Origin of the sequence: Halorubrum coriense DSM 10284 (genome assembly GCF_000337035.1) — an archaeon.
Lineage (GTDB): Archaea > Halobacteriota > Halobacteria > Halobacteriales > Haloferacaceae > Halorubrum > Halorubrum coriense.
This window is the reverse complement of record NZ_AOJL01000005.1, coordinates 1-56,354: the sequence shown is the minus strand read 5'-3', so window position 1 is coordinate 56,354 and position 56,354 is coordinate 1. Positions and strand designations below refer to the sequence as shown.

Sequence of the window (56,354 nt, the reverse complement as noted above, 5' to 3'; positions counted from 1 at the left end):
CCTGTAACGAGCTTCGGCCGACGGCGCTGACGACCAGCACCGCACAGAGGACGGCGACGCCGCGGCGGGCGTCCCAGATCCGCCCGCGGACCCCGCCCCACCCCTCGCGGAGCCGCGCGGGACCGATCACCGCGACGCTCGCGACGGCCAGCAGCGTCCCGACCCACGCGAGCACCGAGGCGAGGACGGACAGGAGCGGCGTCATCGGCCCCGCGAGAGCAGCCGCCCCTCGTCGTCGAACCGGTACCCGATGTCGCGCAGCGCCGCCCGAGCGGCCTCGACGTCGAGCGACCCGTCGTCGTCGAAGAACGGGTGGATCGGGTCGCTCCCGTCGGCCCACGTCACCGACTCCGGGATCTCGGTCGGGGACGCCGCGAGCGGCGAGGTCGCCGCCTGGGCGTAGCCGTCGAAGGCGTCGTCGACGACCGCGGCCTTGTCGATCAGCCGCGCGATCACCGCCCGGAACCGGGGGTTCGACAGCGGGCTCCGCCGCACGTTGTACCCGACGTGGTAGAACGCCGCCGACCGGCCGCTCACGAGTCGGGTGTCCGCCGAGCGGCCGATCCGCGGGACGGACTCGGGGCCGAGGTTCGAGACGGTCGCGTCCGCGAGCCCCTCGGCGACCGTCTCCACGGCCGAGATGTCCGACGGCAGCACGTCGATTCGGAGCCGGTCGAACGCCGGCTTCCCGTGGTATCGGAGCGGAATCCCCGCTCGCGGGTCCGCGGGCTCGTCGACCGCGTCCGAGTCGTCTTCGGACGCCGACCGGACGAGGAAGTGGTCGGGGTTCCGCTCGAACGCGACCGACTCCCCCGCGGTCGCCTCCGCGAACCGGAGCGGGCCGCTTCCGACGGGGTCGGGGTTGTTGGAGACGACCGCCTCCGTGGTCTCGAAGTCGAGTTCGAAGCCGGCGATCGTCGCGGCGTGGGCCCGCTCCGACCAGACGTGTTCCGGGAGGATCGGCACCCGGAGCGCCCTGGCGGCGACCGTCTCGTTCACGTCGGGCACCGTGAGCCTGACCGTCGCGTCGTCGCGGACGCGCGCCCCCTCGACGAGGGAGCTGCGGCCGCGGAACCGCGGGGCCGGCACCGGGGTCTCGACGTTCCCGAGCGAGGTGTCGCGGAGGAACTCGTAGGTGAACGCGACGTCGCTCGCCGTCACGGGCTCGCCGTCGTGCCACCGGGCGTCCCGGAGCGAGACGTCGAGCGTCGTCTCGTCGACCCGCTCCCAGTCGGCGGCCAGCCAGGGGAACACCTCGTCGCCGTCCGCGCGGGCGAGCGGGTCGTACAACAGTCCGGTGAAGGTCCCGTACTTCCGGTACTCGGCGGCGATCGGGTTCCAGTTCTCCGTGATCCGGTCGTCGGTGGTCACGAGCCGGAGGGCCTCCCCGGTCGAGTCTGCGGCGTCACCGGCCGCCCCGTCGGCGTCCGCGTCGGCCGCCGTCTCGTTCCCGCCTGTCGACGCGTTCGTCGCGGCGCCGCCGTCCCCGGAGCCGGCAGCGACGGGGTCGAGGCCGAGGAGCCCGGTGACGGAGAGCGGCTGTCGGTCCGCCGTCCACCCGTCGAACCGGTTCTCCTGAACGGCGGTGAGCGCGTCGGGGAACGCGACGACTGAGAAGGGCTGGAGCTCGCACACCGTCTCTTGGAGCGCGGCGACGGCGTCGTCGCGGTCGCGACCGGTGGCCCGGCGCTGTCGGTCCAGCAGGTCGTCGACGGCCATCTCCGTGAGGCCGAAGGGGTTCTGCCACCCCGACTCCGCGACGAACCGCGAGTGGGTCAGCCCGTACAGCGCGTCGGGGTCGAACGGCTCCGTCTCGACGAACTGCCCGACGTAGAGGTCGAAGTTCTGATTGATGAGCACCTTCCGCCAGAGGTCGGTCTGTCCGACCGTGTTGAGTCGGACGTCGACGCCGACCGCGGTCAGGTGCTCTTCGAGCTGCCTCGCGATGCGGATCCCGTTGGGGTCGGCGTCCGCCGGCGTGGCGTTGATCTCGAGGGTCAGCTGCTCGCGCGGGTTCCGTCCGGCGATGTTCTCCGTGCGACCGAGACAGCCGGCGCTGGCGGCCGCGAGGCCGAGGCCCGCGAGCGCCGCTCGTCGACTGATCGGTCGTGTCATTCGTTTTTCCCTGTTTTCCGTCGCTCGGTATATCTCTTCTGTGCCGTCGTCGCGCCGGACGGCCCGGGAGCCCCCTCAGATCGCGTTCGCCAGCGGGAGCGCCAGCCCGACGGCCCACGCCGCGAGGCCGACGGCGGTGGTCGCTCGGTCCGCGACCGCGCACCCGACGGCGACGACGGCGAGCGCGGCGAGGAGCGCCGCCCGGTGGGCGATGAGGTCCGGGGGGACGGCCACCCCGAGCGCGGCGAAGTCGGCGAGGAACCCGGCGCCGAGCCCGAGGACGACGGCGACCGACGCGGCCGCCGGGTCCGAGCGCGGCGCGCGCCGGACGACCAGCGCGGGCAGCCCGACCGCGAGGACGAGGTACAGCGGGCTCGCGATCGCCTTCGGCGACACCCCCGGCAGCGCCGTCTCCAGCGTCACGCCCGCGACGCGGACGCCGACGAGGACGACGCCGAGCGCGATTCCCAGCGTCGCGGCCGCGCCGTGTCGTCTCGCGTCGGTCCGGAGCCGACGGGCGAGGTCGACGGCCGCCTCGCGGGTGCGCCGGCGGAGCAGCGTCCCGACGAGCGCCGCGGCGGTCGCCAGCTCGATCACGGAGAGCCAGCCGTCGCTGCGGCCGCCGTCGATGCCGCGGTACTAGCGTCGCACGTCCGTCGCGCGGTCCGACCCGGTGAACTCCCCCTCCAGCCGCGTCGCGGGCGCGTCGATGTCGGGGACGGTGTGACGGAGTCGGAACCAGTCGTAGTACTCCGCGTGGGCCTGTATCGCGGTGTAGGAGCCGTCGGGGGCCTCGTACGCGCGGAGGTGGTCGCGGACGCCGAGGTACCGCCCGTCGTGGAGCTCGAACGTCTCCGTGAGCCACGCGCCGCCGGTCGGGCCCTCGACGTACGAGTAGCGGAGCGAGCTGTGCGCGTCCCGCCAGTCGCGGGCGACGAACTCGCGGACCTGATCGCCGTCGTCGACCGTCGCCGCCGCCTCGTCGGGGTCCGTCTCCTCCCAGTTCGCGGCCGCGTCGCCCTCGATGGCGGCCCGCGTCGCGTCCGCGTCGGCGTGGAACACGAGGTTGATCGCGAGCGTCCGCCCCTCGACGCTCCGGCTCCGGCTCGTGTGCGGCCAGAGCCGGTAGTCCCCCGCGACCGAGATGAGGCTGTCGTCCGCGACGTCGCCGGGCGCGGGTTCCGCGGTCGGCCCGGCGAAGAACCCGGAGAGCGCGAGCCCGACGACGACGACGGCGAGGAGCCCGACCACGACGGTCGCCCGTTTCATGCGCCGCACCTGTGTCCCGGGAAACAAACCTGTTCGGGTTAGGCCGCCGCGCGACCCCGATCAGGCGTCGCCACGTGACCGCGCTCCGACGCCGTCGCGGCGCTCACCACGTCTCGACGACGCCGTCGCGGATGTCCTCGGCGCACCCCTCGCAGTCGGGGTGGCCGGACGCGAAACAGGCCGGTCGCCCCTCGCCGTCGACCGGCACGGTCCGGCGCTCCGCGTGGCGACGGCAGACGATGCGCGCCGCGCCGGACTCGTCGGCCGGGAGGTCGAACCGCGCCGCGGCCGCCGCGTCGCCCTCGGGGTCGTCGCGCCCCTCGGCGTAGGCGCGTCTGGCCTCCTCGAACTGTTTGCCCGCCTTGCGGAGCTGTTGGCGGATCGCACGTTCGAGCCGGTCGTCCATACCCGCCATTTCGGCGCGGCGGATATAGGTCCGTTGGCGGGGCGGGGCGCTGCGGCCGCGACAGCGCGGGCCGCGAGGGACCCCCGCCCCGGGAAACCTTGATGGGACGGCCGAGCGATCGCTCGGGTATGTCCGACGACTGTATCTTCTGTTCGATCGTGGCCGGCGACATCCCGGCGCGCACCGTCTACGAGACCGATTCCGTGCTGGCGTTCCTCGACGCGAACCCGCTCGCTCGCGGCCACACGCTCGTGATCCCCAAGTCGCACGCGCGGCACGTCGGCGACCTCGGCGCCGCCCTCGCGAGCGACCTGTTCGACGCGGTCGCGTCCCTCACGCCGCGGATCGAGGACGCCGTCGACGCCGACGGGGCCAACGTCGGCGTCAACGACGGCGAGGCGGCCGGTCAAGAGGTCCCGCACGTCCACGTTCACGTCGTCCCGCGGTTCGAGGGCGACGGCGGCGCGCCGATCCACGCGGTGGCGGGCAAGCGGCCCGACCTCTCGGACGACGAACTCGACGCCGTCGCCGACGAGGTCGCGGCCGCGATAGACGAATAGGGAGCGGTCGACCGCCTCGCGGTATCCCGGTTTCGCGATTTTTAAGACCGGGCTCCGGCGAGGCCGGAACATGCAGGCGACGACGCTCGCGCTGATCGGGGCGACCGGCGGCGCGGGAACGACGCGGACCGCCGTCGAGCTGGCGGCGATGGGCGCGCGCGACGGCGACGACGTGGCGGTCGTCGACGCCGCGTTTACGACGCAGGGACTCTCCGAGTACGTGGCCGGACGCATCGACCCCGACCTCACCGCGCTCCTCACCGACGATCCGGACGCGGCGCTGTCGGCGGCGACGTACCCGGTCGTCGGGAGCGGCGGGAACGCCGGGCGGTCGGGACGCGCCGACGCGGCGGCGGGCGGCGACGCTTACGGCCCGGACCTTCCCGGGCGCGTCGACGCGGTGCCGGCGAGAGCGCCGTTCGAGCGCGTCGCGCGGGCGAAGACCGCCGAGGCCGCCCGGAAGCTGGAGCGCCGGATCGACGAGGCGGCGACGACGTACGACGCGGTGGTCGTCGACGCCGCGCCGGTCGGGTCGAACGAGGCCGTCGCGGCCGCGACGACCGTCGACCGCGCGGTTGCGGTCAGGCCGGCGACGGCCCACGGACGCGACGCTGCCCAGCGGCTCCGGGGGCGGATCGCCGACGTCGGCGGGAGCCTCGACGCGACGCTCGCGGTCGAGCGACCGGGAGGCGGCGGGGGCGACGAGAGCGGCGGCGACGGCGTCGTCCGCGTGCCGGGGACCGACCCCGAGGTGGCGGCCGCGCCGACCGCGGCAGGGGAAGATGACGCGTACGCGCGGGCGATCGCGACCGCGTACGAGACCGCGTTCGACGCGGCGCTCGACGTGGAGTTTCCGGAGCCGGGGCTCGTCGAACGGATCACGTCCTGAGTCGGGCCGGAAGGAAGCTGAAGCGGCGGTCAGCGGAGTCCGTCGGTGGAGCCGAGCGCGTCGCCGAGGGGGTCGTCGGCACCGAGTCCGTCGCCCAGCGGCGCGGAGCCGGCGACCTGCGCGTCGACCGCCTCCGCGACGACCTCGACCGGATCGTGAGTCTCGACGTAGGTGGCCAGCGCGAAGTCCGCCTCGTCGCCGCCGGTGAGCGCGACGGCCTCGCTGCGGGAGGTCCGGCCATCGAGCCAGTCGCGGACGATGTCGCGTCCGGTGGGCGAGAGCGGACAGACGCCCGCGACGCCGCATCGGTGGAGCGTCTTCGCGGCCGTCATCGGCGAGACGCCCGCCTCGCGCGCCGCGTCGCCGACGCTCCGCCCGGCGGTGTAGGCGTCGACGAGCGTGGCGGTCGCTTCGGGCGTACACGGGAGCGACTCGGCGTGCGCCGACAGGCGGTCGACGAGCGGCGTCTCCGTGTCGTCGGCGAGGGCGACTCCGCGATCGCGCTGGCGCGAGGTCACCTCGACCCCCGCCGCGATCTCCGACAGCGTCATGCGAATCGCTGTCTCGCACGAGCGGTTAAAACCACCGTACTGCGGCGCGATCGGTCGCCCGGCCACCGACCGATTACCGGTCGGTTCGGCGGCGGCGATCCGACCGATCGACCGCCGATTCGCCCGGGTTTAAGTAAGGCATCGGGCCCGAGTTCGACGTGTGATGAGTGACGCACGCTCGACCCGCGTTCGTTCGCCCCGGACCGAGACCGACGACGCCGCGACCGCCGACCGCGCCGCGACGACCGATCGCCCCGTGAGCGCCGACCGAGGTCCGTCGACCGAGACGGCCGGACCGGCCGAGGCGGCCGCGACGACCGAGGAGACCGCCGACCGCGAGACGTGTCCGGAGTGCGGCGGGCGCACGCGCGTCGACGGCGCGGAGCGCGTCTGCGCCGACTGCGGGCTCGTCGTCGAGGCCGACCGGATCGATCACGGCCCCGAGTGGCGGTCGTTCGACGACGACGACACGAATCCGAAGCGGACCGGCGCGCCCCTGACGCGCTCCCGCCACGACCGCGGCCTCTCGACGGAGATCGGTCGGTCGACGAAGGTGAAGGGCCGCAAGCGCCGCCGGCTCGCGCGGATGCGGACCCAGCACAACCGCGCGCAGATCTCGACGAAGCGCGACCGCAACAAGGTGTACGCCTACACCGAGATCCGACGGCTCACCGGCGCGTTGGAGCTCCCCGACAGCGTCCGCGACGCCGCCTGCGCGCTGTTCGACTCCGCACAGGACGAGAGCCTGCTCCGCGGGCGCTCGCTGGAGGGCTTTGCGGCCGCCTGCGTCTACGTCGCCTGTCGCACCGCCGACGTGGCGCGCACGGTCGGCGAGGTGTGCGCCGAGGCGAAGGCGACGGAGGACGAGCATCGGGCCGCCTTCGACGCGATGAACCGCGAACTCGGCCTGCCGATCGCGCCGAGCGGCCCCGCGGAGTACCTCCCGCGGTTCGCGAGCGACCTCGGCTGCGACCCCGCCGTCGAGCGCCGGGCGGGCGAGCTGGCCGAGCGCGCCGTCGAGGAGGGGATCGCCAACGGCCGCAACCCGGTCGGCGTCGCGGCCGCCTGTCTCTACACCGCGGCCCGCGAGCTCGACGCGGAGTGTACGCAGCGGGAGGCCGCGGACGTGGCCGGCGTGACGCCGGTGACCGTCCGGCGGACGTACGTCGACCTCACCGAGGAGTGAGTCGGAAAAGCGCCGACGGGGGACCGTCGGCCGTGACGGGCCGCCGAGCGGCCGGAGCGGCGTCAGCGGGAGCCGGTCGCCGCGGGAGGGAGCGGCGGCGACCGGCGACCGATAGCGGCGAGGCGGTGTGGAGGGCAGGGAGGGCACCCCGACCGCCCGGCGGGCGTCACGCATCTGTATCGAGGCGCGGGGGAGCATTCTACGTTAGCCGTCGATAGTACGGACAGACCGTACAACACGCTCGGAGCGGACGCATCGCGTCGCGCGTGCCGACCGGTCAGGAGTCGTCGATCTTGTGCTTGAACGCGAAGAAGACGCGGCGCCCGGTCTCGGTGAGGCGCACGGTGTCGGAGCGTCCGACGTCCTCCAGCTCGACGTACCCGCGCTCGCGCAGCGGCGACAGCACGTGCGTCTCCAGCGCTCGGTACTTCGCGGTCCGGCTCTCGCCGGCCTCGCGGAGGAACGAGAGGCCGCGCTCGCGCGCCCACTCGATCAGGTTCCACTTGTCGGTGGTCCGGTTCTCGTCGGCGCGGTCGTGGAGCCGACCGAGGACGGCGACTTGGTCGGTCGTGGGCGCGTCCATCGGGTAGATGGGCAGGTCGACGGTGCGCTCGACGCCCTCGGTGAGCGGCTCGGTGCGCCGGTCGTGGCGGTGGCGCTCGGGCTCGACGCTGTAGGGGCGCGCGCCGACGATCATACAGGCCAACGCGACGCCGACCGCGGCGATCCGCGGTCCGGTCGAGACGTTGCCGAAGAGCCGGTCACCGTCCGCCGCGGCGGCGCGGTGGCGCGCGGCGACCGTCGTCGTCACGCCGAGTACGTCGTACACGTCCGCGTGCGCGACCGGGATCGGTCGGACCTCGGCGAACTCGGCGACCGCGGCCCACGCGTCCCGCTGGTAGTCGGTGAGTCCGTCGGGGTCGATGCGGGTGTCGGTCGGATCCGGGGCGGTGGCCGCGTCGAAGTCCACGTCGCCGCGAGCCCCGTCGCGGTCGGGGGCGTCGGCGAGGAGGTAGGCGACGTCGGTGCCGTGGCGGCGGAGGGGTTCGACGATCCGGTCGCGCTCGTAACCGAGCGGGACCACGTGGACGCGGCGTTCGGCGACGCTGGGGACCGAAGTGTCCATGTCCACGTTGTCCGCGGCGGCCGGTTAAATAGCCCGCCGGAGCGCTCGGTACCGATCACGAGCCGTGGGGGCACGTACCACGAAAACCGTTAAATCCGGCTGTCGCCTACGTTCACACATGAGCGCTGACCGGTCCGCCCTCAGGCGGGCCATCGAGCGCGGCGAGCGAGACGGCGGCGCGATCGAGTTCAAGGAGCGACTGACGCGCGAGGTTCACCTCGCCGACGGGCGCATGGAGTCGCTCGTGGCCCAGCTCCGCCACCGGGTCCTCTCCGGCGACGGCGAGGCCACTTACGTCCTCGGCGTCACCGACGACGGGGGGTTGGCCGGCGTCTCTCCCGACGCCTTCTCCGAGACGATGGACGTGCTCTCGCTACTGGCCGACGAGGCCGACGCCCACATCGCCGACGTGGAGACGTGGAGCGCCGGCTCCGGCGGCGACGGCGACGAGGCGGGGTTGGTGGGCCTCGCCACGCTCCGCGACGGCGGCGTCTTCGAGGCGGACGAGGACCACCTCGTCGTCGGCACCGCGGGTCACGTCGACCACGGGAAGTCGACGCTCGTCGGCACGCTCGTCACCGGGCGCGCCGACGACGGGCAGGGGGGTACGCGCGGCTTCCTCGACGTCCAGCCCCACGAGGTCGAGCGCGGCCTCTCGGCCGACCTCTCGTACGCGGTGTACGGCTTCGCCGACGGCGCTGACGAGCCGGTTCGGATGGACAACCCCCACCGCAAGGCCGACCGCGCGGGGGTCGTCGAGGCGGCCGACCGGCTCGTCTCCTTCGTCGACACCGTCGGCCACGAGCCGTGGCTCCGGACGACGATCCGCGGGATCGTCGGCCAGAAGCTGGACTACGGGCTCCTCGTCGTCGCCGCCGACGACGGGCCGACGAAGACCACCCGCGAACACCTCGGCATCCTCCTGGCGACCGAACTGCCGACCGTCGTCGCGGTCACGAAGGCGGACGCCGTGAGCGACGACCGGCTCGCCGCGGTCGAACGCGAGGTCGAGTCGATGCTCCGGGACGCCGGGCAGACCCCGCTGCTCGTCGACCGCCACGGCGTCGACACCGCGGTCGCGGAGGTCGGCGACGGGGTCGTTCCCCTGCTGCGGACGAGCGCGGTGACGAAAGACGGGATCGGGACGCTCGATCACCTGTTCGAGCGCCTCCCGAAGCGCGCGACGCCCGACCGCGAGGCGTTCCGGATGTACGTCGACCGCAGCTACAAGGTGACCGGCGTGGGGGCGGTCGCGTCCGGCACGGTGAACTCGGGGACCGTCGAGACGGGCGACGAGCTCCTGCTCGGGCCCATGCCCGACGGCTCGTTCCGCGAGGTGGAGGTGCGGTCGATCGAGATGCACTACCACCGGGTCGACAAGGCGACCGCCGGGCGGATCGTCGGCATCGCGCTGAAAGGCGTCGACGAGGCGGAGATCGAACGCGGGATGGCCCTGGTTCCCAGAGACAGCGAGCCGGAGCCGGTCCGCGAGTTCGAGGCGGAGGTGATGGTGCTCAACCACCCGACCCGGATCCAGGAGGGGTACGAGCCGGTGGTCCACCTCGAGACCCTCTCCGAGGCGGCCGCGTTCTTCCCGGAGGAGGGACGGCTGCTCCCGGGAGACACGGGGAACGCGCGCGTCCGCTTCAAGTTCCGGCCGTACCTGATCGAGGCGGGACAGCGGTTCGTCTTCCGCGAGGGGTCGAGCAAGGGCGTCGGAACCGTGACCGACGTCGGAGAGACGGACGGCGAGCCGTCGACCGCCGACCGCTGATCCGCGCTTTTCGACCGCAGGGAGCCGACACATTCCGCCGTTTTCGCTGATCCGAACGGCGAGAGTGTGAATTTGTCTTCACAAAAGGACAACAGGGCGAACAGAGTGACCGTACGAACATGCCGACCCAAAACCTTATTAGACGGAAACAAGAGTTGCCTGTATGCGACGAGAAAACACACGACGCATTTCGCGACGGAAGGTCCTCGCCGGCGGGGCAGCCGGCACCTCGTTCTTCCTCGCCGGGTGTGCCGGCGGCGGAGACGGGTCGGACGGCGGCGACGGCGGCGACGGCTCCGACGGGTCGGACGGCGGCGACGGGAGCGACCTCCCGAACCAAGAGCTGTACTTCGCGCAGGTGAAGGGACCCCTCGACATGGACCCCGTCATCATCAACGACGTCCCGTCCGCGCAGATCGCGGGCCGGATCTTCGACGGGATCTACGAGTACGACGAGGGCGTCGGGCTCGTGCCGGGGATCGCCTCCGACATGCCGACGGTCGAGCGCGAGGGGACGCGGTACATCGTTCCGGTCCGCGACGACGCCATGTTCCAGAACGGTGACCCGGTGACGGCGGAGGACGTGATGCACACGGTCCTCGCGCCCGCCGAGGAGGAGACGGAGAACGCCTCCGAGGTCAACATGGTCGACACGGCGGAAGTGATCGACGAGACGACCGTCCAGTTCGACCTGGCGTACCCCTACGGGGCGTTCGAGACCGCGCTGGTCCGGAGCGTCGTCAACAAAGAGGTCCGGACGAGCGACCGGGAGGCGTACAACACCGACCCCGTCAGCTCGGGGCCGTTCCAGCTGGCCGAGTGGGAGCCAGAGAGCTACGCGACGCTCGAACGCTGGGACGACTACTGGGGCGACGCCGACGGGTTGCCGAACCTCGCGACCGTCGAGTTCGAGCCGATCGAAGAGCAGACCACGCGGGTGACGGAGCTCGAGACCGGCAACGTCGACATCATCGAGACCATCCCGCCGCAGCTGTACGAGACGGTCCGGAACAACGAGAGCGCCTCGATCAGCGAGACGCCCGGCATCGGGTACTTCTACCTCGCGTTCAACTGCGGCGCGGGGCCGACGTCCGACCCGCTCGTCCGCGAGGCGGTCGACTACTGCGTCTCGATGGACCAGGCGGTCGAGAACTTCGTCGAGCCCGCCGGCGTCCGACAGGTGAGTCCGTACCCGCGGACGATGGCCGAGGAGTGGGACTTCCCGCTCGACGAGTGGGGCGACATCTCCCACGACCAGGACCTCGAGCAGGCGCAGGCGCTGTTCGAGGAGGCCGGCGTGGACATGGACTACAACTGGCGCATCATCGTCCCGCCGGACGACAAGCGCGAACAGATCGGCATCTCGATCGGCGACGGGCTCCAGAACGCCGGCTTCAACAACGTCGAAGTCCAGCGGCTGGACTGGGGGACGTTCCTCGACGCCTACGTCACCGGCGACCCGGAGCGGTACAACATGTACACGCTCGGCTGGTCCGGCTCGCCCGACCCGGACGCGTTCGCGTACCAGCTGCTGAGCCAAGAGGTGGAGGGGACGACCAACGGGACGTTCCACGAGTACGACGAGGCCTCCGGGATGCTGACGCAGGCCCGCGAGAGCGCGGACTACGAGGAGCGCCGCCAGCTCTACATCGACGCGACGACGGAGCTGCTCGAGGGGCGCGTCCACATCCCGGCGTACAACCTCAAGAACTCCTACGGCATCCACAACAGCGTGTCGGACTTCAGCTCCCACGCCATCTCCAGCGAGATCCAGCTCTTCACCGGGCACAACAACGTCGCGGTCGAGTAACGGTTCGGTCGGGTGACGGGTCGGTCCGCGAACCGTCTCGTCCCCGCCGATTCGAAACCGGAACGGCGTCAGTCTGACTCCGGTTCGAACGCTTCGAAGAACAGCGGCGCGACGAAAGCGGTAAAAAATCGGGCAGATTAAATAATCGTCCAAGAACATCGACGATAGCAACCACACAGATGGGGCTCTTACGGTACACACTTTGGCGACTCGCACAGGCGATCCCGGTACTGATCGGAATCATCACGATCACGTTCTTCCTCGCGAACCAGATTCCGGGGGACCCGGTCGAGATCATGCTGGGGCCCAGCCCGGCACAGGAACAGGTCGAGGCGATCCGGGCGCGGTACGGGCTGGACCGCCCGGCGTACCAGCGATTCCTGACCTACCTCGCCGGGGTGGCGACCGGGGACCTCGGGCAGAGCATCTACTACGACCGACCGGTCCTCGAGATGATCCTGCTCCGGCTCCCGGTGACGCTGTACCTCACCGTGTCGGCGTTCATCTTCGCGATCGTGACCGCGATTCCGCTCGGCGTCATCTCGGCGAAGCGGCGCAACAAGCCCGCCGACCACGTCTCGCGGATCGTCTCGCTCATCGGCGTGTCGACGCCGTCGTTCTGGATCGGCCTCATGCTCATCATCGTCTTCGCGTTCTACTTGGGGTGGTTCCCGGCCCGAGGCCTCCCGCTCCCGTGGGCGTCGCCGGCCGACATCAGGGGGGCAGAGACGCAGCTCCAGGTCGTCCGGACCTCGCTGTATCACCTCGCGATGCCGATGGTGGCGCTCGGGACGCTCCAGATGGCGCAGATCACGCGGATCGAGCGGTCGTCGATGGTGGAGTCGCTCCAGGGCGAGTACGTCAAGCTCGCCCGCGCCTACGGCGTCTCCGAGTCGAAGATCGTCCGGAAACACGCCTTCCAAGTCGCACAGCTGCCCGTGATCACGATCGTCGGCCTCGGCCTCTCGACGGCGCTCGGCGGTGCGGTGCTGACCGAGACCGTCTTCGAGATCCAGGGCATGGGCCGGCTGATCATCACGGCGATCAACAACCAGGACTACGAACTCATCATGGGGACGACGTTCATGTTCGGCGTCGCGTTCGTCATCGGCGTCATCATCACCGACGTCGCGTACGCCTACATCGACCCCCGCGTCGCCTACGGTGACGAATCATAATGGCTACCGAAACAGACTCAGCGACCGACGGTTCGGCGGACACGGAGGGAACCGGTGCCGGGGAGATCGAGGCCCGCGTCGGCCTCCGATACACCCTGCGACAGGTGAAACGCGACACGACGGCGCGGATCGGGATCTACACCGTCGGGGCGATCACGCTCGTCGCGCTGCTCGCCTCGATCGACTACTACGTCTTCGACTACGGCGTCGCGGAGATGATCTGGTACAGCCCGGTGCAAGACCCCGAACAGGTCCGGCGACTGCTCCCGCCCGTGGGGATGGAGAACCAGTACGGGCAGGGCACGCTCGAACACCCGATGGGGACCGACCACCGCGGGCGCGACATCTTCGGCCGGCTGTTCTACGGCACGCGGATCGCCATCACCGTCGGGTTCATGGCCACCGCGATCGGACTGGTCGGCGGCACGCTGATCGGCGCGGTGTCGGGCTACTACGGCGGCTGGATCGACGACGTGCTCCAGCGCGTCACGGAGACCATCTACGCGATCCCGTTCCTCGTGTTGGTCATCGCGTTCATGACCGCGTTCGGGCGGGACCTCAGCTTCGCGATGATCGGCGTGGGGATCACGTCGATACCGGTGTTCAACCGGCTGATCCGCTCCCGCGTCGTCTCGGTGCGCGAGGAGGACTACATCGAGGCCGCCCGCGCGGCCGGCGTGAAAGACCGGAACATCATCCTCCGGCACGTCATCCCGAACAGCTTCGCGCCGGTGCTCGTCCAGGCGACGCTCCAGATCGGCGTGAGCATCCTCATCGTCGCGGGCCTCTCGTTCCTCGGCTTCGGCGCGCAGCCGCCGACGCCGTCGTGGGGGCAGATGCTCTCGGCGTCCCGGAACTACATGCTTCCGGCACCGACGTTCAGCCTCTTCCCCGGCATCGCGATCCTGATCACCGTCATCGGCTTCAACATCCTCGGCGACGGCCTCCAAGACGCTCTCGACCCGCGGATAAACAACTGATATGACCGAACCACTACTCAGCGTACGCGATCTCAAGACACAGTTCTTCACCGAAGACGGAACGGTTCGCGCCGTCGACGGGATCTCCTTCGACGTGTACGAGGGAGAGATCGTCGGGCTCGTCGGCGAGTCGGGCGCGGGCAAGTCCGTCGCGACCTCAAGCATCCTCCGGCTGGTCGACAGCCCGGGCGAGATCGTCGGCGGCGAGATCGAGTTCAAAGGCGAGACGATCTTCGGGCTCGAAGAGGGCGACGCCGGCGAACTGCGGCCGCGCGACGAGATGCTCACCGAGACCCAGATGCGGAAGCGGATCCGCGGCCGCGAGATCGCGATCATCTTCCAAGACCCGATGGAGTCGCTGAACCCCGTGTTCACGGTCGGGGGACAGCTCCGGGAGTTCATCGAGATCAACCGCGACCTCGACCCGGCCGAGGCGAAGGAGGAGGCGATCGACATGCTCCGGGAAGTCGGGATCCCCGCGCCGGAGTCGCGGTACGACGAGTACCCCCACCAGTTCTCCGGCGGGATGCGGCAGCGCGTGCTGATCGCGATGGCGCTCGCCTGCCAGCCGGACCTGATCATCGCCGACGAGCCGACGACCGCCCTCGACGTCACGGTCGAAGGCGAGATCCTCGAGATGGTGACGGCGCTGCAAGAGAAGTACGACACGTCGTTCATCTGGGTCACCCACGACATGAGCGTCGTCGCGGAGATCTGCGACCGCGTGAACGTGATGTACCTCGGCGAGATCATCGAGCAGGCCGAGGTCGACGACCTGTTCTACGACACGAAACACCCGTACACGTCGGCGCTGCTCGACTCGATGCCGCGACCGGACAAGACGGTCGACGAGCTCAGACCGATCGAGGGGGTGATGCCCGAGGCGATCAACCCGCCCTCGGGCTGCCGGTTCCACTCCAGGTGCCCCGAGGCCCGGGAGGTGTGCCGGGAGGTCCACCCGGACCTGCGGGACCTGAGCGACGAGGGCGAGGCGACGCACACGGGCGCGTGCGTGAAACACGACGCGTTCGACGTGGGGTACGGCGACAGCCCGGCGATCGAGACGGAGACCGGGAGCGGGTTCTCCGCCGGCCTCACCGAGACGGGGGGTGAGGCGGAATGAGCGGGGTCGGCCCCGCAGAGTCGGACCCCGACGCCCTGCTCCAGGTCCGAGACCTGTGCAAGTACTTCGACAACGACAGCGGCCTCCTCGGCGGCGTGTCTCTCGGCGACGAGTTCCCGTACGTCTCTCGGTCGTCCTCGGACGTCCGCGCGGTCGACGGCGTGAGCTTCGACATCAAGGAGGGGGAGACGCTCGGGCTCGTCGGCGAGTCCGGCTGCGGGAAGTCGACGCTCGCGCGGACCGTCCTCCGGCTGCTCGAACCGACGAGCGGGAGCGTCTACTTCCAGGGCGAGGACCTCGCGTCGCTGTCCGGCGAGCCGCTGCGGCGTATGCGGAAGGACATGCAGATGATCTTCCAGGACCCGCAGTCGTCGCTCGACCCGCGGATGAAGGTCGGGCCGATCGTCGAGGAGCCGATGCAGGCTCACGGGATGCTCGACGAGGAGGGCCGGGAGGCCCGTGCCAAGGAGCTGTTAGAGAAGGTTGGGCTCGACCCGCAACACTACAACCGGTACCCCCACGCGTTCTCCGGCGGGCAGCGCCAGCGCGTGAACCTCGCGCGGGCGCTGTCGGTGAACCCCGACTTCATCGTCTGCGACGAGCCGGTGTCGGCGCTCGACGTCTCGATCCAAGCGCAGGTGCTCAACACGATGGAGGAGCTGCAGGAGGAGTTCGACCTGACGTACCTCTTCATCGCGCACGACCTGAGCGTCATCCGGCACATCTCCGACCGCGTGGCAGTGATGTACCTCGGGAACGTCGTCGAACTGGCCGACAAAGAGGAGCTGTTCGAGAACCCGAAACACCCGTACACGCGGGCGCTGCTCGACGCGATCCCGGTTCCGGACCCGCGGAGCGGGGGCCGCGACGAGCTGCTGTCCGGCGACGTGCCGTCGCCGATCGACCCGCCCTCGGGCTGTCGCTTCCGGACGCGGTGTCCGAAGCTGATCCAGCCGGAGGCGTACGAGATGACCGACGAGACGTGGCGGAGCGTCGTGCGGTTCCAGCGGGCGGTGAAGCGCCGGGCGTTCGAGGAGACCGACCCCGACGCGCTCCGGAGCCGGTACTTCGACGGCGGCGTGCCGAGCGGTGACGCGGGCACGCTGCTCGACGAGGCGCTCGGCCATATCGAGCGCGACGAGTGGGACGACGCCGAGGCGCTCCTGACGGAGCGGTTCGCGGACGAGAGCGTCTGCGCGACGGCGAAGCCCGCCTACGAGATCGAGTCGACCCTGAGCGACGGCCGCCACTACGCCGCGTGTCACCTGCGCCGCGACGAGGCGGTCGCCAGCGCCGTCGACGAGAGCGCGCTGGACGGCGCGGCGCGCCTCGGCGCGCCCGAAGCGGACGACTGAGCGGCTCGACGGCGCGTTTTCGTGAAGATGTGCGGAGCCGACCGGGAGCCGCCGGCTATCGGATCCGTATCCGAACGCTGTCCTCGTGACGCTCGTCGGCGTCGGGGACCGGAACGAACGCCGAAATCGTGTGTTCCCCCCGGTCGGCGCGGACGGAGCGGTCGAGGCCGTCACCGTCGGTCCGGCGGAAGCGGCCGTTCCAAGTGGCCGTCGCCCGCTTCGTCTCCCCGGCCCGGAACGCGAGCGTGGACTCCTCGGCGCACACGTAGAGCCGCTCGTCCGTGGCCTCCAGCACGCCGTCGACCGCCCAGCCCCACGCGCGGCGGGTCGAGGTGGGGACCTCGACCGGAACCGGCAGGCGGTTGCGGATCGCGACGGTGATCGTGACCGGTTCGTCGGGCGCGTACTCGGCGGCGTCCGTGCTGACGGCGACGTCGACCGCGCGCCGTGCCACCGACCGGGGCACGACGCGGCCGAGGGCGCTCGAGAGATAGTTCTTCGTCTCGTCGAAGCCGGTGCGGTCCGTCGAACTGTCGTGGCGTCTGTCGACCATGTGGGGCTCTGAAACCGGGAGGGACGAGGCGTCGGTCGCCGTTCGGGTCGCGGTACGCGTGTCGCGGTACTAAGCGTTCGGGTCGGCGTCGGAGGGCGTCGAGGCCGGGGCCGGAATAAAAGGACCGCTCGGGTCGATCAGACGTATTCGAGGATGTCCCGGAGGTTGATCGCGACGGCCAGCGCGGCGCTGACGACTAAGACGATGATCGTCGCCATCGGGTCCATCGCCTCCGTGCCCTGCGAGTACACCACCATGCCGTACATCTCCTTCGTGAGCGCGTCCATCGTTCCGCCGACGAAGAAGACGCGGATGAAGTCCTCGAACGAGCGGAGCCACGCGAACACGAAGCCCGCGGCGATGGCGGGCGAGATGATCGGGAGCGTGACGTCTTTCAACACGCCGCGGCCGTTCGCGCCGAGGTCGCGAGCGCCCTCCTCTAGGTTGCGATCAAACACCGCCAGCCGGGCGACCACGGGCAGGACGATGAACGGCAGGCCGTACACGGAGTGCGCGAGCACGGTCCCGAGGAAGCCGGCCGGGAGCCCGACGACGCGGAAGAGGATCAGCAGCGAGATCCCCATGATGATCCCCGGCATCAGGAGCGGGAGGATGACGAGTCCCCTGAGCACCGACCGGCCCCGGAAGCTATGCCGAGCGATGGCGAACCCGAGCGGGACGCCGATCAGCGTCGCGACCCCGGCCGACACCGTCGCCACGAACGCGCTCTGTCTGGCCGCCGCCAGGAGCCCCTCGTTGGTGAACAGGCTGACGTAGTTCCCGAGGGTGACCCCCTCGAAGGGGAACAACACCGAGTTCTCCGTGAACGAGAGCACGACGATCTGCGAGAGCGGGAGCCAGAGGAACGCGATGATCCCGAGCGTCAGCGCCCACATGCCGTAGGAGGCGACCGCGCTCACGACCCGATCGACGGAGACGGCTCCCGTGATCCCCGGCTCGCCGACGAGGCGCGACAGCCGACTGTATTTCTCGCTATCGGACATGGCTCACCCCATCGCCTCCAGGCTGGTGGTACGCATCACGATCGCGAACGCGATCACGGTCGGGATGATGAGGAAGAGCGACCCGGCCGCGCCGTAGTTGATGGCGTACAGCTCGTTTATCCGCGCCGTGAGCACCTCGGCGATCATGGTGAACTTCCCGCGGGCGAGGAACTGCGGCGTGATGAACGTCCCGAGCGCCGGGACGAACACGAAGACGCAGCCGGTGATGAGCCCCTGTGCCGACAGCGGGATCACGACGTCCTTCGCGATCTCCAGCCGCGAGGCCCCGAGGTCCCGCGACGCCTCGATGACGCCGTAATCGATCCCTTCGAGGCTCGAGTACAGCGTCAACAGCATGTACGGGAAGAAGGCGTGGGTGAGCGAGATGATCACCGCCACGATCCCGTACTCGAAGATACCGAGTGGTTCGGAGACCAGCGGGGTCGCGAGCAGCGCCGAGTTGAGGAGTCCCTGGCTGCCGAAGAGCGAGAGCCACGAGTAGATGCGCACGATGAAGATGGTGAAGAACGGGACCAGCACCGCGAACAGCACCAGCTTGAACCGCCGTCCCGAGAGCCGCGTGAGCAGGTACGCGACCGGGTACGCGAGGACGACCGTCAGGAACGTGGTCGCCGCCGCGATGCGCAACGAGAGCAGGAACGAGTCGATGAACGGCGTCTGGAGCAGCCCGCTCTCGCCGACGAAGAGCTCCCGGTAGTTCGACACCGAGAACGACCACACGACGTCGTAGGAGCTGTTGATCTCCGCGAAGCTCACCGTCACGAGGAACGCCATGGGGACGAGTATCAGCGTGAGCAGCCATCCGACCCCCGGCCCCGCCATGAGCGCGAGCTTCGCTCGCTTCCCCCGTCGTTCGAACGCGTCGCCGAGTTTGTGGATGGCGCTCATCTCGGGCTCACGCGTTCTTGACCCGTTCGAACATCTCGATCCACGCCTCGTCCCGTTCGGCGGGCTTGAAGGGGATCATCCCGTCGAGCACGCCCGGCTCGATCTGGAGCGCTTCCGCCTCGATGTTGTCCATCGCGTCCTGAGAGGCGTTCATGATGTTCCGGTTCTCCGACAGCGCCGCGCCGGTTTCCGGCGAGATGTACTCGTTCAGCACGCGGAAGGCGGCCTCCTTGTTCGAAGAGCCGGACGTGACGACCGCGCCCTCGAACCAGGTGAGCTCCTCTTCGGCCGGCTGGGAGAACTCCACGCTCTCGACGTCGTTCATGATCCCCACGTGCGTGCTCCGGTTCGCGAACGACGCGACGATGTTGCCGTTCTGGTAGTCCTGCGTGAGCGTCTCCTCGTCGTGAACGAATCCGAGCAGGTTGGGTTTGAAGTCGATCAGCGTCTCCTCGATGGTCGTGAGCTGTTCGTCGGTGAACGACACGGTGTCGCCCTCGAACGCGTCGGTGTACCCGAGCGCGAGGGCCGTCGCCATGATCGTCTTGTAGTAGCCGTCGTACAGCGTGATGCCGCCGGTGAGGTCCGCTCCCGCGTACTCCTCGCTGAAGAGGACGTCGTAGGAGTGGTCGTGGTCCTCCGGGAGCACCGAGCTGTCGTAGCCGTAGGCGTACCAGCCGAACTGGACCGGGAGGCCGTACACGTCGCCGCCGTCGGCGAACTGCCCCTCGGCCGCGCTCTGGAACGTCGGGTACAGCGCGTCGAAGTTGGTCACGACGTCCATGTCGACCGGTGCCGCCAGGTCGGCGTCGATGAACCGCGGGACGTACTCGTTGTTCGGGATGACGACGTCGTACTGTTCGCCCCCGCCCGCGTTCACGGTGGAGAACATGTTCGCCGACCCGTCGGCGACCGAGACGTCCAGTTCGACGCCGTCGAGCGACTCCTCGATCTGGTCGTTGACGGCGTCGTATCCGGACCACGTGAGGATCGACACCGTCGTGCCACCGCCGCCGCCCATACACCCGGACAGCCCCGCCATACCCGTAACGCCGGTCGCGCCTGCCGCCTTGATGAACTGCCGTCTGTCTATCATCGTCGTGAACCGACTATTACTTCTGTGTGATAAATCTACTCTGAGTAACACATGATCATTGAGCGATTGTCCTAATATTCTTTCAAACGTTATTTTTCCAACGAATACACGGATCGATCACCGTATTCGAGATGGCGGCGTCACGAGGCCGTCACCGACCGCGACGCGCGGTATCTAGTATTGTGAATGCCATTTGTTGGGTTTCGCTGGCAAGCAGAACCCACTTACGAGTATAAGGGCCGAAAAGGTGTATGGAGTATCGAGAATATACGATCTAATTGGAAGAAAGCTTGAATAACTACCGTCCGGTCGGTGCCGGTATGACGATACCGACAACGGCGGTCCAGCTTGACGGCGTCCGCAAGGAGTTCGGAGACACGGTCGCCGTCGACGGGATCGACGTCGACCTCCAGCGCGGCGAGTTCTTCTCGCTGCTCGGCCCCTCCGGCTGCGGGAAGACGACCACCCTGCGGATGATAAGCGGCTTCGAGACCCCGACCGAGGGCTCGATCCGTATCGAGGGCGAGGACGTGGTCCACCGGCCGCCGAACAAGCGGAACACGAACCTGGTGTTCCAGAGCCTCTCGCTTTTCCCACACATGACCGTCGCGGAGAACGTGGGGTACGGGCTGAAGAAGTCGGGGATCAACGCGGGCGAGCGCGAGAAGCTCATCGAGAAGTACCTCCGCATCGTCGACCTCTCCGGGTACAAGCGGCGCAAGCCCCAGGACCTCTCGGGCGGGCAACAGCAGCGCGTGGCCATCGCGCGCGCGCTGGTGAACGAGCCGGACATCCTCCTGCTCGACGAGCCGCTCTCGAGTCTCGACCGGAAGCTGCGCCAGCAGATGCAAGTCGAGCTACAAGAGATCCACGACCGCGTCGAGAGCACGTTCTTCTACGTGACACACGATCAGGACGTGGCGATGAGCATGTCCGACCGGCTCGCCGTCATGAACGACGGGGAGATCGAGCAGATCGGCACGCCGAAGGAGATCTACCGCGAGCCGGCGACCGCGTTCGTCGCCGACTTCATCGGCGACACGAACCTGCTCGACGGCGTCGTCGAGAACACGACGCACCCGCCGCGGCTCGAACTCGACGCCGCGACCGAGATGACGGTCGACCTGGGCGACGCCGGCGCGAAGGGCGACGTGGTCGCCTCCATCCGGCCCGAGGAGGTCGAACTCGTGGAGCCCGGGACCGGCGCCATCGAGGGGACGGTCGTCAATCGATTCTTCCACGGCGAGCGGACCAACCTGGTGGTCGAACCCCACGACGACTCGCTTCCGGAGCTCGACGTCGCGGTCCAGGGACGGTCGGACGTGCCCGACTCCGGCGAGGTCTCCGTCGACTTCAATCCCGACGCGATGAGCGTGTATGGGAAGTGAGCCCGGCGTGCGGGGGAGCGTCGACTCGGCGGTCGACGCCGCCGGGGCGGACGTGCTGTTCCACCACAGCGTCCCGGCAGTCTTCGGCGGCGACTTCGCTCGGGGGTTGCGTTCGCGGCTCGACGACGCGCTCCCGTCGACCGAGCGGATCGAGACGGCGGCGACGCCCGCGGAGTCGAGCGCGGCGATCGGCGACGCCGACGTCGTCTTGACCATCCGGCCGGTGAGCGACGAACTCTCCGGCGGGGCCGGACCGGACTGGGTTCAGACCCTCAACTCCGGGGTCGACGCCTACGACCTCGACGCGCTCGCGGACCGGGGGATCGCGGTGACGAACGCCGCGGGCGTCGCGGCGAACCCGATCGCCGAGCAGGTCCTCGGCTACCTGCTCGTCTTCGAGCGCCGGATCCACAGGGGGATCCGCCAGCAGGAGCGCGACGGCGTCTGGCGGGACTACTCCGCGGGCGAACTCGGCGGGAAGACCCTGGGCATCGTCGGCGTCGGCGCGATCGGGACGCGCGTCGCGGAACTGGCGTCGGGGTTCGACATGGAGGTGATCGGCACGAAGCGCACCCCGGAGACCGCCCCCGCCGTCGTCGACGAGGCGCATCCGCCCGCCGGGCTTCCGGAGGTGCTCTCCCGCTCGGACTACGTCGTGCTCGCGTGCCCGCTCGTCGAGGCGACGCGCGGACTGATCGACGCGGAGGCGCTCATGTCGATGCGGTCGGACGCGGTCCTCGTGAACGTGGCGCGCGGCGAGGTGGTCGACGAGTCCGCGCTCGAAACGGCCCTCCAACAGAAGCGGATCCGCGGGGCAGCCCTCGACGTCTTCGAGGAGGAGCCGCTCCCGGCCGAGTCGCCGCTGTGGGACCTGCCGAACGCGGTGATAACCCCACACATGGCGGGATCGACGCCAAAGTACGCCGACCGGATCGGGTCGCTGTTCGAGGACAACTACCGGCGGTACGCCTCCGGCGACCTCGACGACCTCCGCAACCGGGTCGTCTGAGCGGTCGATCGCGGGCGCTTGGTCGAGCCCGCCGACCGGGGTTCAGTCGTCGGCCTCCACCGGCGGAGTCTCGGCGCGCACCGCGGCCGCCAGCGCGGCGACCCCCTCGTCGATCTCGGCGGGTGAGGCGTGGCTGAACGAGAGCCGCGCGTGGCGCGTCCCTCCGTCGTCGGCGTAGAAGAACGAGCCGGGGAGGTACGTCACGCCCTCGTCGATGGCGTCGGGGAGCATCGCCTCCGCGTCGACGCCCTCCGGGAACTCCACCCAGACGAAGAAGCCGCCGTCCGGGTCGCTCCACGTCGTCCCCGCGGGCATCCGCTCCGTCAAGCTCTCCATCATCCGGTCTCGCCGCTCGCGGTATCCCGCGCAGAGTTCCTCGATGGCCCGTTCGAGCCGACCGTCCTCGGCGTAGCGGGCGATGAGCCCGCGGGTGTAGCTCGGCTCTCCGCCCGCGTTGATCCGCTCGAACTGCTCGACGAACGACTCCTCGGCGATGATCCACCCGGTCCGGACCCCCGGAGCGACGGTCTTCGAGAACGTGTTGGCCCGGATCGCGCGGCCGGTCCGATCGAGCGCCCTGATCGGCGGCGGCTCCGACCCGTCGTACCGGAGCTGGCCGTACGGGTCGTCTTCGAGGACGACGAAGTCGTACGTCTCCGCCAGTTCGAGGAGTCGCCTGCGGCGCCCCTCGGAGAGCGTCACGCCGGTCGGGTTGTGGAAGTTCGGGATGGTGTACAGCAGCTTCGGGAGCGGCTCTCCCGCCGCCTCGCGGGCGGCCAGCTCGTCGGCGAGCGCCCCGACGTCGAGCCCGTCGGCGTCCATCTCGCACCCCTCGATGTCGACGCCGTAGTTGCGGAACAGCCGCAGCGCGCCCATGAACGTCGGCGACTCGACGAACACCGTGTCGCCGGGGTCGAGGAAGGTCTGACACACCGTGTCTATCGCGTTCGTCGCGCCGTTCGTCAGGTGGAGCTGCGACGTCGTACAGTCGATGCCGCGGTCGCGGGCTCGATCGGCGATCACCTCGGGGAGCGCGTCGGCGTACTCGCCGCCGCCGTACTGGAGCGCGCAGTCGCCCTCGTACTCGAAGAGGGACTCGGCCGCCGAGACCAGCTCGTCGTTCGGGAACGACTCGGGATAGGGGAAGCCGAAACTCAACGGGACGGCGTCCGCGTCCCGGATCGACCGCCACGCCCCGTACACGGAGCCGCCCTTCGTCTCCCGAACCGTCTCGCTGAACAGATGATCGAGATCGTCCGAGTCTGATCCGTCCATTCGGTATCAAGTACCACCTTTCGACTCAAGAACATAAGCGTACTGCCCGCAATAGTCGAATGATCAATCACATATTGACAATATAGTCGCCTCATCAGCAGTTCGGCCGCGGCGACGCCGGACACGCGCGAATGCGACGTTCGCGGGGCCCTCGTCGCCGACGGCCGGCGTCGGCTCACTCCGCCACGGAGGCCAGCTCCATCAGGGGGTAGCCGTCCTTCATCGCCATCCGCGTGCGGACCGTGACGCCCTCGTACGCGATCCGCATCTCGACGTCCATCAGCGAGCCGGTGAGCTCGGTGTAGCCGTTCTCGTGGTCGATGGCGTCTGCCACGCGGTCGTCGTGGATCGTCACGTCGACGGCCTCGCAGTGCGGCTGGTTCTCTATCGCCTCCGCCATCGCGCCTTCGAGGCTCCGGGTGCTGGACGGGCTGACCGGCGTGCCGGCGAACTGGTGGTACAGCGAGCCGAACTTGATCCCCGCCTCGAAACACGCCTGCTGGGCGTCGGTTGCCATGCCGGAACGCGGCCGCGGCGAGGCAAGAAGGTTCTGACGCGACCGGGCGGAACCGAAGGCGTTTGGTGCGGCGGGCGGAACGGGTCGGTATGAACCAGCTCCGCGTCAGCGGCGGGCGAGTGCTCCGACCCGACGGCCGGGTCGAGCGGGCGGACGTGGCGGTCGACCGCGACGAGGGAACGATCCGGGCCGTCGGGGAGCCGGGCGAGATCGACGAGGCGGTCGACGGTGGGGCCGCCGAGACGCTCGACGCCGCGGGGTCGCTCGTGATCCCCGGGCTCGTCAACGCGCACACGCACGCCGCGATGACGCTGCTCCGCGGGTACGCCGACGACAAGCCGCTCGACCCGTGGCTCCGCGAGGACATCTGGCCGGCGGAGGCGGAGCTGACGCCGGACGACATCGAGGCGGGCGCGGAACTCGGCGCGCTGGAGATGATCCGGTCGGGGACGACCGCGTTCGCGGACATGTACTTCGCGATGGACCGCGTGGCCGAGGTCGTCGACCGCGCGGGCCTCCGCGCCCGGCTCGGCCACGGGGTGGTGACGGTCGGGAAAGACGACGCGGACGCGCGGAGCGACGTGGAAGAGAGCCTCGCGGTCGCCCGCGAGCTCGACGGCGCCGCGGACGGCCGGGTCCGGACCGCGTTCATGCCGCACTCGCTGACGACGGTCGGCGAGGAGCACCTCCGCGAGGGGGTCGCCGCGGCGCGCGAGGCGGACGTCCCGGTCCACCTCCACGCGAACGAGACGACCGACGAGGTCGACCCGATCGTCGACGAGCGCGGGGAGCGACCGATCGCGTACGCCGAGGACCTCGGCGCGCTCGGTCCGGACGACTTCTTCGCGCACGGCGTCCACGTCGACGGCGACGAGATCGACCGCCTCGCGGCGGCGGGGACCGCGGTCGTCCACTGCCCGGCCTCGAACATGAAGCTCGCCAGCGGGATGGCCCCGGTTCAGCGCCTCCGCGAGGCCGGCGTGACGGTCGCGCTCGGCACCGACGGGGCGGCCTCGAACAACGACCTCGACGTGTTCGACGAGATGCGCGACGCCGCGATGCTCGGGAAGCTCGCCGCGGACGACGCGAGCGCGGTCCCCGCCGACGCCGTCGTGGAGATGGCGACGGCCGGCGGCGCGGACGCCCTCGGGCTCCCCGGCGGCCGGATCGAGGCGGGCGCGGCCGCCGACCTCGCGGTGGTCGACCTCGACGCGCCGCACCTGACGCCGGTCCACGACCCCGTCTCGCACCTCGCGTACGCGGCCCGCGGGAGCGACGTGCGCCACACCGTCTGCGACGGCGAAATCCTCATGCGCGATCGCGAGGTGCTGACGCTGGACGCGGAGGCGGTCCGAGAGCGCGCCGCGGCCGCCGCGAGCGACCTCGTCGACCGCGTCGAGTCGGCGTAGGGAGCACACTGCTTATAAATAGAACTGCGGTGGCGCGTGCCGACGAGCGCCCGCAGGGCGTGAGGCGCACGCGCGAGGGAATCGGCCGACCAGAGCGAAGCGGAGGGAGGCCGACGAGGCTGGGGAGGTGTGAGGTGCTGTGCGTTTGGGGGGGGACTCAAAGGGGCAGTCGCGAGGACGAAGNGGAGGCCGACGAGGCTGGGGAGGCGTGAGGCTGCGGTGCTGAGCGGGGCGGGACTCAAAGGGGCAGTCGCGAAGTGGGCGCAGGTGACGTAAGCACTGGAAGGAGCGAGCGAAGCGAGCGACTGAAGCGCGCAACGAGCGTGCGCCCGCTTCGCGGCTGGGGCTTTGGCGGTGCTCTCTGCGAGAGCGACTCGAATTGAAACTGCGCAAACGTGTCGCGCGCGAGCGACGGGCGACCCGAAATCGGGAGCGAATCCGGGTTCGATCGCGGCCAGATCCGCGGTCGAACGCCAGAGGCACAGAATAGCTGTTTCAGCTCCGTTAACCCGGATACAAACCGAATTAATCCGCGTTTAACGACTTTCCTTTTTATACAGATAGGGGGATTGGACCCGAGTGGACATGAGCGAACGCATCACAGCGATCCTACTGGTCGCGGTCGTCGCGCTCGGCGCGATGACCGGCGTCGCGGCCGCCGAGGGCCACCTCGGAGTGGCCGTCGAGCAGGACGCGGACGGAACGGCGACGGTCACGGTGACCGAGAACGACACCGCGGTCGAGAACGTCACGGTCAACGTGAGCGTCGTCGACGCGGAGAACGAGTCGTACGCGGGAGCGGGCGAGTACGAGACGGACGCCAACGGCACCGTCGAGCTCCGCGCGCCCGACGAGGACGTGACGGTCGACATCACGGCCGTCTCGGGTAACGAGACCGCCTCGGCGACGGTCGACCTCGAAGCGCCCGACGGCCTCGAACTCGACGTGGCGAACACCGACGACGAGCCGGTCGTCACGGTGACCGACAACGACAGCGCGGTGGAGAACGCCTCGGTGAACGTCGTGCTCGCCGACGATGCCGGTGAGAACGTCTCGTACGCCGGAACGGGCGACTACGAGACGGACGCGAACGGTACCGTCGACCTCCCGGCCGCCGAGGAGAACGTCACGGTCGACGTGACCGCCGATACGGAATCCGAGAGCGTCTCGGCGACCGTCGACCTCACCGTCGAGGGGGAGGACGACGAGGCCGAGGAGACGCCGTTCGGCCAGCTGATCCGCGACTTCATCGAGGACATCAGCGACCGCGAGGGCGGCATCGGCGCGGCCGTCTCCGACTTCGCGACGGAGAACAACCCCGGTAACGCCCCGGACCACGCGGGCGGCCCCGGCGGCCCCGACGACGCGGATGACGACGAGGACGCCGAGAACGAGACCGACGCGCCCGGCAACGCGCCGGACGGCGTCGGCCCCGACGGCGAGCAGGGCCCACCGGACCACGCCGGTGACGGCGCTGAGGACGGCGAGGACGACGCGGACGACGACGAGTCCGAAGACGAGGCGGAGGAGGAGGACGAGGCGGAAGCGGAAGACGAAGCCGAGGAGGACGACGAGGATGAGGAAGACGACGAAGACGACGACGAGGACGGCGAGAGCGGTCCGCCGGACCACGCGGGCGGCCCGGGCGGTAACTGACGACGCGGTCCGCGGTTCGGGTCGGTGACGCGGGCGACGGTCGCCCGCGGACCGATTTTCTTTTTCTGAGCGTACTCCGGTGTCGGCAGGGTTTAGTGCGCCGTGAGCGAACCGGGAGGTATGAGCGAAACCGCGTATCCGCCGGTGTCACAGCACCTCTCGGACGTCGAAGCCGCCCGCGAGGAGGGACGCCGGAAGATGGACTGGGCGCTCCAGCACATGCCGATACTGAACGCGCTGCGCGAGGAGTTCGTCGACGAGCAGCCGCTCGCCGGCGAGACCATCGCGATGGCGATGCACGTCGAAGCGAAGACGGCGAACCTCGTCGAGCTGCTCGCCGAGGGCGGGGCCGAGGTGGCGATCACCGGGTGTAACCCCCTCTCGACGCACGACGACGTGTCGGCCGCGCTCGACGCCCACGAGTCGATCACCTCCTACGCCGTGCGGGGCGTCGACGACGACGAGTACTACGACGCGATGCACGCCTGTATCGCTCACGAGCCGACCATCACCGTCGACGACGGGATGGACATGGTGAAGCTCGTCCACGAGGAGTACCCGGGCCTGATCGACTCCATCGTCGGCGGGGCCGAGGAGACGACCACGGGCGTCGACCGCCTGCGCGCGATGGACGCGGACGGCGAGCTCCACTACCCCGTCTTCGCCGTCAACGACACGCCGATGAAGCAGCTGTTCGACAACGTCCACGGCACGGGCGAGTCGTCGCTCGCGACCATCGCGATGACGACGAACCTCTCGTGGGCCGGGAAGAACGTCGTCGTCGGCGGCTACGGCCAGTGCGGGAAGGGCGTCGCGAAGAAGGCCGCGGGCCAGAACGCGAACGTCATCGTCTGCGAGGTCGACCCGCGGAAGGCGCTCGAGGCCCACATGGAGGGGTACGAGGTGCTGCCGATGGCCGAGGCCGCGGCGAAGGGCGACGTGTTCATCACGACGACGGGCAACCGCGACGTGATCACCCGCGAGCACTTCGCGGAGATGAGCGACGGTGTCCTGCTCGCGAACGCCGGCCACTTCGACGTGGAGGTGAACCTCGACGACCTCGACGACCTCGCCGTCGACCGCTACGAGGTCCGCGACGGCGTCGAGGGGTTCGAGATGGAAGACGGTCGCGTGCTGAACGTCATCGCGGAGGGCCGGCTCGTCAACCTCGCCGCGCCCATCGCGCTCGGCCACCCGGTCGAGGTGATGGACCAGAGCTTCGGCGTTCAGGCGGTCGTCGTCCGCGAGCTGGCCGCCAACGGCGACGCGTACGACGCCGGCGTCCACGACGTGCCCGACGAGCTCGACCGCGAGGTCGCGGACATCAAGCTCGCCGCCGAGGGCGTCGAGTACGACGAGCTCAGCGACGAGCAGCGCGAGTACATGGGGAGCTGGGAACACGGGACCTGAGTCGGCCGGACGCCGCCTCCCGACCGCGTCGGTTCGACCCGCTTTTGTGCGGCGCGACCGTATCGAACGTATGAACCTGACCGCGGTGTTACACTCCGGATTCGGCGTCTCGGTGTTGGCCGGAATCCTCGTCTCGGACACGACGCTCCGCATCGCCGCCTTCGCGCTCGGCGCGGTCCTCTTCGTCGCCGGAATCGTCGTATCGCGCCGGGGCGGCTGAGCGAGGCCGGCGTCGCATCGCCCCGCCCAAACCGCGGCGACGGACTCCGGCTCGCGCCCTTTTTCACCCGCGACCGCCTACGAAGCCCAGTGACAGTCACGAGCGTCCACGACCCGAGCCACCGCGAGGCGCTCTGGGAGCTGGAGGACGCCTTCGAGCGCGGCGACCTCGTCAGCCTGTTCGGCCGCTGCACGGTCACGTACGAGGGCCGCGCGGCCTCGGACCTCGGCCCCGGCGACCGGCTGGTGGTGTTGAAGCCCGACGGGGCGGCCCTCGTCCACACCGACGAGGGGCGACAGCCGGTCAACTGGCAGCCGCCGGGCTCGGAACACCGCGCCGCGGTGCGCGAGGGGCGGCTCCGCGTGCGCTCGACGCGGAGCAACCCCGACGAGACCCTGACGGTCCGCTTCGCGGCCGTCCACCAGCTCTCCGCGATGACCGTGACGGGCGGTCGCGACCTCACCCTTCACGGCAGCGAGGAGGACCTCCGGACCCGGATCTTGGAGTACCCCGACCTCGTCGAAGCGGGGTTCGAACCGCGGGAGACCGAACGTCCCTCCAGCGCCGGCCCGATGGACGTCTTCGGCGTCGACGCCGACGGCGCGCCGGTCGTCGTCGAACTGAAGCGCCGTCGAGTCGGCCCGGACGCCGTGGGACAGCTCGCGCGGTACGTGCGGGCGCTCCGCGAGGAGCTGGGAATCGAGTCTGGCGACGGAGAGGGAGACACCGGCGACGAGAGCGAGGCCGCCCGCGACGGCCCCCCGAGCGTCCGCGGAATCTTGGTCGCCCCGTCGGTCACCGACCGGGCCGCGGAGCGGCTCGCGGACCGCGGGTTCGACCACGTCGCGCTCGAACCGACGCCGGAAGAGTGAGATCGCGGCGTGTCAACGCGGGACGCGATCGGGCGGGAGTCGGCGCTGACTCCCCGGCGATCCGCGGCGGACGCCTCGCTATCGAAGGGTTTATCGCCGCAGCGCGGGCTACATCGGACAAGTAGCCATGTCTGACAAACCCGCCTCTATGTATCGGACGATCGACAAGCCGTCGTACACCCGCCGCGAGTACATCACGGGCATCCCCGGCTCGAAGATCGCCCAGCACAACATGGGCGACCTCTCCGCGGAGCCGGACGACTACCCCGTCCAGATCAGCCTCCGCGTCGAGGAGGAGCTCCAGGTTCGACACGGCTCGCTGGAGAGCGCGCGCCTCTCGGCGAACCGCCACCTGATCAAGGAGCTCGGCGAGGGGAACTACAAGATGACCCTCCGCAAGTTCCCTCATCAGGTCATCCGAGAGAACAAGCAGGCGACCGGCGCGGGCGCGGACCGCGTCTCCGACGGGATGCGCCAGGCGTTCGGCAAGCCCGTCGGCACCGCCGCGCGGCTCAACAAGGACGACGTCGTCTTCACGGCCTACTGCGATGTCGAGCAGGCCTCCGTCGTGAAGGAGGCGTTCCGCCGCGCCTACAACAAGCTCTCGCCGCCGTGCCGGATCACGGTCGACCGCGGCGAGAAGCTGCTCGTCTCGTAACGACCGCCGACTCCCCCGTCCGTGAGGCGGGTTCTTTTCCGCGCGTTCGCACGACACAGCCGCGGCTCCCTGCGGTCGTGACCGATCGGCCCTCGAGCCGAACACCTGAAATACCTCGCTCGCGTACCGCACGGCAGTGTCACAGCAGTTGGCCGAGGTCGAGACGCTGTTCCTCCACGAGTCGCGGAGCGACTACACCGTCGTCGCGAACCGCGACGGGAGTCGCGTGCTCCGCGGGCGGCTCGAACTCAAGGAGACCTCCGCGGGCCCGCGTCCGGGGAAGTTCCGCGTGATCCGCGACGGCGAGGACCACCCCCGTCAGCCGGACGAGTTCGTCGACCTCGCGCGGGCGGCCGGCCGGATCCGCATCTCCGAGCAGACCTCCCCGGAGAACCGGGCGCGGCTGAAGGAGATGCTCGACGGCTACCAGCTGGAGGCGACCGCGGTCCGGACCTGCCGCCGCTGCGCGAGCGACGGGCGGTACGGACCGATCACGAGCGATGACGCCATCGAACACAACGGCGAGCTGATCTGTCGGGACTGCGCCCGGCGGGAGCTAGAGCGGGAGCTGTCGTACAAAGGCGAGTTCACCGGGGCGGCCGAGGAGCGGTTAGAGGAGCTGCTGTACGAGTCGGGCGACCTCGACCGGATCGTGAGCCTCCTCCAGGGCGGGCTCGACCCCGACCTCACGAAGTACGACGAGGTGTCGGCGAACGTCGACGACGTCTCGCCCGTGCGGACCGAGGACCTAGACGTTCACCCGGACCTGTCTTCACATCTTCAGGGCCGGTTCGAGGAGCTGCTGCCGGTCCAGAGCCTCTCCGTGCGGAACGGGCTGCTCGACGGCGACGACCAGCTCGTCGTGAGCGCGACGGCGACCGGGAAGACGCTCGTCGGCGAGCTGACCGGGATCGACCGCGCGCTGAAGGGCGACGGGAAGCTCCTCTTCCTCGTCCCGCTCGTCGCGCTCGCCAACCAGAAGCACGAGGACTTCGAGGAGCGGTACGGCGACCTGCTCGACGTCTCCATCCGTGTCGGCTCCTCGCGGGTGAACGACGACGGCAATCGCTTCGACCCGCACGCCGACGTGATCGTCGGGACCTACGAGGGGATCGACCACGCGCTCCGGACCGGGAAGGACCTCGGCGACGTGGGGACGGTCGTCATCGACGAGGTCCACACCCTGAAGGAGGGCGAGCGCGGCCACCGGCTCGACGGACTCATCTCCCGGCTGAAGTACTACAGCGAGGACCGGATGGAGACCCACGCGGGCTACGACGGCACGCAGTTCGTCTACCTCTCGGCGACGGTCGGGAACCCGGAGTGGCTCGCGGAGAAGCTCCGCGCGACGCTCATCGAGTACGAGGAGCGCCCGGTCCCCATCGAGCGCCACGTCACCTTCGCTGACGGCCGCGAGAAGGCGCAGATCGCCGACAAGCTCGTGAAACGCGAGTTCGACACGAAGTCGTCGAAGGGGTACCGGGGGCAGACGATCATCTTCACCAACTCGCGGCGGCGCTGCCACGAGATCAGCCGCAAGCTGCGGTACGACTCCGCGCCGTACCACGCCGGGCTCGACTACGGCCGCCGGAAGAAGGTCGAACGGCAGTTCGGGAATCAGGACCTCTCGGCGGTCGTCACCACCGCGGCGCTGGCGGCCGGCGTCGACTTCCCCGCCTCGCAGGTGATCTTCGACTCGCTGGCGATGGGGATCGAGTGGCTCTCCGTCCAGGAGTTCTCGCAGATGCTCGGGCGCGCGGGCCGGCCGGACTACCACGACCGCGGCCGGGTCTACCTCCTCGTCGAGCCCGACGGCGTCTACCACGGCTCGATGGACCGCACGGAGGACGAGGTGGCGTTCACCCTGCTGAAAGGCGAGATGGAGGACGTGGCGACCCACTACGACGAGACCGCGGCCGCCGAGGAGACGCTGGCGAACGTCGTCGTCGCCGGGAAGAAGGCGAAGCGCCTCAACGACCGCATGATCGGCGAGGTGCCGACGAAGCACGCGCTCGGCAAACTGTTAGAGTGGAAGTTCATCGACGGCTTCGAGCCGACGCCGCTCGGTCGGGGCGTCACCCGGCACTTCCTCGCGCCCGACGAGGCGTTCTTCATCCTCGACTCGGTCCGGAAGGGGACGGACCCCTACGACATCGTCGCCGACCTCGAACAGCGCGACGACGAGGAGTGAGCGCGGCGCAACGAAACCCTTTAGCGGCTCTTCGGGGTACATAATCGTGTGGGGCCGTGGGGTAGTGGTATCCTCGCTGCCTTGGGTGCAGTGGACCTGAGTTCGACTCTCAGCGGCCCCATTTTGCTATCGCGAATACCTCGTGAGAGCGACGGCAACGGTTACTAACGAACGGACGGTGGCGCGCGCCTCCGAGCAGCCGAAGGCCGGGAGGAGCGCGTGCGAGGGAGTCGCGGTCGCCGACGGCGACCGCGACGAGGCTGGGGAGGCGTGAGGCTGCGGTGCCGGGCGGGATTCAAAGGGGCAGCCGCGAGGGCGGCGCAGGCGACGCAAGGACCGCAAGGAGCGAGTGAAGCGAGCGACTGAGGACCGCAGCGAGCGTGCGCCGCCCTCGCGGCTGGGGCTTTGGAGGGATTAGTCGCCGATCTACCAGTGACTGTTTGTTAGCAAGCCGCTGGGGCTTTGGAATTCGTCACCGCACCGCAAATCACTGGTTAAAAACGATCTCAGGCCAAATCCGTCAACGACTGCTGCTCGTACACGTCGGGGTCGGCGGGCGGCGCGTCGCGGATCTCGGGGTAGTACTCCCGGAGCTGGGTCGCCAGTTCCTCGCCGAGCCGGACCGGGACCGCGTTGCCGATCTGTTTCAGCACGTCGGTCTTCGTCCCCTCGAACGCGAACTCGTCGGGGAACGTCTGGAGCCGGGCCATCTCGCGGGGCGTGAGGTAGCGGTCCTCGCGCGGGTGGATGAAGACGTTCGTGCTCACCGTCAGCGACGGTTCCTCGGGGTCGAGCCGGCGGAGGTACGTCCCGTACCGCTTGACGATCTCCGGCTCGTGCGGGCAGGTATCGGTGTCCTCGCAGTCGCACTGGTACTTCTTCGTCTTCAGGCGGTCGGGGAGGTCGCGGTAGTAACCGCCCGGGGGGACGTGGCGGATGCGTTCGAGCGTCTTCTCGCCGGTGTCCGCGTACGTCATGTTCGGGAGGTCGTCGCTCGCGTCCGCGAGCGCCTCGCCCGCGGTGCGCCAACTCCCCTCGGGCGTCGTGGGCTCGGGGAAGCGGATCGGCACGTCGCGGTCGGTCCCGATGAAGAAGATCCGACGGCGCTTCTGGGGGACGCCGTACTGTTCGGCCTCCAGCACCCGGTACTCGCATTTGTAGCCGTGGGCGGCGAACTCGTCGACGATGAGGTCTTTCACGTACCGGTCGTCGCTCGTCTGGCGGTTGATCAGGTCGCGGACGTTCTCCATCAACACCAGCCGGGGTTCGAGGACGGAGACGACCCGGAGGAACTCCTCGAAGAGGGTGTTCCGGCGGTCCTTCTCCATCTCGTCGAGCTCGATCTGCTCGTTGTTGAGCCGGCTGAACCCCTGACAGGGCGGCCCGCCGATCACCACGTCGACGCCGTCGGGGTCGTAGCCGGCCCCCGCGACCGCGTCGCGGATCGCTGGAGCGTCCAGTTCGCGGACATCGCCTTCGAGGACCTCCGTGTCGGCGAAGTTGCGGCGGTACGTCTCCGCGGCCGGCTCCCACTGGTCGCTCCCGAGTGCCACGTCGAAGCCCGCCCGCTCGAAGCCGAGGTCGAGGCCGCCGCAGCCGGAGAAGAAGCCGGCGACGACCGGCGCGTCGGCGTCGTCGCTCGTGGCGTCGGACTCGGAGCCGGCATCCGACTCGGGGCCGGCGTCGGCGTCAGCGCCCACCGGCATCACCTCGCCGGAGCGTGGGCGCGCGTGCTCGGTCCATTTCGTGACTCGATTCGCCGCGGGCGCATAAAAGCGTCACACCTCGGGGCGGAAGGGCCGTGGGCGGGCGGCCAGCGAGTCGTCGTCCGAGGTCAGGCCCGTCGCTCGCTGATCTCCTCGGCGATCCGCTCGTCGGGCCGGCGGAGCTCGCCGGACTCGACCTCGTAGACGTAGCCGGAGACGGTCGTGTCGTCGGGGATGAACGCGGACTCGTGGAGGTACTCGACCTGCGCGGCGCAGGCCGCGTCGATGTCGTCGGTCATCTTCACCCAGTCGAGGAGGTCGGCGTCGCCGATCGTGAGATCCGGCAGCGACGGGTCGAGGTCGGCGGCGTCGACGTCGCCGGCCTGCGCTTCGAGGCCCTCGCGGATCGCCTCGTCGGGCGCGCTCATCATCCCGCAGTCGGTGTGGTTGATCACGACGATCTCGTCGGTGTCGAAGAAGTTGGTCGTGAGCGCGGCCGACCGGATCACGTCGTCGGTCACCTTGCCGCCGGCGTTGCGGAACACCTGCGCGTCGCCGAGGTCGATGCCGAGCGCCTCCTCGATCGGAATGCGTTCGTCCATACAGGCGACGACGAGCAGGTTCTCGTCGGTCGGGATCCCCTTGCGGCGACGGCGCGCCCAGTCGTCGCGCTCGTCGACCGCGGCTTCGAGGCGCTCGCGGTGCGTGTCGTGGTCGGCGTGATCGGCGTGACCGCCGTCGGCGGCGTGGTCGTGCGATGTCATCGACGGATCGGAGGGGCGGGAGAAACGGGGCCGTTGCGGAAACCGCGATCCGCGCCGTCGCCCCGGATCGGCGGCGATATCGTCCGATATCGCGGAGCCGCTCGGAACCGTGCGATCCGGATTCGACCGACGCGGGCGGGTCGGTGCGTCGACCCAGGCGATCCGCCCGCGGCCTTTCGAAATCCTTTTGTCTCGAATCGGCGTTGATGCGAGTGCGAGCCGCCTTAGCTCAGACTGGGAGAGCACTCGACTGAAGATCGAGCTGTCCCCCGTTCAAATCGGGGAGGCGGCATATTTCGAGACGGTGAGCGGAGCGAGCCGTCGAGGAAACGACGCCGAGGCGATTTGAGCAGGCGAGTCGCGAGTCCGAACAGGGTGAAGACGTGCGTCTCGGCGAGTTCAAATCGGGGAGGCGGCATAACTTTTCGCCGCGATTCACGTTCGTGAGCACCGGCACCTGACCGAGCTGTCCCCCGTCCCCGCGAGCGAAGCGAGCGGGGCTCGGAAGACATCGCTCAGGTGTAGCTATCGATGAGGTCTGACACCTCGTCGATGTAGTTCTCTCGGACGCGCCTGTTCGACATCTCTTGGATCTGTGTCGACGTCTGAGCGATGTCCGGACTCGTACCGAAGGGTCGGTCCACGAGGTCGTACTGTGAGATCAGCTCGATCCCTTCGGCCTCAGGCGACGCGAGATTTTCGATGATCGAATCGATGGACCGCCGTATTTCGGTTCGCTCCGCGAAGTCGGGGCAGCGAGTTATCCACCCGTGGCCCCCGTCGCGTTTGTAGGCGGCCCAGATGTCCGCCTCGAAGAACCCCGTTTCGGCTCTGTATTCGATACCAGACACATCGTCGTCTTTCACGTAGATCGCGTACTCGGGGGCCTCTTGATCGAGTCCGAAGATGGAGAAGAAGTCGTCCCACTCGGTCGGTAGATCGTCGAGCTGACCGGTCAAAGCGACGTCCCACACGTACGTGTCGTCGTTCGTACGGTCTTTGCGCCAGGAGTCAAAGAGAGCCTCATCGATGAAGACGGGTATCGAGTTGCGCCCGATCCCCTGATAGAGCCCCGCGTAGTAGACGCCCTCCCTCGGTTGTAGACGGATCACCGGTTGGCCCGAGCTGATACTGACGAGAGCGTCGATACCCGCCGGGGCTTCCATCGAGAGTGCGTCCCTGAACTCGAAGTGCCGTTGCTTGACGAGTTGTGGGTCACCGAAGATCATCGGTGCGTACACGGACAGCGTCCCGTCGACCGTGACGTACGATCCCGGGTTGAGGGAGTCTCGTCGATGTGCGCCCCAGAACTCTTTGACGCTCCCGACGGTGTCTATTCCGCCGTCCGGAACGGCAGTGTCTCGCTGGTGATAGACGCTCGCCGCGTTGACGCCTAAGGAGAGTGCCCCGAGCGTCGCCGAGAGAGGGTCAACCATACCGCGACGTTAGGTAAGATCACTTAACAGTCCTCGGGTTGCGGGTATCGGAACCCCGGAGACAGTTCCGATCCGTCCCCGAGCGTCGACGCCGTTCTGTCGCCGCCGCGCAGCGTTCGGTTCCCGAAGAGCACGGTTTCCGGGTGTTCGAATCGAAGATGCGGCATATTTCGAGACGGTGAGCGGTGCGAGGGCGATCGGAGGGAGGCCTCGATGGCGAACGGCGAAGCCGTGAGTGGCGACCCGTCGGGAGAACGACGCCAAGCCGATCTGTTGCGTCCCGCCTCCGGACGGACGACGTCCATGTCGACGCGGGTGCCAGTGGCTCGTCGGTCTCGGTCGGCCCGTCGCGGCTCACTCGTCGCCGACGAGAACTGTCGCGAGCCGGTCGCCGCACCGCGGGCAGTTCAGCGTCTGCCACGTGTCGGGGTCGAGGTCGCCGAACGGCTCGGACCGACGCGCGTCCGCGACGGCGACGCTCGTCCCGCAGGTCTCGCAGTCGTAGGTGTCCTCTGGGTCGGTCATTGCCGGGCGTACGGGCGCGTCGGCGAAACCGACTTCGCCGCGCGGCGCTACTGATACGTCATGAGCCGGTTCGCGGCGGTGGCGTTCGACCTCGACGACACGCTGTGCCGCCACGACCACGACGTGACCGCCCTCTACCGCCGAGCGTTCGAAGAGGCGGGCGTCGAACCGTTCGGCGAGCCCGACGAGCTGTGGTCCCTCCTCGACGGCCCGCCGGACCCCGACGACCGGGTCGGCTACCTCGGCGCGGGGTTCGCGCGGCTGGCGGCCCGACACGACAGGAAGGTCGACCCGGTCGCCCTCGCGGCCGCGTTCGAGGCGGTCGCGGACGAGTCGCGGGTGACGTTCCTGCCGGGCGCGACGGACGCGCTCTCGGCCGCGGCGGCGGCGGGACCCGTGGGCGTGCTCACGAACGGTCCCGAGGACCGGCAGCGGGCGAAGGTCGAGGCGCTCGGGCTGGACGACCTCGTCGACGTCATCGTGTACGCCGGGGACCTGCCCCGGCGGAAGCCCCACGCGGATCCGTTCGAGCGGCTGACCGCGGCGCTGTCGGTCGAGGCGTCGGAGACGCTGTACGTCGGCAATTCGCTGGCGTACGACGTCGCGGGCGCGCACAACGCCGGGTTCCGGTCCGCGTGGCTGCGGGCCGACCCGGAGGACGTACCCGGAGCGTACGGCCCGGACCACGTCGTCGACTCGATGGCGGAGATCGCGGGCCTGCTGGCCGAGGGACGCGGAGCCGACGGCCCCGAGCCCGGAAGCGACGCGGCGGCGACCGAGCCGGGGGAGGGTCGGTGAGCGACGCGGTCCGAGCCCGCGCCCTCGCCGAGACGCGACCCGGGGCGACGGTCGCGAGCGTCGAACCGCTGGGGCGGGGGAACCGCAAGCGGACGGAGGTGGTGCGGTTCGAGACGACGCCGCCGGTCGTGCTCCAGCGCTCGCCGACGCCGGCCGCGACCCGGACCGAGGCGGCGCTACTGACGGCGATCGGCGAGCGGACGGACGTCCCCGTCCCGCGGCCGCTCGGCGAGGGCGTCGTCGACGGGACCGGATGGCTCGTGACGCCGCTGGTCGACGGACGCGACCTCCACGAGGCGTTCGTCGACCTCGGTCCGGCCGACCGGCGAGGGGTCGCCCGGGCGTTCGGGCGGTGGCTCGCGGCGCTTCACGAGGCGTTTCGGTTCTCGGGGTGCGGACGGCTCGCGGTCGATGGCGGGGCGGACGCGGTCGGCGGCGGGACGGACGAAGGGTCGGTCCTCGGGCGCGACCCGACGCTCGCCGTCGGCGATCCGGTCGACGCCGAGGAGTGGCTCCGAGAGTTCGGGGAGCGACACGCGTCGCGGCTCCCCGACGACTTCGACGATCTCCGCGGCCGGCTTCGTGACGCGTTCCGGGAGACGACCGCGTCGGACCCCGATCCGCGGCTGTTCCCGTGGGACTTCCGGCCGGGGAACGCCATCGTCGCGGACGGCGCGGTGACGGCCGTCCTCGACTGGGAGGCGCCGCTGGCCGCGCCGCGGGGCGTGTCGGTCGCGAAGGTCGAACACCTCGTCGTCGACTGGTACGTGCCGGCGGGCGAGACCGAGCCGCTCCGGCGGGCGTTCCGCGACGGCTACGAGTCCGTCGCTCCGCTGCCGCGGGTCGAGCGCGCGCATCGCGCCGCGGCCGTCGCGAGCGCGGTCGTCGACGGCGAGGGGGTGGTGACGAACCCGCGCTACCCGCCGGTCGACCGCGACGCGGCGGTCGAGTTCCACCGACGGGCGCTCCGGCGCGCGCTCGACGGGCCGGCCGAGTGACCGGGGAGAGGCGGGCCGACGCCGGTCGCCGGTCAGTACAGCGCCGTGGCCGCGAGGATGCCGGCGGTCTGGCCGAGGCCGACGAGCGCGATGCCCGCGACCGTCCCCGTCCCGGAGCCGGCGAACGCGGCGACGACCGCGCCCGCGACCGAACACGCGGCCGCGGCGTGGTGAACCGTCGAGCGCGGGACCGCCGCGTCGCGGAGCCCCGTGTAGACGAACGCCGGCGCTGGCAGCAGCATCCAGCCGTAGAAGGCGACGGCGAGGAGCGCGTCGGCCGGGAGCGCGGCCCCGAGCGCGGTCCCGTCGCGCGCGAGGAACCCGAGGACCCCCGCGAGCGTGACCGGCGTCCCCGCGAGGATCACCAGCTTCCACGCGCGGAGGACTCCCGTCGACATGTCGCGCCACGAGGCGACGACGAAGGCGACGAGGAGCGTGCTCATCACGACGTGCGCGACGAACAGCGCGTGGAGGGAGACCGCGCCGAGGACCGCGCCCGCGGCGACGCCCCACGCCGCGGGGACCAACAGCGCGGGACCGTTCTCGCGGAGCGTGAGGGCGGGGCCGTCTGCCGGGTACGCGCGTGACACACGCGCCGCTTCCGCGGCCGGAAACATAAACCTCGGCGTCTGGCGGAGGGGCGGAGAACCGCACGAACCGCTCGTTCGCTCGCCGTGAATCGGTCGCGTGGTCAGTATCTGCGCGAATAACTGCGGTTGTACGGAAACGATCGTCCAGCGAGAGTCGTGGTAACTGTACACTCGCAATTCTTATGACCGGTCGGGGTCTCTCTATGGTTGTAATGGCGACCGGAAAGGTTGATTTCTTCAACGACACTGGCGGCTACGGATTTATCGAGACTGACGACGCGGACGACGACGTGTTCTTCCACATGGAAGACGTCGGCGGCCCGGACCTCGAAGAGGGCCAGGAGCTCGAGTTCGACATCGAGTCCTCCGAGAAGGGTCCCCGCGCGACCAACGTCGTTCGGCAGTAAGCCGATCCGAGAAGGTGGGTCGGTCCGGCTGACACCGAACGCGACTCTGACACACGGTAACAAACGTTTTCGTCCGCGCCGCGGGCTCACGTCCGCCGCGGTCGTATTTTATTCCCGACGAGCGAAACGCTCGTCGAGTGCGCACGGAATCGTCGGAAAAGAGACGAGAGCGGCCGCGTCCGCGCTCAGACGTGCTGCCCGAAGAGCCCGCGGCCCTTCGTCACCTCGACGTCGCCCTCGACTTTGGTCTGGCAGGCGAGGCGGACGTCGTGGCTCGGGTGGTGCGGCGGGAACCAGAGGCGGGCCTTCTCTTTCTTGCCCGGCTCGCTGACCTCGCCGTCGACCTGGACCGCACAGGAGCCGCACGATCCGGCACCGCGGCAGTTGAGCTGCTCCATCTTGCCGTTGTAGACGGACAGACCGGCCTCTTTGAGCACGTCGCGCAGATTAGCGCCCTTCTCGCATTCGATTTCCTCGCCCTTGTAGGATACAGTAGGCATGTCGAGTGACGGTACGCGAGCGATCCACAAAGAGTCTGTGTCCGCGGGACGCGACGACCGGAACCGCGAACGGCGACCGCGGCGCACCGCGAAACGCGCGTGTGCCGAGCGTCGGACGCCGACGGGGCGTTTTTTACCCTCGGCACCGCAGGGAGGCACAATGGGACTCAGGTGTCTGCTCGGACACGACTTCGGCGAACCCGAACTCCGGCGCGAGCGCGAGGAGGAGGGCGACGAGGTCGTCACGACCGTCAGGGAGGTGAAGACCTGCGCTCGCTGCGGCGAGACGCAGATCGTCAGCGAAAACACCGAGGTGACGACGATGGAACAGCTGGCCGACGAGGCCGCCGCGAACGCCGGCGGCCGGAACGACGCGGGAGCGGCCGCGACACCGGCGGACCGCGACGCCGCGGGATCCGCCGAGGGGCCCGCGACGCCCGGCGCGTCGTCGAGAGCCGTCGGCGCGGACGACGCCACGCCCGCGGACGACGGGCTGACGCTCGACGAGGAGCCCGGCGCGGGGAGCGACGACGCGGTGATCATCGACGACGGCGCGGCCGACGACGCGACCGGTGCGACCGACGCCGGACCGTCCCCGAACGAGGTCGAAGAAGAACCGGAGTCGCCGGAGCAGTCGAGCGCCGCGAGCGAAGCGGACTCGGCGGCGGGACCGGGAGACGAGGACGCGGAGCTGCTCGGCGCCGGCGGCGAGTCGACGGGCGATCGGTCGGCCGCGAGCGACGCCCCGGCGGAGTCGGCCGCGAGCGACGAGACGGACGCTGAGAGCGACGACGGCGTGATCCTCGACGACGAGGAGGAGGCGGCGACCGGTGACCGGGAACGGGGCGCGTGGCCGTCGGTCGACGAGGCGGACGCGGCGGGCGACGGCCGGGCCGCGTGGCCCGACCACGGCGGGGAAGACGAGGGGTTCAGCGCCGAGATCGGGGAGAGCGGCGAGGCGGGCGTGGAGTTCGGCGGGGGGCTCACCCCCGAGGCCGCGGAACGGCGGGAGGGAGAGCCCGAGGAGACGGAGTACGTCGAGGCCCCCGACGACGGGGAGACCGTCGCGTTCGACGCCGGCGAGGACGAGACGGGGATCACCCGCGGCGAGAGCCCCGACTTGGACACGACCGGGACGGACGAGCCGACCGAGTACTACTGCCCCGAGTGCGGGATGGTCCGCGCCGCGGACGGGAGTTCGATGCGGGCCGGCGACATCTGTCCGGAGTGTAAGCGCGGGTACGTCGACGAGCGGCCGCGGTAGTCGCGGTATAAACGGGCGCGTCGGCCGCCGAACCCACCGAGCGGGCGTGACGAAACTGGTTTACGCCGGCCTGTCGAACGGTCGCGGCATGAAGGAGTACAAGATGCGCCGCGGCGAGCATCTGGACGACCGCATGCCGGACCTGAAGGGCTCCGTCGAGGAGTACTTCGGCGAGGTCACGGGCACGGAGGAGTGGGAGGGCCACGAACTGTACGTCGTCGGTGACCCCGACAACCCGGTGTTCGACCGGATCGTCGCGGGCGCCGCCGAGTACGGGAGCAAGAAGGACAAGCTGGCGGTCCACTTCGAGGAGCGGCCCGCGGAGGACGTCATCGCCGAGGGGAACGCCGATGCGGCCGCGGACGCCGTCGACGCGAAGAACGACTTCCTGCTGGAGGCGACCGGCCGCGACGCGAAGTCCCGCCGCGACTCGCTGAAGCGCGAAGTCGAAGACGACGCGCCCGACTACTGATCGGACTCTCCCGCGGACGGCGACGCTTTCTCTCTTCGAGAGCCCGCGTACTCCCGGTAGCGGTCCGCTCGTCCGCCGAGATCGGTCGGAACCCGCGCCGGCGTGGCCGGAGAGTGTCAGGATCGATCGGTTAAATATTTATTCGGATTTGAGTAAAGACTTCAGCAGTATTAACTCGGTCGGGGGCGAAAGACGGGTATGAGCATCGAGACGATCGTGCTGGCGGTCGGGACCGAGGACGACGAACGCATCGAGCGGCTCGCGGACGAGATCGTCGCCGTCGCGGAGCCGGCGGACGCCGAAGTCGTGTTGACCCACGTGTTCGACGAAGAGGAGTTCGACGAGACGCGCGCGAAGCTCGGCTTCGAGGCGGGCAGCGAGACTGCGACGCCCGACGCGGTCGCGGAGCGACACGCGGCGACCCGGAAGCTCTCGAAGGCGCTGGCGGCCGCCGGCGTGCGACACTCGGTCCGCGGCGCGGTCGGCGACCTCGCGGCCGAGGTCGTCGAGACCGCCGAGGGCCTCGGAGCCGACCGCGTCGTCGTGGGCGGGCGGCGACGCTCGCCGACCGGGAAGGCCGTCTTCGGCAGCGTCGCGCAGGAGGTCATGCTCTCGGCGCCGTGCCCGGTGACGTTCGTCCGCGAGTCCGCGTCGTAGCCCGGTTTCGCGCGAGCGCCCCGGTTCCCTCCCCCCGCTCGACCGGCCGAAGCGTCCCGCTTAAGTGAGACGGGTCCGCGGTTACACCCGATGTACTACGTGGGCGTCGATCTCGGGGCGACGAACGTCAGGGCGGTCGTCGGCGACGAGACCGCGGCGGTCCTCGGGTCCGCGTCGCGAGGCACCCCGCGGGGCCCGAACGGCATCGCCGTCACCGAGGCCGTCTTGGAGGTGGTGCGGCGGGCCTGTACCGACGCCGGGATCGCGCCGAACGAGGCGACCGCGGCCGGGATCGGCTCGATCGGGCCGCTCGATCTGGCCGAGGGGGTCGTCCAAGGACCCGCGAACCTGCCGGACACCGTCGAGCGCATCCCGCTCGTCGGGCCGGTGGGGCGGCTGCTCGACACCGACGAGGTGTACCTCCACAACGACACCATCGCGGGCGTCATCGGGGAGCGGTTCCACTCCGAGCGCAACCCCGACGACATGGTGTACCTCACCATCTCTTCGGGGATCGGCGCGGGCGTCGCCGTCGACGGCAACGTCCTCTCGGGGTGGGACGGCAACGCCGGCGAGGTCGGCCACATGACCGTCGACCCGCACGGGTTCAGGACCTGCGGCTGCGGCCTCGACGGCCACTGGGAGGGGTACTGCTCGGGCAACAACATCCCGAAGTACGCCCGCGAGCTGTACGAGGAGGACCCGATCGAGACGAGCCTCCCGATCGAGGACCCGGACTTCTCCGCGGTCGACGTGTTCGAGGCGGCGGGCGAGGACACCTTCGCCGACCACGTGATCGACCAGGTGGCCCACTGGAACGCCATGGGAATCGCCAACGTCATCCACGCGTACGCGCCAATCGTCGTGAGCGTCGGCGGCGCGGTCGCGCTCAACAACCCCGACCGCGTCCTCGACCCGATCCGCGAGAAGCTCCCGGAGATGGTGTTCATCAACGTCCCCGAGGTGCGACTCACGGACCTCGGCGACGACGTCGTGGTGAAGGGCGCGCTCGCGAGCGCGCTGACGGCCGGGACCGGGGACCGCTCGCGCGTCGAGAACGCGCCCTGACCGGAGGCGAGGCGGACCCCCGCCGCGGACTACTGTTCGAACTCGTCGAGCTCCGGCTCGACGTCGGCGCCGACCGCGTCGCGCGTGTCGAGGAAGGCGTCGCGGTACCGCCAGATCTTCCGGAGGAGGACGTAGCCGAACGCGCCCTGGAAGACGACGACGAAGCCGAACAGCGCGACGACCTGCGGGAGACCGAGGAGCGCCGAGGCGATGCCGGTCACCGGGCCGACGAGGGTGTTGTACAGCGCGTGGATCGCGGCCGCGAGGACGAGCCCCTTGACGATGATCGGGCCGCGGTTCCCGGGGTTGAACTTCGCGAGCCCGAGGTAGTAGCCCGCGAACGCCGAGTAGACGACGTGGCCGGGACCCGCGAGCGCCCGGAGCGCGGCGATGCCGTCGCCGGCACCCAGCGCCGCGATCCCGACCGTCAGCTCCGCCATGTCGACGTTCTGTGCGATGTACACGAAGTTCTCGATGACGACGAAGCCGAGGCCCGCGATGGCCCCGTACACCGCGCCGTCGATGACGGCGTCGAAGCGGGCGTCGGTGTACGCGTACAGCCGCACCGCGAGCAGCTTCACGGACTCCTCTATCGGGCCGACGACGACGAAGAAGAACACGACGATCCCGAGGAAGCCGAGCGGCCGGAAGTACGGCTGGAGCACGCTGTTCAGTATCGCCGCGAACGTCGCGGTGAGGATCGAGAGGAGGAACGTCGCCACGAGGAGCGACAGCGGCTCAGCGGTCGTCACGTCCGAGACGTACACGTACGCGGCCAGCCCGAGGGCGGGGACCACGGAGAGCCCGAGGAGGATGGCGATGGCCGGGTCGAAGAGGAGCCCAAGCCCGAAGGAGCCGAGGATCGCTAAGAGTCCGACGAACGCGACGAGGACGACCCCGGCCTTCGCGGAGCGCGTGAGGAGCCAGTACAGCGCGACCGACAGCCCGTCGAGGGAGGTGCGCTCCTCCCACGTCGCGACGTCGTAGAGGTCGCGGTCGTCGTCGGCCCGAGACGCGATCGGGTCCTCGTCGGTTGGCATGGCCCCCGCTTCGCCCCCCGGTGACTTAACCGATGGGCGGGAGCGGGCGGACCGGCGACGGGGACGACGCCCCGACCGACGACGGCGGGCGGAAGTCGCGCGACCGACCGCCGCCGCGCCGCGGCCGACAGGATTGAAACTGCGGCGGGCGAAGGCGGGGTATGCACTTCGATCCGCGGGTTCAGCGCGCCCTCGAAGAAGCGGGGCTGGACGCCGACGCCGTCGCCGACGCCTCGGACCGAGTCGCAGAGCTCGTCGCGCGGGACGCCGACCGCCTTCGAGAGTTCTTCGACGGGGACGGGGCCTACTACTCCGACATGGAGATGGCGCACAGCTCGGCGTCGGTGCAGGAGCACGCGAGCGCCGACGTCGACCTGTTCACGCACGGCGGCGACCTCCGCGGCTACCTCTCGCTCGACGGCTGGGGGGTCCCGGTGGAGGGCGGGCGGATCCTCCGGGAGGACGACGGCGGCGCGCCGGCGGTCGTCGAACTCTCGCTCGGGGACACGGTCAACGACCGCGTCCGGTTCGCGCGCGAGCGCGAGGAGCTCTGACGATGGCGCGGGCCCGCGTCCGCGGTATCTACGCGACGGCGCTCACCGCGCGCCTGCTCGACGCCGGCCACGAGGTGGTCGACGCCTCCCCGCCGATCCGCCGGCGGTTCGACGCCGAGTTCGGGACCGAGCCGCCGGCCGTCCGGATCGAGACGAGCGCGGACCGGCAGGGGGTCGGCGCGGGCGGCGACCCCGACGCGCTCGACGCGGTCCGCGGAGTCCTGACGGGCGCGGGCCGCGACGCGCTCGCGTGGCCCGACCCGACGCCGCCGGGGACCGTCCTCGACGGCGAGGTGACGGAGACCCTCGGCGGCGGTGCGGTGGTCGACCTCCGGGTCGGCGACGAGCGGGCCGGCGGCGACGGCGACGAGGGGACGGGCGCGCCCGCCGCGGCCGCGGAGGGCTACCTCCCGTACGGCGACGTCGACGCCCGGGTCGAGACGGGGGACGCGGTCCGGGTTCAGGTGCGCGAGTCGGCCGCGCCGTGGACCGACCGCCGCCCCGAACTCGCCGGGGGACTGCGGATCGGCGGCGACCTCGTCGCGCTCGAACCGGGGTCCGGGACGCGGGTCGACGTCCGGGAGGACGAGGCGGCCCGCGAGCTGGCCGGAATGATCGACCTCCTCGACCTCGACCCGCCAGCGGGCTGGCGGGCGGTGTGGCGGCCCCCGGCCGTCGACGCCGACACGGAGGCGCTGACCGCGGGGCTCGACGCGGCTGTCGAGGCCGCCGAGGGGCTGCGCGCCGCGGTCGGAGCCGAGGACGAGACGGGGGGTGAGCTCGGCGTCCTCGGCGACCGGAGCCGACTTCGCGACGGCCCGCTCGCCGCGCCGAACGCCGGCGTCTGGGTCTGGTTCGGCCGCGAGAGCCGGGCCGGGCTCGACGACGCGCGGCGGACCGCGACCGCGACGATGCCGGGCCACCACCGCGCGAAGGCCGGGTCGGCGGACGCCTCCGCCGGGGTCGACCTCGCCGAGGCGCTCTGCGAGCCCGGGGCCGACGCCGAGTTCCCGTTCTCGGTCGTGGCCGACGCGTTCGGCCCGCGCGAGGGGGACTCGCTCCGGATCGACCACGGGAAGCCGGACGGGCGGCTGATCACCCTCGGCGAGGGGAGCGTCACCGGGGTCGACCCGGACGGAACGGTCGCCGTCGAGCGGGAGATGAGCGGCGGCGGGACCTACGACGGCCTCGGCGTCGACCGCCGGGCCGGCGACGTCGCCGAGACGAGCCTGAAGGAGGGCCGCTGGTGGTACCCGACGACGTACCGCGGCCGGGACGGGACCGTCCGCGGGACGTACGTCAACGTCTGTACGCCCGTCGAGGTGTTCCCCGACGCGGCCCGCTACGTCGACCTCCACGTCGACGTGGTGAAGCTGCCGGACGGGACGGTCGAGCGCGTCGACGACGACGCCTTAGACGAGTCGGTCGCGGCCGGGTACACCCCCGAACCGCTGGCCGAGAAGGCGCGGAGCGTCGCCTCGGCCCTCGAAAACGCGCTGTAGGGGCGGATGCGAGGACCGCGGTCCGGTCGCCGGGACGCGGTAACGGGGACGGCAACGGTCGCTCCGGCCCGAAGTACGTCGCCGAGATCTACGGCGACGCGATCGGGGCGGGCGTCGACGCGGACCCGACCGGGGTCCGCATCGACGAGGCGGGCGTCGACCCCTCGACCACGCTGCTCGCGTCGCTACCGTTCACGTCGTTGTAGGAGAGGCGGGGGGCGAGAGACGCCGCGGCGGGACGCGCGTTCAGAAGTGGTTCGCGGACTCGGTCTCGTGGCGGAGTTCGCCGCCGCGGCCGCCCTCGACCGTGGACGCGCCGTTGTCACCGGAGGAGGCGGTCCGGACGGTGACGTTGTCGACCTCGTCGAAGTCCATGATGAGGTCGCGGCGGATGTTGTCGGCGGTGATGTTGGAGATGCCGCAGCCGGAGCAGGTGCCGCCGAGTTCGACGACGACCTCGCCGGTGTCGGGGTTCGCCTCGCGCACGACGCTCGTGCCGCCGTGCATCTGGATGATCGGCATCTGTCCGACCATCCACCGCTCGACCCGGTCCGCGAGGCTCTCGTCGTTCTCGTCGCTCATTGCTACTTCTTCTCTCCCGACGATATGGAAAGTTGCGGTTTAGGAGCCGGAGAAGCCCGCGAAAGGAACTGTGTCATCGTCGATGAGACGGGAGGGCGGCAGCCGAGCGCGCTATCGCTCCCCTTCGTCGCTCCGATCGACGGACTCGCCGGACTGGCTGGGGAGGCTGGTAGGGTCGGCCGCGCCGTCGCCGTTCAGCGAGTCGTCGCGTTCGAGCACGTACAGCAGCGGCCCGAGCGCGGTGAGGACGAGGACGCCGGGCAGGGGCGCGTCGGGAACGAGGATCAGCGTGGCGAGGCTCGCGCCGCCGGTGAGGACGACGAGCGCGGCCCAGGTCGCCGGCGAGCCGAGGTCGACGCCGACGCGCGCGGCGTCGCGGTAGACGGCCGCGGCGATCAGCGCGACGGCGACGCCCCCGCCGCCCCCGACGAGGGCCGTGGTGACGGACATGCCACTCGTTGGGGCGAGACGCGAAAAAGGGTGTCGCGAGCGGACGGCGAGGGGCTGAGAGCGGACCGGCCGATGCGGTGCGGCGCGGTCGTCGACGGAACTACGGCGCTTCGCCGGTCTCGATGCTGAAGGAGTCGCGCGGGTACGCGACGCAGGTGAGCGTGTAGCCGTCGTCGATCTCGGCCTCTTCGAGCATCTGCTGGTTGTCGTGCTCGACGAAGTCCTCGGAGGGGCCGTCCGCGATCCGGCCGGCACAGGAGACGCACTGACCCTGTCGGCAGGCGTACGGGAGGTCCCACCCGTTGTCCTCGCCCTGCGCGAGGATCGGCTTGTCGTTGGAGAGCTCGATCGTCTCGCCCTGCTTGACGAACTCGACCTCGAAGTACTCCACCTCGTCTTCGGGGATGTCACCGGGGCCGGCGCTGACGGTCTCGCCCCCTTCGAGTTCGCCCCCTTCGCCGTCACCGGCTGCCGGGATGGCGCCGCCCCCGCCACCGCCGCCGCCGACCGCGCGGTTCCCCGGCTCCGGGAACTCGGTCTCCGGGACCGCGGACGCGCGGCGTTCGAGCACTTCGTCCGAGATGTCGGTAGTGGGCTCCCACCCGGTCCCTCTCACCGAGCCGATGAGGATGATAAGCAGCGTCGCGACCGCCGCGAGCACGATCGCGGGCGGGTTTGCGACGTTGGCAATGAGCGGATTGAGCATACGAACCGATATGGAGAGGTGGCATAAGGCCGTTTTGATCGATCCAACCGCGTGAGACCCCCGACGGCGGTGATCGGCGGGGCCGTCACGCCGCGGAGCGGTCCATTTATCGGCCGAGCGGTCGACCGGGCCTCCATGGAAGTGAAATCCCGGCACCATCTCCGGAGCGACCAGATCACGGCGATCCGCGAGGCGGTCGCCGACCACCTCGGGGTCGACATCGACGGGGAGACGTTCGAGTTCGTGGAGTTCGTCGACGCCGGCTACGAGCTCGTCCTGGTCGACGGCGACCCCGCCGTCTTCTACGTCGACGACGACGAGCCGTTCCTCACCGTCCGAGGGGCGAACGACTACGACCCGGAGACGGGCGTCGTCACGGTCGACGCCGGCGCTATCTCGTTCGTCTCCGACGGCGCCGACGTGATGCGCCCGGGCATCGTCGAGGCCGACCCGGCGATCCGCGCGGACGACCTCGTCGTGATCGCCGAGGAGACCCACGGGAAGGTGCTGGCGGTGGGCCGCGCGCTGGCCGACGGCGACGAGATGGTCGGCGACAGCGGAAAGGTCGTCGAGTCGATCCATCACGTCGGCGACGACCTCTACGAGTTCTCGGTGTGAGCGACCGGGGAGCGGCGGCCGACGGCCGGCTATGAGCGCGTCTCGGGCGGGAAACGCCGAAGCGGGACGCGGAGCGTGGATCGCCGTTGCGAGCGTTCCGCGCCTCGTCCGAGCGCTCCGCGCATTTTAATCGCCTCCCACGTGACCCCAACGGTAATGACCGCGATCCGGGTGCTGAGCTACAACGTCCGCTACGCCAACCGCGGCGACCACCACGACGCCTGGCACGACCGCCGCGACGCAGTCGGCCGGCTCGTCCGTTTTCACCGACCCGACGTCGCCGCGTTTCAGGAGCCGGTCCCCGAACAGCGCCGCGACCTCCGGCAGCGGCTCCCGGAGTACGAGTTCGTCGGGCGGGGCCGCGAGGCCGACGGCGAGGGCGAAGGGTGTCCGATCGGCGTCCGGAGCGACCGCTGGGCGGTCGTCGACAGCGACACGTTCTGGCTCTCTGAGACCCCCGAAACCCCGTCGACGGGGTGGGGGGCGACGCACCCGCGGATCGCGACGTGGGCCCGGGTCCGCGACCGAGAGAGCGGCGACGCGCTCCGCGTCGTCAACACGCACTTCGACCACGTGAGCGCCGACGCGCGCCGCGAGGCGGCCCGCCTGCTCCGCGAGCGAGTCCCGGAGATAGCGACGAGCGACGGGGTCGAGACCGCCGGGGAAGCCCCGGTCGTCCTCGTCGGCGACCTCAACTGTACGCCGGGCTCCGACCCGCACCGGATCCTCGTCGGCGACGACGCGGAACGCGACGCCGACGCTCCCGGGACCGCCACCGACGCGCCCGCGCTGCGCGACGCCGCGGCCGCCGCCGACCTCCGGCACGGGCCGGAGACGAGTCTCACCGACTTCGCTCGCCTCATCGACGGTCGGCGGATCGATCACGCGCTCGTCTCACCGGGGGTGTCGGTCGAGGCGTTCGCGACGCTCACGGACCGTGACGACCGCGGGCGATATCCCTCCGACCACCTGCCGGTCCTCGCGCGGCTATCGATGTAGCCGAGAGCGCTACTCGGCGTCGCCGTCGGCGGCCCCCTCGGCGGTCTCGTCCTCGTCGCCCGCTCCCTCGTCGGTCTCCGTCTCGTCGTCCTCCGCTTCCTCCGCGTACTTCTCCAAGATGGTCTCGTAGCCTCGCTTGGCCGTCTCGTACGTCTCTCGCAGGTCGGCCACCGGCGTCTCGCTCGCGTCGACGCGGAGGTCGTCGTAGTAGGGATCGTCCGCCTCCTCCTCGGTGGTTCGGACGAGCAGCGCGGCGGACTGGACTTCGAGGTCCTCCCGTTTATCGCCGCCCGCGGCGTGGCCCGCGGCGAGGGCGTCGATCAGCCGCTCGGCGAGGGGCGCGTCGCCGTGGGCGTCGGACTCGTAGGCGGCCGCGGTGTCTTCGACCACGTCCTCGCCGGTCAGGAGGTTCCCGGCGACGGTGTAGTTCTGTCCCTCGCGGTGGCCGTACCAGCCGTTACACTCGTCGCCGGAGAAGGCGAACGTCCCGTCGGCGTCGACGCCGTGGAGCTGGCGCTGGGCGCTCCCGTCGTCGGCGTTGAGGAGGGCCTCCAGGGCGTCGTCGACCGCGAGCCCGTCGCCGAGGTACTCGATTCCCTTCCGGCCCAACTCGACGTTGACGAGCGACTGGGTCGCCACCGCCCCGTCCGACGAGGCGAACGGACACAGCGTGCCGACGCCCGGCAGCCGGGTCGTCACCGCCACCCCGAACCGGATCTGGTCGTCGCCGTCCTCGTCGGTGTACCGCTCGCGGACGCAGATGCTGAACGTCACACCGGTGGTGCGCGAGCGTCCCGCAAAAGGGTGCGTGCCGGGGCCGATGGTTCCGGTTCCGAAACGGGACGCGGGGCCGGCGCGCGCGAGGGATCGTCGGGGTGCCCGCGCCGACCCCTACCGTCGATCTCACGAACCGCTGATAAGACCGACCGAGGGACCGTCGGCGAACCGGGGGGACTCGGTGAGGGCGACGGGGGCGAACGGAACGTGACGAGTGTCAACGGGCGACATACTTATCCGTGGCAATCCCCCCCACATATATAGCCTCGGATACGGGCGAGGCGACTACCGGCACCGACACGGAGAACGACGACGCGCTGCTCGCGGTCAGACGAGTTGTCGACACGCGCACGGTGAGCGGCGGCTCCGACCGTCGCGTCGGGGCCGGGTGACGCCGCCCGTCATCCGAGCGAACGTGATACGATGGCAGAAAGACACACGCTCGAACGGCTCAGCGAGGAGTACCGGACGGAGGTCCCGGACGATCTCAGAGCGGCGCGCTCGTTCGACTGGTACCTCGACGCGCTGTACGACGACCCGCGGATCGCGCGGAACGCCCACCAGCGCGTCGCGGACATGTTCGACTACTACGGGACCCACTACGACGAGGAACGCGGCGTCGTCGAGTACGCGCTCGCCGCGGAGGACCCGCACCACGACGGCGAGAACGTGTTCTACGGTCGCGAGGTCCACGAGGCGATCCACGAGTTCGTCAACAAGGTGAAGTCCGGCGCGCGCGGGCTCGGCCCCGAGAAGCGGATCAAGCTCCTGTTGGGGCCGGTCGGCTCCGGGAAGTCGCACTTCGACTGGCTGGTGCGCCGCTACTTCGAGGCGTACACCCGGGAGGACGCCGGGCGGATGTACACCTTCCGATGGGTCGACCTCTGTTCGGTGATCGACGATCAGGACCCGGACGACGACGTCGTCCGCTCGCCGATGAGTCAGGACCCGCTCGTCCTCCTCCCGAAGCCGCAGCGGCAGGCCGTGATCGACGACCTCAACGAGCGGCTCGACGCCCCCTACACGCTCCGGAACGAACAGCACCCGGACCCGGCCTCGGAGTTCTACCTGAACGAGCTGCTCGCACACTACGACGACGACCTCCAGCGGGTCCTCGACGAACACGTCGAGGTCGTCCGGCTCGTCGCCGACGAGAACCGCCGGCAGAGCATCGAGACGTTCGAGCCGAAGGACAAGAAGAATCAAGACGAGACCGAGCTCACGGGCGACGTCAACTACGCGAAGCTCGCCGTCTACGGCGAGTCGGACCCGCGGGCGTTCGACTACGCCGGCGCGTTCTGTAACGCGAACCGCGGGCTCTTCTCCGGCGAGGAGCTGCTCAAGCTCCAGCGGGAGTTCCTCTACGACTTCCTCCACGCCTCCCAGGAGTCGACGATCAAGCCGAAGAACAACCCGCGGATCGACATCGACCAGGTGATCGTCGGCCGGACCAACATGCCGGAGTACCGCGAGAAGACCGGCGACGAGAAGATGGAGGCGTTCAACGACCGCACCAAGCGGATCGACTACCCGTACGTGTTGGAGTACGAGAGCGAGGCGAGCATCTACGAGAAGATGCTCGACAACGCGGACGTGCCCAACGTCCACGTCGAGCCCCACGCGCTGGAGATGGCCGCGCTCTTCGGCGTGCTCACCCGGTTAGAAGAGCCGACCGACGAGACCGTGAGCCTGCTTGAGAAGGCGAAGGCGTACAACGGCGAGCTCGAAGACGAGGAGATCGACCGGCGGAAGCTCCGGGAGGACGCCGCCGAATCCGCCGACGTCGGCGAGGGGATGGACGGGATCTCCGCGCGGTTCGTCGGCGACGAGATCGCCGAGGCGATCATGGACGCCACGCACCGCGACCGCAGCCACCTCTCGCCGCTGTCCGTCTTCGACCACTTCGAGGCGAACCTCGGCGGCCACGGCTCGATCGCGGCCGAGGACCTCGGTCGCTACGAGCGCCTGCTCGACCGCGTCCGCGAGGAGTACCGCGAGCGCGCCATCGAGGACGTACGCCACGCGCTAGCGTACGACGTCGACGAGCTCCGGCGGCAGGGCGAGAAGTACATGGACCACGTGATGGCGTACATCGACGACGACACCGTCGACGACGAGCTCACCGGCCGGGAGACCGAGCCGGACGAGACGTTCCTGCGCGCGGTCGAGGAGCAGCTCGACGTCCCCTCGGACCGCAAGGACGACTTCCGGCAGGAGGTGTCGAACTGGGTCTCTCGGCGCGCCCGCGAGGGGCGCGGGTTCGACCCGCAGGAGAACGACCGCCTCCGCCGCGCCTTAGAGCGCAAGCTCTGGGAGGACAAGAAGCACAACATCAACTTCTCGGCGCTGGTGTCCGCGACCGACCTCGACGACGAGGACCGGAGCGCCTGGGTCGACGCGTTGGTCGACCGCGGCTACTCCGAGGACGGGGCCGCCGAGGTGCTGGAGTACGCGGGCGCGGCGGTCGCGCGCTCGGAGATCGAGGACGGCGGGGACTGAGATGAGCGACCGCACTCGAACCGACGGCGAGGGGTTCGTCGACGCGGCCGACGAGGCGCTCCGGGGGGCGTACGACCCGCCGATGGACATCGAGTCCTACGTCGACCGCGTGTTAGAGCGGCCGACCGCGGCCGCCTCCGGCGCGGGATACGTCCTCGCGGCGATCGAGTCGCAGGGGACTCGGGAGGTCCGCGAGCGCGGCGAGACGCTCGACCGGTTCCGGTTCTTCGACGATCCGGCGAACGACGGGGAACACGCCGTGTTGGGCAACACCCGCGCGCTCAACGCGTTCGTCGACGACCTCCGCGCGGCCGCGACCGGGCGGGGCAACGACGAGACCATCGTCTGGATCGACGGCCCGACCGCGACCGGGAAGTCGGAGTTCAAGCGGTGCCTGATAAACGGGCTCCGCGCGTTCTCGAAGACGGACGCCGGCCGCCGGTACACCGTGGAGTGGAATGTCGCCGGTGCCGGCGCGGGCGTCGGCAGCGGGGGCGGGGCGGGGGCCGCCTCGCTCTCGTACGGCGACGGCGGCGACGCCGGGGAGTGGTACCGCAGTCCGGTCCAGACGCACCCGCTGTCCGTCTTCCCGGAGCCGGTCCGGGAGTCGGTCGCCGACGCGGTCGACGGCGACGCGTACCCGATCGCCGCCGACGTGGAACTCGACCCGTTCAGCCGCGAGGCGTACGACCACCTGGAGTCGACCTACCGCGAGCAGGGGCGACGTGACCTCTTCTCGGCGATCACCGACCGCGACCACCTCCGTGTGACCAGCTACGTGGTCGACGTCGGGCGGGGGATCGGCGTCCTCCACGCCGAGGACGACGGCACGCCGAAAGAGCGGCTCGTCGGCTCGTGGATGGGCGGAATGTTGCGCGAGCTCGACTCGCGCGGCCGGAAGAACCCGCAGGCGTTCAGCTACGACGGGGTGCTCTCGCAGGGGAACGGCGTCGCGACCGTCGTCGAGGACGCGAGCCAGCACGCCGACCTCCTCCGGCGGCTGCTCAACGTCCCGGACGAGCGGCGCGTGAAACTCGACAAGGGGATCGGGATGGACTTAGACACCCAGCTGATCGTCATCTCGAACCCCGACCTCGACGCCGAGCTGGACCGGCACGCCGAGCGCGGCGACGCCGACCCGCTGAAGGCGCTGAAGCGGCGGCTCTCGAAACACGAGTTCCGCTACCTCACGAACCGCCGGCTGGAGGCCCGGCTGCTTCGGCGCGAGATCGCCGGGGCGACCGCGGCGGGGGGCGCGACCGTCGACGGCGATCCCGAGGCGACCGATCCGAAGTCCGTCGTGCGCGCGCCGACCGCCGACGCGGCGGCCGCTCGGGGCGGCGCGGACGCCGATCCCGGGAGCGACCCGGGCGCTGCGCCGCTGTCGATCGACGTCCGGGAGTCGGACGGGAGCGTGGCCGAGCGCGAGATCGCGCCGCACGCGATCGGGGCGGCCGCGCTGTACGCGGTGGTCACGCGGCTCGACGCCGACGACCTGCCCGGCGACCTCGACCTGATCGAGACCGCCGAGCTGTACGAGACCGGCGAGGTCGGGCGCGGCGACGACGCGGTCACCGTCGCCGACGTCGACCTCGCCGCGGGCGACGGGCGCAACGGGATCCCGGTCACCTACGCCCGCGACGCGGTCGCGGACCTGCTCGCGACGACGGCCGACCGACACCACCCGGAGCTGCCGGTCGAGCGCGTCGTCACCCCGACGGACGTGCTCGACGCGATGGCCGACGGGCTCGCCGACGCGCCGCTGTTCTCGCGGGCGGAGGTCGCGGAGTTCGAGGGACGGCGCGGGGCGGTCGCGACCGAGGTCCGCGAGCGGCAGCGCGAGGACGTGATCGACGCGATGCTCGCGGAGGAGACCGTCTCGGCGGAGACGGTCGCCGAGTACGTCGAACACGTGTACGCGTGGGACGACGAGGACCCGACGACGCGGGGCCGCGAGGACGAGGCCCCGGACCCGCTCGTCATGAAGGTGTTCGAGACGGAGACGCTCGGGCGGTTCGACGAGAGCGACTACCGGGGGACCGAGCCGGGGCGCGACGTCGAGCGGTTCCGGCGCAAGCGCGTGATCCGCGGGCTCACCCAGTACGCGTGGCGCAACCGCGACGACGCGTTCAGCGTGGACGACGTCGACCTCGCGGAGGTGCCGGAGCTGAAGGCGGTGATCGACGCGAACGACCTCACCGACGTGAAGCGTCGGTTCCCGGACCTCGACCCCGGGGCGTGGCCCGACCCGCCGGCGGACACCGAGACGGAACGGGTGAAGTCCGAGACGGTCAACCGGCTGTGCGAGCGCGGGTATAGTCCCGCGTCCGCGGAGCTGGCGAGCCGCGCCGTGATGGAGGAGATACGCGAGGAGTGGCCCGACGTCGACGGCGGGCGGGTCGCCGACGGGGACCCGGACGGCGGCGCGGGCGCGAACGGAGGTGAGAGCCCGTGGGACTGACCGAGGACCGCGAGCGGTTCCGCGAGGTCGGCGAGACGCGCCGCGCGGACCTCGCCGAGTTCATCAGCCACGGCAACCTCGGCGGCTCCGGCGCGGACCGGATCCGGATCCCGATCAAGGTCGTCGACCTCCCCGCCTTCGAGTACGACCAGCGCTCCGCCGGCGGCGTGGGACAGGGCGGCGACGGCCAACCGCAGCCCGGCCAGCCGGTCGATCCCGAGCCCGGCGACGGCGACGAGGCGGGCGATCCCGGCGAGGAGGGCGGCGACCACGAGTACTACGAGATGGACCCGGAGGAGTTCGCCCGCGAGCTCGACGAGGCGCTCGGCCTCGACCTCGAACCGAAGGGGAAGCGGGTTGTCGAAGAGGTCGAGGGCGACTTCACCGACACCGCCCGCGCCGGCCCGCGGGGCACCCTCGACGTCGACGAGTTCTTCAAGCGGGGGCTGAAGCGCCACCTCGCCACCGACTTCGACGAGGCGTACGTCCGGG

General features: G+C 70.2%; 55 protein-coding genes, 2 tRNA genes and 1 pseudogene (1 of these 58 running past the window's edge). 35 read left to right on the top strand and 23 right to left on the bottom strand.

Features of this window, described 5'->3' with window-relative positions; translation table 11 throughout:
- From C464_RS00330 to C464_RS00315, 4 genes and pseudogenes are all read right to left on the bottom strand, one after another.
- On the bottom strand, positions 1-205 hold the beginning of the coding sequence (locus C464_RS00330) for a phosphatase PAP2 family protein (protein ID WP_006111476.1). The gene continues 662 nt to the left of window position 1, outside the view; 205 of the gene's 867 nt are visible here — the first part of the coding sequence; the start codon lies at positions 203-205; its stop codon lies off the left edge, out of view.
- Positions 202-2,115 carry an ABC transporter substrate-binding protein gene (locus C464_RS00325; protein WP_006111475.1) on the bottom strand — a complete coding sequence of 638 codons (1,914 nt, stop codon included), beginning with the start codon at positions 2,113-2,115 and terminating at the stop codon, positions 202-204. Before C464_RS00325 ends, C464_RS00330 begins: the two co-directional genes overlap by 4 nt.
- A gap of 75 nt (positions 2,116-2,190) precedes the next feature.
- Positions 2,191-3,384, bottom strand: a pseudogene (locus C464_RS00320) (hypothetical protein).
- Between the two features lie 103 nt (positions 3,385-3,487).
- A complete protein-coding gene (locus tag C464_RS00315) occupies positions 3,488-3,790 on the bottom strand; it encodes a DUF7091 family protein (protein WP_006111474.1) in 303 nt (100 codons plus the stop codon).
- Between the two features lie 128 nt (positions 3,791-3,918).
- Between C464_RS00315 and C464_RS00310 the strand changes: the two genes are divergently transcribed.
- Both C464_RS00310 and C464_RS00305 read left to right on the top strand, forming a co-directional pair.
- Complete coding sequence (locus tag C464_RS00310; RefSeq protein WP_006111473.1) at positions 3,919-4,350, top strand: HIT family protein; 432 nt, start codon at positions 3,919-3,921, stop codon at positions 4,348-4,350.
- A 70-nt stretch (positions 4,351-4,420) separates the two neighbouring features.
- Positions 4,421-5,239, top strand: coding sequence for a P-loop NTPase family protein (locus C464_RS00305; protein ID WP_006111472.1), 819 nt, complete (start codon positions 4,421-4,423; stop codon positions 5,237-5,239).
- A gap of 29 nt (positions 5,240-5,268) precedes the next feature.
- Here C464_RS00305 and C464_RS00300 read toward each other — a convergent pair whose 3' ends face one another.
- Positions 5,269-5,790, bottom strand: a complete 522-nt coding sequence (locus C464_RS00300) for a DUF7858 family protein (protein ID WP_006111471.1) — start codon at positions 5,788-5,790, stop codon at positions 5,269-5,271.
- Between the two features lie 163 nt (positions 5,791-5,953).
- On the opposite strand from C464_RS00300, the gene C464_RS00295 reads away from it, so the two are divergent.
- On the top strand, positions 5,954-6,976 hold the full coding sequence (locus C464_RS00295) for a transcription initiation factor IIB (RefSeq protein WP_006111470.1): 1,023 nt from the start codon (positions 5,954-5,956) through the stop codon (positions 6,974-6,976).
- A gap of 277 nt (positions 6,977-7,253) precedes the next feature.
- Here the strand turns inward: C464_RS00295 and C464_RS00290 are convergent, their stop codons facing one another.
- Entirely contained in the window at positions 7,254-8,102 is an 849-nt protein-coding gene (locus C464_RS00290; protein ID WP_006111469.1) for an HFX_2341 family transcriptional regulator domain-containing protein, read from the bottom strand.
- A gap of 118 nt (positions 8,103-8,220) precedes the next feature.
- Between C464_RS00290 and C464_RS00285 the strand changes: the two genes are divergently transcribed.
- The 6 genes from C464_RS00285 to C464_RS00260 all read left to right on the top strand — a co-directional run bounded on the left by C464_RS00285 (position 8,221) and on the right by C464_RS00260 (position 16,322).
- On the top strand, positions 8,221-9,876 hold the full coding sequence (locus C464_RS00285; protein ID WP_006111468.1) for a GTPBP1 family GTP-binding protein: 1,656 nt from the start codon (positions 8,221-8,223) through the stop codon (positions 9,874-9,876).
- A gap of 163 nt (positions 9,877-10,039) precedes the next feature.
- Complete coding sequence (locus tag C464_RS00280; RefSeq protein ID WP_006111467.1) at positions 10,040-11,686, top strand: ABC transporter substrate-binding protein; 1,647 nt, start codon at positions 10,040-10,042, stop codon at positions 11,684-11,686.
- A 179-nt stretch (positions 11,687-11,865) separates the two neighbouring features.
- Positions 11,866-12,864: an ABC transporter permease gene (locus C464_RS00275; RefSeq protein WP_006111466.1), complete on the top strand. Its 999-nt coding sequence runs from the start codon at positions 11,866-11,868 to the stop codon at positions 12,862-12,864.
- A complete protein-coding gene (locus tag C464_RS00270; RefSeq protein ID WP_006111465.1) occupies positions 12,864-13,844 on the top strand; it encodes an ABC transporter permease in 981 nt (326 codons plus the stop codon). The genes C464_RS00275 and C464_RS00270 overlap by 1 nt, the downstream gene beginning before the upstream one ends.
- A 1-nt stretch (position 13,845) precedes the next feature.
- Entirely contained in the window at positions 13,846-14,967 is a 1,122-nt protein-coding gene (locus tag C464_RS00265) for an ABC transporter ATP-binding protein (protein WP_006111464.1), read from the top strand.
- Entirely contained in the window at positions 14,964-16,322 is a 1,359-nt protein-coding gene (locus C464_RS00260; protein ID WP_006111463.1) for an ABC transporter ATP-binding protein, read from the top strand. The genes C464_RS00265 and C464_RS00260 overlap by 4 nt, the downstream gene beginning before the upstream one ends.
- A gap of 55 nt (positions 16,323-16,377) precedes the next feature.
- On the opposite strand, the gene C464_RS00255 is transcribed toward C464_RS00260, so the two are convergent.
- The 4 genes from C464_RS00255 to C464_RS00240 form a co-directional block, all read right to left on the bottom strand.
- Positions 16,378-16,875, bottom strand: coding sequence for a hypothetical protein (locus C464_RS00255; RefSeq protein WP_006111462.1), 498 nt, complete (start codon positions 16,873-16,875; stop codon positions 16,378-16,380).
- Positions 16,876-17,012: 137 nt separating this feature from the next.
- The gene (locus tag C464_RS00250) at positions 17,013-17,879 is read right to left on the bottom strand and encodes an ABC transporter permease (RefSeq protein WP_006111461.1); all 867 of its coding nucleotides are present in this window, start codon (positions 17,877-17,879) and stop codon (positions 17,013-17,015) included.
- A 3-nt stretch (positions 17,880-17,882) separates the two neighbouring features.
- A complete protein-coding gene (locus C464_RS00245) occupies positions 17,883-18,788 on the bottom strand; it encodes an ABC transporter permease (protein WP_006111460.1) in 906 nt (301 codons plus the stop codon).
- Between the two features lie 7 nt (positions 18,789-18,795).
- Positions 18,796-19,884, bottom strand: a complete 1,089-nt coding sequence (locus C464_RS00240; protein WP_239640156.1) for an ABC transporter substrate-binding protein — start codon at positions 19,882-19,884, stop codon at positions 18,796-18,798.
- A 320-nt stretch (positions 19,885-20,204) separates the two neighbouring features.
- Between C464_RS00240 and C464_RS00235 the strand changes: the two genes are divergently transcribed.
- Both C464_RS00235 and C464_RS00230 read left to right on the top strand, forming a co-directional pair.
- A complete protein-coding gene (locus tag C464_RS00235; RefSeq protein WP_006111458.1) occupies positions 20,205-21,272 on the top strand; it encodes an ABC transporter ATP-binding protein in 1,068 nt (355 codons plus the stop codon).
- The gene (locus C464_RS00230; protein WP_239640155.1) at positions 21,262-22,281 is read left to right on the top strand and encodes a D-2-hydroxyacid dehydrogenase; all 1,020 of its coding nucleotides are present in this window, start codon (positions 21,262-21,264) and stop codon (positions 22,279-22,281) included. The genes C464_RS00235 and C464_RS00230 overlap by 11 nt, the downstream gene beginning before the upstream one ends.
- 42 nt (positions 22,282-22,323) lie before the next feature.
- Here C464_RS00230 and C464_RS00225 read toward each other — a convergent pair whose 3' ends face one another.
- Both C464_RS00225 and C464_RS00220 read right to left on the bottom strand, forming a co-directional pair.
- Entirely contained in the window at positions 22,324-23,556 is a 1,233-nt protein-coding gene (locus C464_RS00225) for an aminotransferase-like domain-containing protein (protein ID WP_006111456.1), read from the bottom strand.
- A 175-nt stretch (positions 23,557-23,731) separates the two neighbouring features.
- The gene (locus C464_RS00220) at positions 23,732-24,073 is read right to left on the bottom strand and encodes a dihydroneopterin aldolase family protein (protein ID WP_006111455.1); all 342 of its coding nucleotides are present in this window, start codon (positions 24,071-24,073) and stop codon (positions 23,732-23,734) included.
- An 89-nt stretch (positions 24,074-24,162) separates the two neighbouring features.
- On the opposite strand from C464_RS00220, the gene C464_RS00215 reads away from it, so the two are divergent.
- The 8 genes from C464_RS00215 to C464_RS00185 all read left to right on the top strand — a co-directional run bounded on the left by C464_RS00215 (position 24,163) and on the right by C464_RS00185 (position 32,610).
- On the top strand, positions 24,163-25,482 hold the full coding sequence (locus C464_RS00215; RefSeq protein WP_006111454.1) for an amidohydrolase: 1,320 nt from the start codon (positions 24,163-24,165) through the stop codon (positions 25,480-25,482).
- Between the two features lie 585 nt (positions 25,483-26,067).
- Positions 26,068-27,138, top strand: a complete 1,071-nt coding sequence (locus tag C464_RS00210) for a hypothetical protein (protein WP_006111453.1) — start codon at positions 26,068-26,070, stop codon at positions 27,136-27,138.
- A 120-nt stretch (positions 27,139-27,258) separates the two neighbouring features.
- Positions 27,259-28,548, top strand: coding sequence for an adenosylhomocysteinase (locus C464_RS00205; RefSeq protein ID WP_006111452.1), 1,290 nt, complete (start codon positions 27,259-27,261; stop codon positions 28,546-28,548).
- A 70-nt stretch (positions 28,549-28,618) separates the two neighbouring features.
- Entirely contained in the window at positions 28,619-28,768 is a 150-nt protein-coding gene (locus C464_RS19055) for a hypothetical protein (protein WP_167539324.1), read from the top strand.
- An 89-nt stretch (positions 28,769-28,857) separates the two neighbouring features.
- Positions 28,858-29,640, top strand: a complete 783-nt coding sequence (nucS, locus tag C464_RS00200; protein WP_006111451.1) for an endonuclease NucS — start codon at positions 28,858-28,860, stop codon at positions 29,638-29,640.
- 127 nt (positions 29,641-29,767) lie between these two features.
- Positions 29,768-30,298, top strand: coding sequence for a 50S ribosomal protein L16 (locus C464_RS00195; RefSeq protein ID WP_004599151.1), 531 nt, complete (start codon positions 29,768-29,770; stop codon positions 30,296-30,298).
- A 136-nt stretch (positions 30,299-30,434) separates the two neighbouring features.
- Positions 30,435-32,489, top strand: coding sequence for a DEAD/DEAH box helicase (locus C464_RS00190; protein ID WP_006111450.1), 2,055 nt, complete (start codon positions 30,435-30,437; stop codon positions 32,487-32,489).
- A 50-nt stretch (positions 32,490-32,539) separates the two neighbouring features.
- Positions 32,540-32,610, top strand: a tRNA-Pro gene (locus C464_RS00185).
- Between the two features lie 385 nt (positions 32,611-32,995).
- Here the strand turns inward: C464_RS00185 and C464_RS00180 are convergent.
- Positions 32,996-34,195, bottom strand: coding sequence for a DNA cytosine methyltransferase (locus C464_RS00180; protein WP_006111449.1), 1,200 nt, complete (start codon positions 34,193-34,195; stop codon positions 32,996-32,998).
- 128 nt (positions 34,196-34,323) lie between these two features.
- Positions 34,324-34,959: a beta-class carbonic anhydrase gene (locus C464_RS00175; RefSeq protein WP_006111448.1), complete on the bottom strand. Its 636-nt coding sequence runs from the start codon at positions 34,957-34,959 to the stop codon at positions 34,324-34,326.
- 218 nt (positions 34,960-35,177) lie between these two features.
- Here C464_RS00175 and C464_RS00170 point away from each other — a divergent pair.
- Positions 35,178-35,251, top strand: a tRNA-Phe gene (locus C464_RS00170).
- A gap of 223 nt (positions 35,252-35,474) precedes the next feature.
- On the opposite strand, the gene C464_RS00165 is transcribed toward C464_RS00170, so the two are convergent.
- Together C464_RS00165 and C464_RS19050 are read right to left on the bottom strand one after the other, a co-directional pair.
- Positions 35,475-36,395 carry a hypothetical protein gene (locus tag C464_RS00165; protein WP_006111447.1) on the bottom strand — a complete coding sequence of 307 codons (921 nt, stop codon included), beginning with the start codon at positions 36,393-36,395 and terminating at the stop codon, positions 35,475-35,477.
- Positions 36,396-36,749: 354 nt separating this feature from the next.
- Positions 36,750-36,920, bottom strand: coding sequence for a hypothetical protein (locus tag C464_RS19050; protein ID WP_006111446.1), 171 nt, complete (start codon positions 36,918-36,920; stop codon positions 36,750-36,752).
- A gap of 60 nt (positions 36,921-36,980) precedes the next feature.
- On the opposite strand from C464_RS19050, the gene C464_RS00160 reads away from it, so the two are divergent.
- Together C464_RS00160 and C464_RS00155 are read left to right on the top strand one after the other, a co-directional pair.
- Positions 36,981-37,718: an HAD family hydrolase gene (locus tag C464_RS00160; protein ID WP_006111445.1), complete on the top strand. Its 738-nt coding sequence runs from the start codon at positions 36,981-36,983 to the stop codon at positions 37,716-37,718.
- Complete coding sequence (locus tag C464_RS00155) at positions 37,715-38,716, top strand: phosphotransferase family protein (RefSeq protein ID WP_006111444.1); 1,002 nt, start codon at positions 37,715-37,717, stop codon at positions 38,714-38,716. Before C464_RS00160 ends, C464_RS00155 begins: the two co-directional genes overlap by 4 nt.
- A 32-nt stretch (positions 38,717-38,748) precedes the next feature.
- Here C464_RS00155 and C464_RS00150 read toward each other — a convergent pair whose 3' ends face one another.
- Positions 38,749-39,333 (bottom strand): hypothetical protein, encoded by a 585-nt coding sequence (locus C464_RS00150; protein WP_006111443.1) that lies wholly within the window; start codon positions 39,331-39,333, stop codon positions 38,749-38,751.
- A gap of 185 nt (positions 39,334-39,518) precedes the next feature.
- Between C464_RS00150 and C464_RS00145 the strand changes: the two genes are divergently transcribed.
- Positions 39,519-39,713, top strand: a complete 195-nt coding sequence (locus C464_RS00145; protein ID WP_004599158.1) for a cold-shock protein — start codon at positions 39,519-39,521, stop codon at positions 39,711-39,713.
- A 185-nt stretch (positions 39,714-39,898) separates the two neighbouring features.
- Here C464_RS00145 and C464_RS00140 read toward each other — a convergent pair whose 3' ends face one another.
- Positions 39,899-40,213 (bottom strand): 2Fe-2S iron-sulfur cluster-binding protein, encoded by a 315-nt coding sequence (locus C464_RS00140; RefSeq protein ID WP_049910729.1) that lies wholly within the window; start codon positions 40,211-40,213, stop codon positions 39,899-39,901.
- Positions 40,214-40,373: 160 nt separating this feature from the next.
- On the opposite strand from C464_RS00140, the gene C464_RS00135 reads away from it, so the two are divergent.
- The 4 genes from C464_RS00135 (at position 40,374) to C464_RS00120 (ending at position 43,674) form a co-directional block, all read left to right on the top strand.
- On the top strand, positions 40,374-41,477 hold the full coding sequence (locus C464_RS00135; protein WP_006111441.1) for a DUF7093 family protein: 1,104 nt from the start codon (positions 40,374-40,376) through the stop codon (positions 41,475-41,477).
- 88 nt (positions 41,478-41,565) lie between these two features.
- Entirely contained in the window at positions 41,566-41,949 is a 384-nt protein-coding gene (locus C464_RS00130) for a DUF5611 family protein (protein ID WP_006111440.1), read from the top strand.
- A 198-nt stretch (positions 41,950-42,147) separates the two neighbouring features.
- Positions 42,148-42,606, top strand: a complete 459-nt coding sequence (locus C464_RS00125; protein ID WP_006111439.1) for a universal stress protein — start codon at positions 42,148-42,150, stop codon at positions 42,604-42,606.
- Between the two features lie 90 nt (positions 42,607-42,696).
- On the top strand, positions 42,697-43,674 hold the full coding sequence (locus tag C464_RS00120) for an ROK family protein (protein ID WP_006111438.1): 978 nt from the start codon (positions 42,697-42,699) through the stop codon (positions 43,672-43,674).
- A gap of 29 nt (positions 43,675-43,703) precedes the next feature.
- Here the strand turns inward: C464_RS00120 and C464_RS00115 are convergent, their stop codons facing one another.
- A complete protein-coding gene (locus tag C464_RS00115; RefSeq protein WP_006111437.1) occupies positions 43,704-44,714 on the bottom strand; it encodes a PrsW family intramembrane metalloprotease in 1,011 nt (336 codons plus the stop codon).
- A 161-nt stretch (positions 44,715-44,875) separates the two neighbouring features.
- Between C464_RS00115 and C464_RS00110 the strand changes: the two genes are divergently transcribed.
- Together C464_RS00110 and C464_RS00105 are read left to right on the top strand one after the other, a co-directional pair.
- Complete coding sequence (locus tag C464_RS00110; RefSeq protein WP_006111436.1) at positions 44,876-45,268, top strand: DUF7532 family protein; 393 nt, start codon at positions 44,876-44,878, stop codon at positions 45,266-45,268.
- Positions 45,269-45,270: 2 nt separating this feature from the next.
- Positions 45,271-46,770, top strand: a complete 1,500-nt coding sequence (locus C464_RS00105; protein ID WP_006111435.1) for a DUF402 domain-containing protein — start codon at positions 45,271-45,273, stop codon at positions 46,768-46,770.
- Between the two features lie 246 nt (positions 46,771-47,016).
- Here C464_RS00105 and C464_RS00100 read toward each other — a convergent pair whose 3' ends face one another.
- The 3 genes from C464_RS00100 to C464_RS00090 all read right to left on the bottom strand — a co-directional run bounded on the left by C464_RS00100 (position 47,017) and on the right by C464_RS00090 (position 48,508).
- The gene (locus tag C464_RS00100) at positions 47,017-47,352 is read right to left on the bottom strand and encodes a NifU family protein (protein ID WP_006111434.1); all 336 of its coding nucleotides are present in this window, start codon (positions 47,350-47,352) and stop codon (positions 47,017-47,019) included.
- Between the two features lie 111 nt (positions 47,353-47,463).
- Positions 47,464-47,802 (bottom strand): hypothetical protein, encoded by a 339-nt coding sequence (locus tag C464_RS00095; protein ID WP_006111433.1) that lies wholly within the window; start codon positions 47,800-47,802, stop codon positions 47,464-47,466.
- A gap of 100 nt (positions 47,803-47,902) precedes the next feature.
- Positions 47,903-48,508 (bottom strand): 2Fe-2S iron-sulfur cluster-binding protein, encoded by a 606-nt coding sequence (locus C464_RS00090; RefSeq protein ID WP_006111432.1) that lies wholly within the window; start codon positions 48,506-48,508, stop codon positions 47,903-47,905.
- 135 nt (positions 48,509-48,643) lie between these two features.
- Between C464_RS00090 and C464_RS00085 the strand changes: the two genes are divergently transcribed.
- Both C464_RS00085 and C464_RS00080 read left to right on the top strand, forming a co-directional pair.
- Entirely contained in the window at positions 48,644-49,126 is a 483-nt protein-coding gene (locus tag C464_RS00085) for an RNA-binding protein (RefSeq protein WP_006111431.1), read from the top strand.
- Positions 49,127-49,282: 156 nt separating this feature from the next.
- Positions 49,283-50,125: an endonuclease/exonuclease/phosphatase family protein gene (locus tag C464_RS00080; RefSeq protein ID WP_006111430.1), complete on the top strand. Its 843-nt coding sequence runs from the start codon at positions 49,283-49,285 to the stop codon at positions 50,123-50,125.
- 9 nt (positions 50,126-50,134) lie between these two features.
- On the opposite strand, the gene C464_RS00075 is transcribed toward C464_RS00080, so the two are convergent.
- Positions 50,135-50,899 (bottom strand): DUF1028 domain-containing protein, encoded by a 765-nt coding sequence (locus C464_RS00075; protein WP_006111429.1) that lies wholly within the window; start codon positions 50,897-50,899, stop codon positions 50,135-50,137.
- Positions 50,900-51,141: 242 nt separating this feature from the next.
- Here C464_RS00075 and C464_RS18850 point away from each other — a divergent pair, with 242 nt between their 5' ends.
- The 4 genes from C464_RS18850 to C464_RS00060 all read left to right on the top strand — a co-directional run.
- Positions 51,142-51,294: a hypothetical protein gene (locus C464_RS18850; RefSeq protein WP_161781651.1), complete on the top strand. Its 153-nt coding sequence runs from the start codon at positions 51,142-51,144 to the stop codon at positions 51,292-51,294.
- 31 nt (positions 51,295-51,325) lie between these two features.
- Positions 51,326-53,401, top strand: coding sequence for a PrkA family serine protein kinase (locus tag C464_RS00070; RefSeq protein WP_006111428.1), 2,076 nt, complete (start codon positions 51,326-51,328; stop codon positions 53,399-53,401).
- 1 nt (position 53,402) lies between these two features.
- On the top strand, positions 53,403-55,862 hold the full coding sequence (locus C464_RS00065; protein ID WP_006111427.1) for a serine protein kinase PrkA: 2,460 nt from the start codon (positions 53,403-53,405) through the stop codon (positions 55,860-55,862).
- Positions 55,853-56,354: DUF444 family protein (locus tag C464_RS00060; RefSeq protein WP_006111426.1), on the top strand; the 502-nt coding region annotated here is incomplete at its 3' end. The genes C464_RS00065 and C464_RS00060, both read left to right, overlap by 10 nt.

Coding starts and splice junctions, on each gene's coding strand:
- C464_RS00325 (WP_006111475.1), bottom strand. CDS start 2,115: ATGACACGACCGATCAGTCGACGAGCGGCGCTCGCGGGCCTCGGCCTC.
- C464_RS00315 (WP_006111474.1), bottom strand. CDS start 3,790: ATGGACGACCGGCTCGAACGTGCGATCCGCCAACAGCTCCGCAAGGCG.
- C464_RS00310 (WP_006111473.1), top strand. CDS start 3,919: ATGTCCGACGACTGTATCTTCTGTTCGATCGTGGCCGGCGACATCCCG.
- C464_RS00305 (WP_006111472.1), top strand. CDS start 4,421: ATGCAGGCGACGACGCTCGCGCTGATCGGGGCGACCGGCGGCGCGGGA.
- C464_RS00300 (WP_006111471.1), bottom strand. CDS start 5,790: ATGACGCTGTCGGAGATCGCGGCGGGGGTCGAGGTGACCTCGCGCCAG.
- C464_RS00295 (WP_006111470.1), top strand. CDS start 5,954: ATGAGTGACGCACGCTCGACCCGCGTTCGTTCGCCCCGGACCGAGACC.
- C464_RS00290 (WP_006111469.1), bottom strand. CDS start 8,102: ATGGACACTTCGGTCCCCAGCGTCGCCGAACGCCGCGTCCACGTGGTC.
- C464_RS00285 (WP_006111468.1), top strand. CDS start 8,221: ATGAGCGCTGACCGGTCCGCCCTCAGGCGGGCCATCGAGCGCGGCGAG.
- C464_RS00280 (WP_006111467.1), top strand. CDS start 10,040: ATGCGACGAGAAAACACACGACGCATTTCGCGACGGAAGGTCCTCGCC.
- C464_RS00275 (WP_006111466.1), top strand. CDS start 11,866: ATGGGGCTCTTACGGTACACACTTTGGCGACTCGCACAGGCGATCCCG.
- C464_RS00270 (WP_006111465.1), top strand. CDS start 12,864: ATGGCTACCGAAACAGACTCAGCGACCGACGGTTCGGCGGACACGGAG.
- C464_RS00265 (WP_006111464.1), top strand. CDS start 13,846: ATGACCGAACCACTACTCAGCGTACGCGATCTCAAGACACAGTTCTTC.
- C464_RS00260 (WP_006111463.1), top strand. CDS start 14,964: ATGAGCGGGGTCGGCCCCGCAGAGTCGGACCCCGACGCCCTGCTCCAG.
- C464_RS00255 (WP_006111462.1), bottom strand. CDS start 16,875: ATGGTCGACAGACGCCACGACAGTTCGACGGACCGCACCGGCTTCGAC.
- C464_RS00250 (WP_006111461.1), bottom strand. CDS start 17,879: ATGTCCGATAGCGAGAAATACAGTCGGCTGTCGCGCCTCGTCGGCGAG.
- C464_RS00245 (WP_006111460.1), bottom strand. CDS start 18,788: ATGAGCGCCATCCACAAACTCGGCGACGCGTTCGAACGACGGGGGAAG.
- C464_RS00240 (WP_239640156.1), bottom strand. CDS start 19,884: ATGATAGACAGACGGCAGTTCATCAAGGCGGCAGGCGCGACCGGCGTT.
- C464_RS00235 (WP_006111458.1), top strand. CDS start 20,205: ATGACGATACCGACAACGGCGGTCCAGCTTGACGGCGTCCGCAAGGAG.
- C464_RS00230 (WP_239640155.1), top strand. CDS start 21,262: ATGGGAAGTGAGCCCGGCGTGCGGGGGAGCGTCGACTCGGCGGTCGAC.
- C464_RS00225 (WP_006111456.1), bottom strand. CDS start 23,556: ATGGACGGATCAGACTCGGACGATCTCGATCATCTGTTCAGCGAGACG.
- C464_RS00220 (WP_006111455.1), bottom strand. CDS start 24,073: ATGGCAACCGACGCCCAGCAGGCGTGTTTCGAGGCGGGGATCAAGTTC.
- C464_RS00215 (WP_006111454.1), top strand. CDS start 24,163: ATGAACCAGCTCCGCGTCAGCGGCGGGCGAGTGCTCCGACCCGACGGC.
- C464_RS00210 (WP_006111453.1), top strand. CDS start 26,068: ATGAGCGAACGCATCACAGCGATCCTACTGGTCGCGGTCGTCGCGCTC.
- C464_RS00205 (WP_006111452.1), top strand. CDS start 27,259: ATGAGCGAAACCGCGTATCCGCCGGTGTCACAGCACCTCTCGGACGTC.
- C464_RS19055 (WP_167539324.1), top strand. CDS start 28,619: ATGAACCTGACCGCGGTGTTACACTCCGGATTCGGCGTCTCGGTGTTG.
- C464_RS00195 (WP_004599151.1), top strand. CDS start 29,768: ATGTCTGACAAACCCGCCTCTATGTATCGGACGATCGACAAGCCGTCG.
- C464_RS00180 (WP_006111449.1), bottom strand. CDS start 34,195: ATGCCGGTGGGCGCTGACGCCGACGCCGGCCCCGAGTCGGATGCCGGC.
- C464_RS00175 (WP_006111448.1), bottom strand. CDS start 34,959: ATGACATCGCACGACCACGCCGCCGACGGCGGTCACGCCGATCACGCC.
- C464_RS00165 (WP_006111447.1), bottom strand. CDS start 36,395: ATGGTTGACCCTCTCTCGGCGACGCTCGGGGCACTCTCCTTAGGCGTC.
- C464_RS19050 (WP_006111446.1), bottom strand. CDS start 36,920: ATGACCGACCCAGAGGACACCTACGACTGCGAGACCTGCGGGACGAGC.
- C464_RS00160 (WP_006111445.1), top strand. CDS start 36,981: ATGAGCCGGTTCGCGGCGGTGGCGTTCGACCTCGACGACACGCTGTGC.
- C464_RS00150 (WP_006111443.1), bottom strand. CDS start 39,333: ATGTTTCCGGCCGCGGAAGCGGCGCGTGTGTCACGCGCGTACCCGGCA.
- C464_RS00145 (WP_004599158.1), top strand. CDS start 39,519: ATGGCGACCGGAAAGGTTGATTTCTTCAACGACACTGGCGGCTACGGA.
- C464_RS00140 (WP_049910729.1), bottom strand. CDS start 40,213: ATGCCTACTGTATCCTACAAGGGCGAGGAAATCGAATGCGAGAAGGGC.
- C464_RS00135 (WP_006111441.1), top strand. CDS start 40,374: ATGGGACTCAGGTGTCTGCTCGGACACGACTTCGGCGAACCCGAACTC.
- C464_RS00130 (WP_006111440.1), top strand. CDS start 41,566: ATGAAGGAGTACAAGATGCGCCGCGGCGAGCATCTGGACGACCGCATG.
- C464_RS00125 (WP_006111439.1), top strand. CDS start 42,148: ATGAGCATCGAGACGATCGTGCTGGCGGTCGGGACCGAGGACGACGAA.
- C464_RS00120 (WP_006111438.1), top strand. CDS start 42,697: ATGTACTACGTGGGCGTCGATCTCGGGGCGACGAACGTCAGGGCGGTC.
- C464_RS00115 (WP_006111437.1), bottom strand. CDS start 44,714: ATGCCAACCGACGAGGACCCGATCGCGTCTCGGGCCGACGACGACCGC.
- C464_RS00110 (WP_006111436.1), top strand. CDS start 44,876: ATGCACTTCGATCCGCGGGTTCAGCGCGCCCTCGAAGAAGCGGGGCTG.
- C464_RS00105 (WP_006111435.1), top strand. CDS start 45,271: ATGGCGCGGGCCCGCGTCCGCGGTATCTACGCGACGGCGCTCACCGCG.
- C464_RS00100 (WP_006111434.1), bottom strand. CDS start 47,352: ATGAGCGACGAGAACGACGAGAGCCTCGCGGACCGGGTCGAGCGGTGG.
- C464_RS00095 (WP_006111433.1), bottom strand. CDS start 47,802: ATGTCCGTCACCACGGCCCTCGTCGGGGGCGGCGGGGGCGTCGCCGTC.
- C464_RS00090 (WP_006111432.1), bottom strand. CDS start 48,508: ATGCTCAATCCGCTCATTGCCAACGTCGCAAACCCGCCCGCGATCGTG.
- C464_RS00085 (WP_006111431.1), top strand. CDS start 48,644: ATGGAAGTGAAATCCCGGCACCATCTCCGGAGCGACCAGATCACGGCG.
- C464_RS00080 (WP_006111430.1), top strand. CDS start 49,283: ATGACCGCGATCCGGGTGCTGAGCTACAACGTCCGCTACGCCAACCGC.
- C464_RS00070 (WP_006111428.1), top strand. CDS start 51,326: ATGGCAGAAAGACACACGCTCGAACGGCTCAGCGAGGAGTACCGGACG.
- C464_RS00065 (WP_006111427.1), top strand. CDS start 53,403: ATGAGCGACCGCACTCGAACCGACGGCGAGGGGTTCGTCGACGCGGCC.